34 protein-coding genes and 1 pseudogene (1 of these 35 running past the window's edge) are annotated in these 57671 nt (G+C 35.5%); 5 read left to right on the plus strand and 30 right to left on the minus strand.

What is annotated here, in order from left to right:
• Positions 1–75 precede the first annotated feature (75 nt).
• Together ribB and Q5N74_RS16170 are read left to right on the plus strand one after the other, a co-directional pair.
• Positions 76–603, plus strand: a pseudogene (gene ribB, locus Q5N74_RS16165) (3,4-dihydroxy-2-butanone-4-phosphate synthase); the annotation flags it as partial.
• Positions 604–1179 carry a Crp/Fnr family transcriptional regulator gene (locus Q5N74_RS16170; protein WP_304390037.1) on the plus strand — a complete coding sequence of 192 codons (576 nt, stop codon included), beginning with the start codon at positions 604–606 and terminating at the stop codon, positions 1177–1179.
• Positions 1180–1256: 77 nt separating this feature from the next.
• Here the strand turns inward: Q5N74_RS16170 and Q5N74_RS16175 are convergent, their stop codons facing one another.
• The 7 genes from Q5N74_RS16175 to Q5N74_RS16205 form a co-directional block, all read right to left on the minus strand.
• Entirely contained in the window at positions 1257–2723 is a 1467-nt protein-coding gene (locus Q5N74_RS16175) for a hypothetical protein (RefSeq protein WP_304390038.1), read from the minus strand.
• Positions 2724–2959: 236 nt separating this feature from the next.
• Positions 2960–4420, minus strand: a complete 1461-nt coding sequence (locus Q5N74_RS16180; protein ID WP_304390039.1) for a carbohydrate binding domain-containing protein — start codon at positions 4418–4420, stop codon at positions 2960–2962.
• Between the two features lie 132 nt (positions 4421–4552).
• On the minus strand, positions 4553–5581 hold the full coding sequence (locus Q5N74_RS16185) for a DUF5627 domain-containing protein (RefSeq protein ID WP_304390040.1): 1029 nt from the start codon (positions 5579–5581) through the stop codon (positions 4553–4555).
• A gap of 99 nt (positions 5582–5680) precedes the next feature.
• Entirely contained in the window at positions 5681–7405 is a 1725-nt protein-coding gene (locus tag Q5N74_RS16190) for a RagB/SusD family nutrient uptake outer membrane protein (RefSeq protein ID WP_304390041.1), read from the minus strand.
• Positions 7406–7426: 21 nt separating this feature from the next.
• The gene (locus tag Q5N74_RS16195) at positions 7427–10291 is read right to left on the minus strand and encodes a SusC/RagA family TonB-linked outer membrane protein (RefSeq protein ID WP_369686035.1); all 2865 of its coding nucleotides are present in this window, start codon (positions 10289–10291) and stop codon (positions 7427–7429) included.
• 40 nt (positions 10292–10331) lie between these two features.
• Positions 10332–12164 (minus strand): RagB/SusD family nutrient uptake outer membrane protein, encoded by a 1833-nt coding sequence (locus Q5N74_RS16200; protein ID WP_304390042.1) that lies wholly within the window; start codon positions 12162–12164, stop codon positions 10332–10334.
• 11 nt (positions 12165–12175) lie between these two features.
• On the minus strand, positions 12176–15313 hold the full coding sequence (locus Q5N74_RS16205; RefSeq protein WP_304390043.1) for a TonB-dependent receptor: 3138 nt from the start codon (positions 15311–15313) through the stop codon (positions 12176–12178).
• A gap of 1020 nt (positions 15314–16333) precedes the next feature.
• Between Q5N74_RS16205 and Q5N74_RS16210 the strand changes: the two genes are divergently transcribed.
• From Q5N74_RS16210 to Q5N74_RS16220, 3 genes are read left to right on the plus strand one after another with little or no spacing between them, the layout of a single operon-like run.
• The gene (locus Q5N74_RS16210; RefSeq protein ID WP_304390044.1) at positions 16334–17476 is read left to right on the plus strand and encodes an endo-1,4-beta-xylanase; all 1143 of its coding nucleotides are present in this window, start codon (positions 16334–16336) and stop codon (positions 17474–17476) included.
• A 4-nt stretch (positions 17477–17480) separates the two neighbouring features.
• Positions 17481–18917, plus strand: coding sequence for an MFS transporter (locus tag Q5N74_RS16215; protein ID WP_304390045.1), 1437 nt, complete (start codon positions 17481–17483; stop codon positions 18915–18917).
• Positions 18918–18929: 12 nt separating this feature from the next.
• Positions 18930–19967, plus strand: a complete 1038-nt coding sequence (locus Q5N74_RS16220) for a glycoside hydrolase family 43 protein (RefSeq protein WP_304390046.1) — start codon at positions 18930–18932, stop codon at positions 19965–19967.
• Between the two features lie 223 nt (positions 19968–20190).
• On the opposite strand, the gene Q5N74_RS16225 is transcribed toward Q5N74_RS16220, so the two are convergent.
• From Q5N74_RS16225 to Q5N74_RS16330, 23 genes are all read right to left on the minus strand, one after another.
• The gene (locus Q5N74_RS16225; protein WP_304390047.1) at positions 20191–21063 is read right to left on the minus strand and encodes an SMP-30/gluconolactonase/LRE family protein; all 873 of its coding nucleotides are present in this window, start codon (positions 21061–21063) and stop codon (positions 20191–20193) included.
• Positions 21064–21144: 81 nt separating this feature from the next.
• A complete protein-coding gene (locus Q5N74_RS16230) occupies positions 21145–21846 on the minus strand; it encodes a ThuA domain-containing protein (protein WP_304390048.1) in 702 nt (233 codons plus the stop codon).
• Between the two features lie 61 nt (positions 21847–21907).
• A complete protein-coding gene (locus Q5N74_RS16235) occupies positions 21908–23188 on the minus strand; it encodes a sugar phosphate isomerase/epimerase (protein WP_304390049.1) in 1281 nt (426 codons plus the stop codon).
• Between the two features lie 94 nt (positions 23189–23282).
• The gene (locus Q5N74_RS16240; protein WP_304390050.1) at positions 23283–24383 is read right to left on the minus strand and encodes an endo-1,4-beta-xylanase; all 1101 of its coding nucleotides are present in this window, start codon (positions 24381–24383) and stop codon (positions 23283–23285) included.
• Positions 24384–24513: 130 nt separating this feature from the next.
• Entirely contained in the window at positions 24514–25851 is a 1338-nt protein-coding gene (locus Q5N74_RS16245; protein WP_304390051.1) for an endo-1,4-beta-xylanase, read from the minus strand.
• 41 nt (positions 25852–25892) lie between these two features.
• The gene (locus tag Q5N74_RS16250) at positions 25893–27074 is read right to left on the minus strand and encodes an endo-1,4-beta-xylanase (protein WP_304390052.1); all 1182 of its coding nucleotides are present in this window, start codon (positions 27072–27074) and stop codon (positions 25893–25895) included.
• A gap of 23 nt (positions 27075–27097) precedes the next feature.
• A complete protein-coding gene (locus Q5N74_RS16255; RefSeq protein ID WP_304390053.1) occupies positions 27098–29770 on the minus strand; it encodes a glycoside hydrolase family 3 protein in 2673 nt (890 codons plus the stop codon).
• A 416-nt stretch (positions 29771–30186) separates the two neighbouring features.
• Complete coding sequence (locus Q5N74_RS16260; RefSeq protein ID WP_304390054.1) at positions 30187–34320, minus strand: two-component regulator propeller domain-containing protein; 4134 nt, start codon at positions 34318–34320, stop codon at positions 30187–30189.
• A 412-nt stretch (positions 34321–34732) separates the two neighbouring features.
• A complete protein-coding gene (fsa, locus tag Q5N74_RS16265) occupies positions 34733–35386 on the minus strand; it encodes a fructose-6-phosphate aldolase (protein WP_304390055.1) in 654 nt (217 codons plus the stop codon).
• Positions 35387–35399: 13 nt separating this feature from the next.
• Positions 35400–37424, minus strand: coding sequence for a transketolase (locus Q5N74_RS16270; RefSeq protein ID WP_304390056.1), 2025 nt, complete (start codon positions 37422–37424; stop codon positions 35400–35402).
• Between the two features lie 106 nt (positions 37425–37530).
• A complete protein-coding gene (xylA, locus tag Q5N74_RS16275; RefSeq protein ID WP_304390057.1) occupies positions 37531–38847 on the minus strand; it encodes a xylose isomerase in 1317 nt (438 codons plus the stop codon).
• Positions 38848–38995: 148 nt separating this feature from the next.
• A complete protein-coding gene (locus Q5N74_RS16280) occupies positions 38996–40480 on the minus strand; it encodes a xylulokinase (protein ID WP_304390058.1) in 1485 nt (494 codons plus the stop codon).
• Positions 40481–40958: 478 nt separating this feature from the next.
• On the minus strand, positions 40959–41249 hold the full coding sequence (locus Q5N74_RS16285) for a tyrosine-type recombinase/integrase (RefSeq protein ID WP_369686036.1): 291 nt from the start codon (positions 41247–41249) through the stop codon (positions 40959–40961).
• Between the two features lie 958 nt (positions 41250–42207).
• Positions 42208–42801 carry a T9SS type B sorting domain-containing protein gene (locus Q5N74_RS18980; RefSeq protein ID WP_369686037.1) on the minus strand — a complete coding sequence of 198 codons (594 nt, stop codon included), beginning with the start codon at positions 42799–42801 and terminating at the stop codon, positions 42208–42210.
• A 164-nt stretch (positions 42802–42965) separates the two neighbouring features.
• Complete coding sequence (locus tag Q5N74_RS16290; RefSeq protein ID WP_304390059.1) at positions 42966–44933, minus strand: hypothetical protein; 1968 nt, start codon at positions 44931–44933, stop codon at positions 42966–42968.
• Positions 44934–45011: 78 nt separating this feature from the next.
• Positions 45012–47018, minus strand: a complete 2007-nt coding sequence (locus Q5N74_RS16295; protein WP_304390060.1) for a GDSL-type esterase/lipase family protein — start codon at positions 47016–47018, stop codon at positions 45012–45014.
• Positions 47019–47135: 117 nt separating this feature from the next.
• Positions 47136–50240 carry a carbohydrate-binding protein gene (locus Q5N74_RS16300; protein WP_304390061.1) on the minus strand — a complete coding sequence of 1035 codons (3105 nt, stop codon included), beginning with the start codon at positions 50238–50240 and terminating at the stop codon, positions 47136–47138.
• Positions 50241–50277: 37 nt separating this feature from the next.
• Positions 50278–51660, minus strand: a complete 1383-nt coding sequence (locus Q5N74_RS16305; protein WP_304390062.1) for an FAD-dependent oxidoreductase — start codon at positions 51658–51660, stop codon at positions 50278–50280.
• A 33-nt stretch (positions 51661–51693) separates the two neighbouring features.
• Positions 51694–53232: a hypothetical protein gene (locus Q5N74_RS16310; RefSeq protein WP_304390063.1), complete on the minus strand. Its 1539-nt coding sequence runs from the start codon at positions 53230–53232 to the stop codon at positions 51694–51696.
• A 10-nt stretch (positions 53233–53242) separates the two neighbouring features.
• Complete coding sequence (locus tag Q5N74_RS16315) at positions 53243–54622, minus strand: hypothetical protein (RefSeq protein ID WP_304390064.1); 1380 nt, start codon at positions 54620–54622, stop codon at positions 53243–53245.
• Between the two features lie 62 nt (positions 54623–54684).
• Positions 54685–56310, minus strand: a complete 1626-nt coding sequence (locus Q5N74_RS16320; RefSeq protein WP_304390065.1) for a fasciclin domain-containing protein — start codon at positions 56308–56310, stop codon at positions 54685–54687.
• Between the two features lie 51 nt (positions 56311–56361).
• Entirely contained in the window at positions 56362–57435 is a 1074-nt protein-coding gene (locus Q5N74_RS16325; RefSeq protein ID WP_304390066.1) for a glycoside hydrolase family 88 protein, read from the minus strand.
• 207 nt (positions 57436–57642) lie between these two features.
• Positions 57643–57671, minus strand: the 3' end of a protein-coding gene (locus Q5N74_RS16330; protein WP_304390067.1) for a T9SS type A sorting domain-containing protein. The gene runs 784 nt beyond the window's last position; the window shows 29 of its 813 coding nt (coding positions 785–813); its start codon lies off the right edge, out of view; the stop codon is at positions 57643–57645.

The following is a 57671-nucleotide window of genomic DNA, read 5'->3' on the forward strand; positions in this document are numbered from 1 at the left end:
ATAATATTAAATTAAAAAAAGATAACTTTATAGAAGTTTTGGAAATTTAAACAGTTCTAACCAGGGGAAGCCTACAATTTAATATTCTCTGCCCAACATATGACCAATAAAGATATGGCACTTATGATTCGGAAATGTAGTGGAATTGTTTGTCTATGTTTAACGAACGAAAAAGCAGATTTACTTAAATTACCTTATATGGTAACAGAAAACACCAGTAGTTATCAAACACCATTCACTATTTCTATTGAAGCAAAAGAAGGCGTAACAACAGGAGTTTCGGCTAAAGACCGCTTGACAACTATTCAAGTGGCATCTAGTGAAAATGCTAAAAGTAATGATTTAGCAAAACCTGGGCATATTTTTCCATTAAGAGCTAAAAACAATGGTGTACTTGAAAGAAAGGGGCATACAGAAGGTAGTGTTGATTTAATGAAATTAGCAGGTTTAAAACCAGAAGCCGTACTTTGTGAATTGATGAACGACGACGGAACCATGGCAAAAATGGAAACGATTATACCGTTTGCAAACGAACACGATTTGATGGTGCTAACCATTCAGGATATCATTCATTATCGTAAATTTGTAAGAGACTACAAATAAATGACAAACTACATAGAACTCACCAAATACATAAAAAAGAATATAAATATTGAAGATAAAGATTTAAAAATCGTACTATCTTATTTCAAAACAATAAACAAAAGTAAAAATGACATTTTACTTTCAAATGGAAAAAATAGTCAGGTTAGTTATTTTGTAAAAAAAGGCTGCCTAAGACTATTTTACATCGATGCGGAAGGAAAAGACATTACGCGGTATATTGCATTTGAAAATCAGTTTGCTACAGAACTTGTTAGTTTTATAACGAAGGAACCTGCACAAGAAACGATTCAAGTTATTGAAAATAGCGAACTGTTATACATCACTCACGATGATTTTAGACACCTTATTACCATTATTCCCAAATGGAAAGATTTTTATAATATCTATTTAGAAAAAGCGTACGTGAATAATTCAAAAAGATTAATATCATTTACAACTCTAGACGCTTCAGAACGGTATAAACAACTGTTTAAAATAAACCCCAGTATTGTTAAGCGTTTACCAAATAAAATAGTTGCTTCTTATATTAATATATCACAAGAAACTTTGAGTAGGGTAAAATCTAAAATATGATGTATAAAAAAGACCTCATCTTAATCCCGAAAAATTAAGAGCAGGTCTTTTTTGCATGGTACCCGATATAGAGGTTATTAATTTTTAAAAAGCGCTTTGGCATCAATTAAACTAAATTTATCTGCGTCATAAAAAACTAAATAATCCACACTAAATCGTTTTGATCTTCCTGCTAAAGTTAACGTATAGTGTTCTCCTTTTTTTAATCCATAGATTAAATCAAAAAATACATGCGTCCCCTTTTCTGCGCGTTGCCCCCAATGCCATTCTAATTCATGTGTATTTGTACTACCTTCTTGAAAATATTTAATATAATCTTCTAATTCCGCTTTAGACAAATTAGTTTCTGAGGTAAAATCACCTTTCATTTTAACAAAACCATCATTACACCAATCGCCTTGTTCGCCTTCCAATCGTTTACTGCTCATCATTAACAACCTATAATTTCCATCTTTAGGAGCTACAAAAGTGTAATCTAAAGGTGAATTAGGTTCTCCCGTATTCGCATTATTACCTGCAAACTCAATATGCGCAAAACCAGAAGCTTTTTCAGTGTAATGAGCATCTCCTTTTTTTATAAGGTTCCATTCTTGTAAATTGGAAGTTGTATTTTCTGCTTCTATAAAAATGTAATCGTTAGAGGTTAGTGTAATATCTGTTGTTGGGCTAGTCATTTCGATGGGTTTGTTTTCAAAAAGCGCTTTCACTTCCTTCCACCCTGCTTTTTCATTCCCATTGTTTGGGCCTCCAGTAATTAACCAATAAGTAATGCCTGTATCCGAAATATCAAAATGTTTTTCTGTATTAGAATCCCAAGTCTCTAACTCATCTACTTGGTATGTATCATCCAAATTATATAACCATTGCCAATTTTCATTTGAGCTATTCTTCAACCATTTCCAATTGTTTATATGTGATTGAAAATCATCTTCACCATTTGCATTGTTTTGGTCAATAATATCATAATAAGTTACTGATGGAAAATCCTTTTTCATATCTGCCCAGGTTTTTTCGTTTTCGCCATGGGTATGATCTTCATTCCAAGTACTATGAGATACAGCATAAATAAATTGACGTTTATTTTCTGGTGTAGCTTCTATCAAACTATAAGGCATTTGCATTGGGCCAGCACAGATAAACCAAAGTGGATTACTTTTAGTACTTTTTTTCGCTTCTTTTGCAAAATTAGCTATTGCGGCTTCCTTTTCAGTTTGATCATTAAATACTTTAGAGACATTAAGTCCAAAACGTTTAGCTCCACCTTTGGCAGCCTCGTCCATCATTTTTTCCCAACTTTCTCTAGAATCTCCTAAATGATTATTATAATCATAATGTACAAAGCGTTTTTCTAAATCTGCATAATGTAAAAGTGCTAGAGAAAAAGCGGTTGCTCCCCAATCATCTGAATCATGTAAATTTCCATCAGAACTAAAAGCAATACGTCCATTTGGCATATTAATTTTTGATTTTTGAGCGGCACTTAATAGTGTAGAAATTAAGCATAATACTATTAAGGAATGCTTTAAGAAATTGTTATTGTTCATTTTTATGTTTTTGTTATTAAATTTATAAAAATCTGTACTTTAAATACGACTTATCTGTTTTCCTGTATTAGGTAAATAGTTATAGGGTCAAGACTAAATGATTTCATCATCCTTTAGCCTTAACCCATCTATCTAAACTAACAAACTAAACTAAACTATAGTATTACATTATATGGTTTAATGCTGTCCAAAATCCAGGAAGACAGCACCTCCAATTAATTATTTGAATTGGAATTTTATAACTTTTCTAACTTAACATAGCGAACCATAATACCGTTGGCTTGATATCCATTATCCAATAAAATCCTAGCCGCATTCGTAGTAGTATTCGTCATTGTAAACACATTTTCATACATTGCGTATGCTGAATCGGTAAGTGATACGCTTCCTTGTGCGCCATAGGCTTGCCAGCCGTGACGTCCATCACCATCACCAACTGAGAAGCTAAAATTAAAACCTCCTTGACCGGGAACGGCCTTTATTTCTAAAGTAAGTTTATATTTGACACCATTCTCCAAGGTAAAGTTTGGTTTATACAATTGTAGGGACCATGGGTTGGTACCTACAACGATGTCCTTAGAAATCATAACTCCACCTTCCGCATAAACATTGGAAGAACCACCATCAAAGCCTTGATTAATCCAACCATCGATACCGGCAGTGAAATTAGATTCGTACATAATCTCCGACCCCAAGGGTATGGAAATAGTATCTGCAATACCCGGATAAGTAACCACGATTTCCGTAGTCCCGTCCACATAGGATGTTCCTTCTGCTGGGTCTGTAATAATACCATAGATATCAAAATCTTGAGAGGCAACTATCAAGTCCGGTTTTCCAAGAATAGTCAAGATTACGCTTAGGCCTTTAAGGTCTATCAATTCTCCAACAGCATAAAGCGTTTTATCTGGTTTAAATTCCAGAGTCATTCCGGTAACATTCAATTGGGTTACGGTTATAGGTATCCCTAACATGTTTCCCGAAACGGTCATTGCTTGAACTTCATTATCTGTAGCCTTAAGTTTATCCTCATTGGCCGGCGTGGTTGTAATATCGAAAGAAGCAAACTCCTCAAAAGAAAGCTCAAGTTCCAGTCCACCTGGAAGCATATAGTTAATAACCGTCCCTTCAAGGTTCAACCTTTCCCCTAATTCGTATACGTTTTTTGTAGGACCGCTCACTAAAGTGGCGCTTACCGGCTCAAAGGCGATTACACTAATGGGCTGAGTAACTTTTGCTTCTGATTCTAAATAGGAAATAACGACACCTGTATTATTTACCGTCAGAATAGCACCATTCATTGGAGTGGTTCCAAACTTTTTTCCAAAATCAGCGAAAGCCACATCTGCGGTCGTTCCATCCTCCTGCACCGTAGTTACTACAAGGCCAGATAAATCTAATATCTCCCCGCTGACATAACTTGTTTTGGGTTCTATTTTCACTATTAGCTCTATAATATCATTAGTAACTTCTATGGGTTGAATCATACCTTTGCTTGTATTGCTCAACCTAATAGTTACGGCTTCATCTGTAAAACCTAATACCTTACCATTTTCGGGTTCAGTAGTAATCCCTTCTGCTCCAAAAGAGCTATAGGGAATATCTTTTTTATTATCCCCTGTACCTACGGAAATCACCATACCCGTAAGATCTAAACTTTCACCAAGTACATACTTTACTTTGGGTTGTGTTTTCATTGAAATTCCACTTAATCTGGAATAGGTACTTTCTTCATCGCTACTACATGAAGTGGACAACAACACCAAAGGCAATACCATTATTAGGACCACGAAATTTAATCGTGCGATATTTATAATTTTTCTCATTATCTATTGGTCTTTAAGTTTAACTTCAAACTCTTCAAAAATGGCCGTTCTATCCCGTATCACCAAAGTATCCTTTACAGTATGGGTCTCAGCATTAATGGCATCGGTATAGGTATAATTTAAATAGATTACATCCTTTGGTTTACCTCCAAAGGAATCGCCGTCTTCAACAAATTGGCCAGTGCCTGTAACATTATAAGTATCGCCCTTAAAACTACTGATGGTACAGGTATTGTCGTTCTTAAAGAAAAGTTCCATAATAACATTGCCTGGACTAGAGTTTTGACCACGTCCTATAAGATTTTGGTATTTCACCTTGTCCATTCCAGCAGTCTCTAACAGTGTTAATTCGTCTCGCTCAACAAAATCGGCATTATATTCTCTACCTAAAACAGAAGTTGGAGACGTAATCATATCCTTACCTCTTCTCAGGTAATTACCATGAAACCTGTTCATAAACTTAATTCCAAATAAGGTATAATCCTTTGGAAGCACATCCCAATCGGCAGGATTTACCCGATCTGGATTGGTCATAAAACTCCTTCCTACGGCCAAGGTATCCAAATTATCCGCCTTGTACATTACCAACGGAATTACATAATTAGTGGTATTTACTTTACCAAACGACAAGGTGTCCTGAAAAAACGCGTCGCGTAACTGCACGAGAATACGAGCTTTGGTAGAACCTACAGGTATAGACACGGGGCTTACTGTTTCAAAAGTATAATAGTCTGCCGGGAGTGCCTTTACATTAGCTACGTTGTTCAAAAGACTATTATCTACCTTAAAATAGATTTTTCGTTCTTGATCATTAGTATACACCCCTGTCATTAAGGCTGTTATTTCGAACCTATGATCATTATCGTTATCGTTAAAAGCCAACTCATAATCTCCTAAGATTAGGGTACGAGCGGGGGTCTGATAGGGAAAATAGGCTCCCTGAAACACGTAATCATCAAACTCCGGTTCGGTGTTGCTACATGATAAAGTTATCAGCGCACATATTAATAAAACTATATTTTTTGTATTCATTAATGAAGAATTAATTGTTAAACATTTTTTTGATTTAGGTTCCCAGCACTTACCGGAAACCTTAACCAAACCTAATTTATTTTCTATTTATCCAAGAGATTACCATCCTTGATTTTGCTCCAATTGGTTAAATTTCACAACCTCTTTCTGTGGTATGGGTCCATAGTTAGCGTTACTACTATAAATTCTAGATTCCACATTTAATATTGTATAATTAGCCCCATCATATTTTGCTCCAGTAACGTTAGGTATATTATCCAGAATACCCCATCGTCTTAGGTCGTATAAGCGATATCCTTCAAAACAAAGTTCCAATCGGCGTTCGTTGCGGATAAGATTGCGCATAGCTTCTTTAGAAGCTATGCCCGTTAAATAAGCATCCCCATTACCTTGCCCTATTCCAGCTCTGGCTCGTATAGCACCAATTATAGTCCGCGCACTCATACTTCCTACCATATGATCTGGACCTCCCAATTCATTGGCAGATTCAGCTAATAATAGATACAAATCGGTATATCGTAAATAAATATTCATTTTCTCTGTAGTGGTCGTACTCCCATCATTGCTGATTACTAAATCAGGATCTACCAATTTCTTCATGTAAAATCCAGAACGTGTAGATTTACCCGGCACCTTGTCAACCTCATTACTGCCTCCACCAACACCTGTATTGATAACCCTACCATTAAGATTGTTTCCATTATACAATACGTACTTCGACAAACGAGGGTCTCTATTAGCATAAGGATTAGCTGCGTTGTAATTTGGGTGTGAAGTTGAAAACGGCGTACCGTCCAACATTGGAAACGCGTCTACTAAATTCTGAGTAGGGTTTACACCTCCATTCCCATTCAAAGAAGGCGGAAAATTGGCTTGCTCTACCCATGCGGAGCTATAAACATTTTCTCTCCACAGTACTTCTAAAAATTTACGCGTACCGTTAGGGAAGTCGTAAAAATTAGTCACCCCGTTAGGGTCCAATCCGGCTACTCCTCCGTTATCGTTCAATAGACTTGCCAAGATATTTGCGGCTTTTTGGTAGTTATCTCCCGATCCGTTCAAAAACGCAGGGCTAGCTGCCAACATATTCATTTTTGCCTGAAAAGCTTTAATAATCCTTCCGCTAACACGGCCATCTTGGGTAGTACCAAAAACAAACTGATATCTTTGAGGATCAATACCGTCATATCTTGAGGGGCGATTGGCAAGATCTCCATCCCAATCCATCGGCAAATACTGTAGAGCCTCTTCAAAATCTACATTGATACGAGCCACCGTCTCTTGAAAGCCTAATCTTGGTATATTAAAATCTGCATCAAAAGACAAGAACTCCGAAATATAAGGTATTCCCAATAGTTTCCCGGAAGTACCCATCCCACCATGTTCTTGTAAAATCCAAAAATGTCGTATAGCTCTCAACGCAATGGCTTCACCTCGCATTCTTTCCTTAAAAAGTTGATTGGTAACACTATCCCTTTTCCAAGATACATTATCAATAACTTCCAAGAAATTGTTCAAATATAGGATTTGCTCGTACTGTCCCCACCTACTTGTAAATGCATTTTGAGCATTCCATTCACCTGTAGCCATCAGTCTATAATTGTTAACAACATTATTGACCGCATCGTCGGTAGCCACGTCACTAAAAGAATACTGATTGGGCATTCCCTCATAGCCGTTGAGCAGTAAGCCTTCGGCAAAGATGGGATCATTGTTCAATCGGTTCTCCCCTTGTAGGTTTTCATCCAATGGCTCCAACAAAGTACAAGCACCTACGGATAAAAGAACGAACGCTATCGTTGTATATTTAAAAATTTTCTTCATGTCTAAAATCTATTTTTTCAGTTAAAACTTCATTCTAAGTCCCAAGGAATAGTAACGGTACATTGGGCTATTATTCAATTGCAGTTCGCGAATGTCCTTGTTTTTTGAAATCTCCGCCAAGTTTGATCCGGAAGCGTATACACTAAAATCCTCCATGTTCATCTTGTCTACCCAATTTCTTGGTAGATCATAGGTCAATTGTACCCGTTGCAACCTAAAGTTACTATTGTCATACAACCAAAAGGTGGAGTTCACACCTAGGTTGTTCGTATTTGGCAAGGAAGACAATCTTGGAAAAGTTGCAGTATTAGCTGTTTCAGGAGTCCAACGCCCACGAACCACCTCAGAGTATTTCTGATCTCCCTGAGGGCGATAATAGTTACCATCGGCTACACCATTACCCCCAACTTCGGCGGTTAAGAGCGCAAAGAGCGTAAAGGGACCATAATCCAAAGTAATATCAGAACTAAAGGTCCAAGGTGAATCCCATCGACCTATGGAAACTTGATCTTGATTGTTTACCATTCCATCGTTGTTTATATCTCTATAACGAAGGTCTCCTGGCTGTAATGCCCCGAACTGCGTAGGTATGCCTGCCTTAAGGGAACCATCAGTGTTAAAATCATCCTCACCAAAGAAGCCCATAGACTTCAAGCCAAAAATAGCATTCACAGTTTTACCCTCTCTATTCTGGTACTCGTCAGCGTAAACTTCATCTACCTGTTTCCTAATAGAATTGGTGTATAATACCCTGGCACCGATGTTCATACCAAACCCACCAAAACGATCCAAATAGTTGGCACCGAATTCAAAACCGGAATATTTATCAGCGTTGAAATTGGAATAAGGCCTAAACCCTCCATAGTATTCTGGGTACGGAGTAGTTGCTTGGATTACTTGGTCGCTCAAATCGGATCTAAAAACGTTGGCCTCTACCCATAATTTTTTGGCAATCAAGGCTTCGAAACCAAGGTTGTAGTCCATTCTTTTCTCCATGCCCAGATTATCGTTCTGACCTCTGTCTATTGTGGTGTATTGATTATTGAATCCAGAACCAGATGTATCTCCCCAATTATAGTATCCATTAGGATTACTTTGTTGATAAATGGCATCATATAAAAAATATCCATCAATACCAAAATCAGAATAAACAACGCCATAAGAAGATCGTAATTTAAAATAATTTAACCAAGAAGAATCCTTTAAAGACGGTTCCTCAGTTAGCACATAGCTAAAGCCCAATGTGGGAGCAAACTTACCTCGATTGCCTTCGGGTAATTTTATGGAATGCACGTAGGACGAATTAAAATCGAACATCAATTTGTTCTTGTACGTATAGTTAACACTCATTCCTAAATGGTTATTCTTAGAGGATTGTTTCTCGTTGAGAACATGAGTGCTATTTCCAAGCGCTACTAAGGAAGCGTTGATAGCGTGATTTTCGCCTAACTGCTTCTCATAGTTGATCATCCCGTAGAAACCGTAACGAATGGTAAACAGATTGGAACTAATATTTTCTGTGAGTCCTGCACGGTCATTTTCCCTTACGTTTACCAATCCTACAATCTTACCCTCATCGTTCCAAGTTGGTTCATAGGCGGCAAACTGGTTTACATTACTAGTATTATAAAAATTATAAAAATCAAAACTCAAATACGTTTTAGCAGATAAACCTTCCGTAATAGCACTCAAGTCAAAATCGATGGCATTGTTTACCTGACTTATTCTTGTTACGTTGGTTCTACTCCCACCAGCATATGCGTCACCCAAAGGGACATTGTCTCTAAAATTCTGATTTCCGCCTATAAGGAATCCGCCAAATTTTTTGGCGGCCTCCAACACCCCTGCTAATTCGGGATTGTTAGTGGTATCTATAGCACTAATAGGTAATAAAGGAGAATATAGGTCAGGCCTAAAACTGTTACCTGCATCATAAAGATTGGTCAAAGAGGTTTTATTCTGTTCAAGAATAGCAATCATATCAAAGCTACTCTTGATCCAATCATTTACTCGGAAATCAATATTTCCACGAACATTAAACCGATTAGCACCTCTATCGTTCTCGGTAACATTCTGTAAGGTTTGATCGCTCTTAAAACCAATATTGATATAATATCTGGTATCCTTTACGGCTCCCGAGAAATCGGCCACTACATTGGAAAAGGACGCATAATCCTTCATATAATCACTACTGTATAAATCTACACTGGGATACCGGTAAGGATTGATACCACTAGCATGATTGGCGATTACCTCATCAGTAAAACCTGGATTCGGAGCCAGCCCATCATTGGCTCTGGCTTCATTAAAAAGCGTCATATATTCAGCAGAGCCCAGATAATTTGGCATGCTTGTAGGAAACTTGATTCCCGAACTAACACTTACATTAAACTCTTGCTTTTCCGTACCACGCTTAGTGGTTACAACGATAACCCCATTCCTACCCATAGCACCATATAGAGCTACTGCATTGGCATCCTTTAGAATGGTGATTTCCTTGATTTCTTCCATATTAAGCAAATCAATACTTCTACCTGGAATACCATCCACAACGATCAAGGCAGTACCTAAGCCACGAATATTATCGCTTCCTTTAAGCCCGGTCATTCTGCCATACAAGGCATCACGGACCCATTGGGTGTTGTCATACTTAAGAAAATTGCCAGGCTCGATGGTAGATACCGCACCGACCACGTCTATATTCTCTCGATTCTGAAATCCTAGGCTTACCTCTTCCCTTATCTTGGATACCAAATTATTGGTATCTATTTCTAAGGAATCGATGTTTGCGGTTTTATCATTGTCCTGTGCGGATAATGTAAGGGTAAACATCACAGAGAAGCACCCGAACAACAATGATTTTTTATATTTATTAAAGTGTGTCATAGATTATTTATATTAACAAATAGTGAAAACAGTTTTGATTTTACCATCCCGGGTTTTGTGGGAATCCTTCGTACAATTCCGTATCATTCTGAGGAAACGGTAACCAATAATGTTTTTCTTCAAAAACTTTAGTACGTATTATCTCTTCTTGGAAGTTGATCGGTTTTCCAGCCGCATTTCGGTCAAAACGGATACCTGTTTTTAATCGGTATTTCATATCTGTACCCAATTTCCAGCGTCTTACATCCATCCAGCGGTGGTTTTCGTAACTCATTTCTACGGCCCGCTCTCTACGGATTTCATCCATAAACTTGTTTACACTGGTTAAATACTGTGGCTGAACATTTAAACTGCCGTCGGGAACGGCACGTTCACGTATGGCATTGATGGCGTCTACTGCCGACATATTGAATCCAGGTGCGGTTCCGTTTAAACCATAGGCCATTACAGCAGCCTCGGCATACATGAGGTAGACATCGGTAAGCCTTACATGTGCTCTCCACCCAAATGCTTCTACATTATCGAACTTATTAAAATTTCTTGGAGACCATTTTTTCATGCCATACCCTGTTAGAGAACCAGTAGTCTTATTGGGATTACGGTGTGCCCCATCATTAAAAAATTGGGCATATCGGTGGACAGCAGCAGCGCCAGTAGCGGCTCCTAAATTGTCAATCAACTGATCACCATCTACCACAATCCATTTGTTAAAACGGGGATCCCTATTTTTCCAAGGATCTTGGGGGTCGAACAAAGGACTATCATCACATGCCAAGCCATCCTTCATTCCAAAATAATTATGGATATAGTTGTGGGTAGGGGCTGCACCAGTATCACCTGAACTCATAGCAACATCTGTTAATTGCCATATAGACGGTAAATAGCGAGGATACCAACCTACGTTTCCAGGTTGACTTAAAATAAACTCGGTAGAGAGAGGATACTGTCCGTTCGTTGAATAGAACACAGAACCATAATTATCCCAAGGCACCAATTGATATCTTGGCATTTGAATTACCTGAGCCAACGCTTCGGCGGCTTTCATACTTAATTCCTTATTATATCCATAGGTATTATCACTGCCCTGCATTAATGGGCTAGCTGCAAATAAAAGATTCTTTCCTTTCATTGCCATGGCCGCACCTTTGGTAATACGGAAACCATTCTGTCCTCTTGTCTTCGCGCCAGGAGCCCAATTTGAATCGTCCCAATCTGCAGGAAGCAACGCAATGGCTCTATCAAAATCCGCATCTATACTCAAAGCCGTTTCAGACCATTCCGAAGGTCTTGGCAACTGCCAATCATTTTCTAAAACCCTATCAATATATGGTATAGAACCCCAGAATTTCATAATTTCATGATGAAAAAACGCTCTAAAGAAATAAGACTGTCCCATAATGGCATCCTTTTCTTGTTGCGTAGCATTCACCATTAAGGTCTCGGCATTTTCAATGGCTATGTTCGCTTTTCGTATTCCTTGCCAGCTACTTACCCATATAGAACTTCTATCAAAAGGATAGTCTGCATTAGTATCCTTTGGTGAAGAATTATTACCACCTTGCACAATCAGAAACATACCTCTTTGAGTTGCCCAGTTCCCGTAATTACCCTGATCTATACTAAAATCGAACATCCAAGTACGGTTGTTCACAGATTCTTCGCCATAATAGCCGTAATACTGCCAGAAAGCTCCTGCATAATCAACCATCATAGCATACATTTCCTCTGTCCAACCTTGGGCATTGTTAAAATCTTTGAATACCTCATTGATGCTTAGGTCGGTTTCAATTGTTTTATCTAAGTAATCTTCACAGGAAACTGTAATTGTTCCTATCAAAAACACCCCACATATTAATTTAAATATATTTTTCATAGTAATCGCTCTTAAAAGTTAATATTTAGCCCTAGATTAATTCTCCTAAACGAAGGATAGCTTCCTCTAAAATTACCATCATCATTGCTCAATCTATCATCCGGAAGCTTGGACCAGAAGGCCAAATTGTTTCCGTTTAGGTACACCCTGTAACTGCTACCTTCTTTGGAACCAAAAGTGTATGCAAATTCCATGTTTTGTAATTTTATAAAAGAGGCATCATACCATTGTCTATAAGAATCTGTACTGTGTTGTGTGTTATTAAATCCACTAAGAACGTGTTCTCCATCAGGGTTCTCCTTGCTCCAGTAGTCCGAAAGGAAATCAAAGTACAAGTGAGATTCTCCAACAAATGTCCTGTCTTGATATGATTTGGTCGCATTGCTAACCCCATAAAATTGAATACTAAAACTAAATTTCTTGTAGTTAGTCCCCAAGGTAAGGTTATAAGTATTCTGAGGCCGCTCAGTATACCCATAAGGCACTGCATCATAAGCTCCACTTACAAACCCATCCATGTTCCAGTCCTGTTCATCATAGAAACCAGGTCTACGCGCACCTTGGTTACTTTCTCGAGGATACGAACCATATACATCATCCCAATTCATCATCAAATCTCCCCTTATTATTTCACGTGGTTGATCTATAGCATACCCAGCCGCTTTTTGATACGACGGTCTAAGCTCAGGATCTTCTTTATAAATTATCTCATCCTTGGTAAAGGTGTAGGCAAAATCGCCATTAACACTCCAATTCTCCGTAAGTTGTTGCTTATAATTTAGAGCCAACTCCATACCTTTTACAGATGTTTTTCCTAGGTTGGCATCTGGCGGTTGAAAACCAAAAAAGCTAGGAACACTTCGGTCATTGGCAGGAATAACGATATTATCACGATCCTCCTTAAAGAAATCCACGTCCAGGGTGAACATATTTTTTAGAACAGCTAATTCAAAACCGATATTCGCTTTCTGCGAGGTCTCCCATTGCAGATTCGGGTTTCCGATTGTAGTTTCTTTATAAAACGTATACGGCGATCTACTCCATTTATCACTGCTGTTTAAAAAAGCATTTCCTCCACTGCCCCACTGGGAAACATAGCCCCATCTGCCACCTGAAGAATCATCACCTACTATACCGTAAGAACCACGAATCTTAAGCTTGTTTAACCAACTATCTGTTCCGTTCATAAAATTTTCATTAGATACCATCCAGCCTAGTGCTACCGAAGGAAAGAGATCGAACCTAAAACCTGGCCCGTATTTCTCCGAACCGTTATAAGCTCCGTTCACATCAATAAAATAACGGCTATCATAGTTATAGGTAGCTCGGGCCACCCAATCTTCCCGATATCTCGGGAACATATTTCCTATAGCATACTCCTCTCTGTTCATTAAAGCCAACAGGCCTACGGTATGTTCTCCAAAAACACGATCATAATTAAAAGAAAGCTGGTAGAACAAACGTCGACTAGAATTATTATCATTAATATTCAAACCGTTTCTAGACCATGGCTGAACTACATAATCAAATTGATTTTTACCCGGAGGGGTCACATAATAAAACGTTCCATCATCATTATAAACCTTGAAAGTCACATTGTCATCTGCACCCTGTTTAGGGTCATTAATACCTTCATTACCTCTAAAGTTGTTATCAAAGGAAAAAGAACCTCTAAAACTTAGTCCTTCTGTAACGAAGTCTAATTTTTGTTGCAGGACAAAATCGGTATTCACCTGTACCCTATGTTCATTGGTATCGCCTCTTGCTGTCAAAGAAACCGCAGGGTTAAGGATATCGTATCTATTGACTACTGCTTGACCATAAGTACCATCAGGATACAAGGGATAAAACAAATCTGGTGCCATTTCGTAAATACTGTTATTAAGTAATGATCTATCAACACTCGTACCACCTTGAACCCCGTAATACCCAGAAAGGTTTACGGAAAGACGAGTAGATTTGGTTATATCAAAATCTATATTGCTCCTAAAGTTAAAACGATCATAAGAAAAATCTGTAGTATACCCCCTGTCGTTATCAAAGGCGTTTGAGTCATAGATATCTCCTACATGGTTATAGTTAATAGCCCCAAAGTATTTCACAGACTCGGTACCACCACTAACGGAAAGATCTACCTTATAATCCATGGCAAAATCCTTTTGAGTCGTCTTTATCCAATCTACATTGGGATACACATATTTATCCGTATCATTAATTGGATTCCTATACCTATCTGCAATGGACTCAGGCACATAGTATCTCCAAGCCCCCTCATTAGCTGGGACAGAACGTTCAATAGACTCGTTGGCGACGGTTATACCATCATACGCATCGTATTTTGTAGGTAATTTCGAAGGTGCCTTAAAAGTCGAACTTGCTGTTAATGAAAGCTGAGCCTTACCAACTTTACCACGTTTTGTGGTGATAAGGATAACACCATTAGCACCTTTTACACCAAATACAGCGGTAGCCGAGGCATCCTTCAATACAGAGATGCTCTCCACATCATTGGAATTGACATCGTTCATACTCCGTTCAATACCATCTACCAAAATAAGTGGCTGTCCACTACCGTTCCAGGAACTCTTTCCACGAATAAAAATATCAGGAGATTCTTCTCCTGGACGTCCTGTAGAAGAAATGGTGGTAACACCGGGCAAACGTCCTGTAAGCGCTTGTCCTACTGTAGATACCCCACCGGACTGCATAAGCTTTTCCCCAGAAACCTGAACAATGGAGCCTACCACGCTTTCTTTCTTTTGTTGACCATAGCCGACAATAATTATTTCGTCTAAGCCAGTAGCTTCTCCCTGCATAACGACATTAATTACCGTTTTACTGTTAACTGCAATATTTTGTGTGGTGAAGCCCAAATAACTAACTACTAAAGTAGCATTAGCTGGAACTTTTAAAATAAAATTACCGTCAAAATCGGTCATTGCACCATTTGTAGTACCCTGTTGAAGAATATTGGCGCCAATTATGGGCATACCCGTTTCCCCTTCGGTTACGATACCTTTAACGGTAATGGTTTGCTGTGCCCAAAGGGTAAAATGAGACATGAAAATGAGTAATACAAAGGACCTCACTTTCCTTCCCAAATTAAAACCGATAGCGGGTTGTTTTGTGTAAAGGGTTTGTTTTTTCATACATTTAAATCTTGTTTAATCACTTAGATCTGTAAGTTTTAGTTGATACTTGTTTTTAACTAACCTATTCGGTCGGTATGGTTTTTAGTTTCCGTTGCTTTCGCTTAAATTTCATTAACACATAATTTCTTTGTCTTTGCTTATTAATATTAATTTATCTACACTTAAAAAAACGTACGGTTACAAAATGAGTTAAATTTTAGTACGCTGATAAGTAACACAGCAATGTTAAAGAAATCTTAAACAAATAATAACCTTTAATGAAGCAATAACTGTAATTAATGATGCAACAATACTATGAATCAGTATTAATGCAACATTAATTACAAAGCATGCAACATATATAGGGATCTAGAAGGGTGTTGAAGTTTTTAATACTCTGATTTTCATTGGATGATTATAATAATTCTCATTTTCAACACTAAAAAAATGATGACATTGTCAAAATAAAAATAAAATCACGAATACTGATAAGTTTCGTTTCTCTATTTATATAAATATTTAAAAATCAAAATGATATGGACAGATTATAAAGTGAATGATTACGAAAATATAAAAGGATTTCCCATATAGACAAAGCAAACCACCACAATAAGCACCTAATTAAACATAAAGTTACTTCTAGTACGTCAAGAGAAAATTGAAATTTATTTTTTTAGTTAACTCGCTATAAGCAAACTTATAAAGAGAACCAACCACTGTCATGCTTCTTAAACCAATAAACATTAAAATGTTTAAAGAAAGGTAATCACCCAAGTGGTGTATTATATATAAGGACACTAGTTACTAATGCTAAAAAGAATTTAATACCCTAAATTTTCTTAGTACTTCATTTTAAAAGCAAGTAAAACCAACATATTGATACTTGATTTAATTTAAACTAAATAATTCAATCTTAAAAAAGATGAAATGCAACAATTGTTTTAAGATTTGTTGATTTTGTTTTATTGCTCTAAACGACATAAAGGTATTTTTATTCAAAATAATTTTATTTCAAAATTTTTAAAATAAAACATAATTATGACGAACAAACCATCAACACTATTATTGATTATGATAGCTTTTAGTATTTTTTTAAACTGTAAAAACACGACAGTTAAAGAAAACGCTATTTCGCCGTTGCCTTCACTTAAAGAATCATTTAAAAACGATTTCTTAATAGGAGCAGCCATCAGTAGGTCTCAAATAAATCAAACCGATTCACTATCAAATGCCCTTCTGGAAAAAGAGTTTAATTCCATTACTCCTGAAAATGATATGAAATGGGAGCAAATTCATCCGAAAGAAGATTCTTTTAATTTTGAAACGGCTGATAAGTATGTTGCATTAGGAGAAAAAAACAATATGCATATTGTTGGACATACCTTATTATGGCATAGTCAATTGGCACCTTGGGTACAAAATATTCAAGACAGTGCTACCATGGCAAGCACCATAAAAGCACATATTAATAAAATTGTGGGTAGATATAAAGGTAGAATTAATACTTGGGATGTTGTTAATGAAGCTTTAAATGAAGATGGGTCTCCAAGAGAATCTGTTTTCTACAAGGTTATGGGAGGAGAAAATTATATTGAACAGGCATTTATGCTTGCCGCAAAAGCAGATCCGGATGCCAAATTAGTTTACAACGATTATAATTTATGGAAACCAGAAAAAAGAAAAGGAGTTCTTAGAATTGTGAAAAACCTGCAAGATAAAGGCATTAAAATAGATGGTGTGGGTATGCAAGCCCATTGGAGCTTAGAAGGACCTACTCTAGAAGATATAGAGAATAGTATTATTGCATATTCCAATGCGGGAGTTAAAGTTAGTTTTACAGAATTAGACGTTACCGTGCTTCCAAACCCTTGGGATTTAGACGGCGCAGCCGTTGAACAAAGCTATGCTCAGTTTGAAAACGACCCAAAAATGAACCCTTATCCTGTTAAACTTACAGATGCAGCGCAAATTCAATTAGCCAAGCGTTATGAAGCTATTTTCAAACTTTTCCTTAAACATAAAGATAAAATAGAAAGAGTCACATTTTGGGGCGTGAATGACGGTCATTCGTGGTTAAATGGTTGGCCAATAAATGGCAGAACAAATCACCCTTTATTGTTTGATAGAAATTTTGAACCTAAAAAAGCCTACAACAGCGTATTAGACTTAAAAAAACAATAAAATTATGACCGCTAATACGCAAAAATTATCAGTAAAAGAAAAGATAGGCTATAGCCTTGGAGATTTGGCAGCAAATCTTGTTTTCCAAACATTAATGACCTATCTCGCCTATTTCTACACAGATATTTATGGCCTTAAACCCAATGATGCTTCCATAATTATATTATCGGTTGGTCTTGTAGCAGCTTTTGCTTTTAATCCAATTATGGGTGCCATTGCAGATAGAACTAACACCAAATGGGGTAAATTTCGTCCTTGGATTTTATGGACGGCAGTACCTCTGGGTGTTGTTGCTTTACTTGCCTTTAGTACTCCAGATTTCAGTTATAAAGGAAAAGTTATTTATGCGGTAATTACCTATACCCTATTATTAATGTTATACGCCGCCAATAATTTACCTTATTCCGCTTTAAGTGGTGTAATTACGGGTGATATGGGAGAACGTAACAGTATTTCATCGTATCGTTTTGTGGCGGTTATGGTAGCTCAATTTTTTGTTCAAGTATTTATGTTGCCAATAATTGAAACTGCTGGTGGTGGAGACAAAGCTGTGGGCATTGAAATTGTTATGACTTGGTTGGCAATTATTGGATCTGTGATGCTGCTAATTACTTTTATTACCACAAAAGAACGTATTATTCCTAAACCTGAACAAAAATCAACGCTAAAAGAAGACATTGGAGATTTAGTTAAAAATAGACCATGGATACTCATGCTTGTTTTAACCGCATTGGTATTTATTACATTAGCAATAAAGGGAGGCTCGTACGTGTATTATTTTGAAAACTACGTTGATAAAACGGCATTGACCCAGTTTTTAGAACCTATTTTAGCTTTTTTATCAGGAATTGGATTCAATTTTTTTAGTGGAAATCCTGTTTCTGCCGGTTTTGGATTGTTTAATGCCGGTGGTATTAGCTTTATGATTATAGGAATTATGTTTTCTAAAGGGTTGGCTGATAAATATGGGAAACGTAACATCTTTGGAATCTTCTTATTTGTCTCAACGCTGTTTATTTTAGCATTTTACATAATTCCATCAACTTCTGTTGGTTTGATGTTTTTATCACAAATATTTCACGGGTTTTTCTACGGAATTACCATACCACTTTTATGGGCGATGATTGCAGACGTCGCTGATTATTCTGAATGGAAAACAAACCACCGTGCAACTGCTATCATATTTTCAGCAATGATGGTTGGTTTAAAAGGCGGATTAAGCATCGGTAGCGCCCTAGTTACCGGAATTTTAGGTAGTTATGGTTATAATGCTGATCTCTCAATACAATCGGATGGCGCTATTTTGGGCACAAAAATGCTTGTTAGCATTTACGCAGCTATTCCTTTTTTAGTTGGAACCGGTCTATTATTTTTCTATGAAATAAATAAAAACATGGAAGTGCAAATTGAAAAGGATTTAAAAGAAAGAAGAAATAATTAAAATTTTAATACCATGCCAGAAGATACTATTAAACATATCGACTTTAACGAATTAAATAAAAAAGCCATTTCAAAACCATTAATATCTCACATATATACCGCAGATCCATCGGCACATGTTTTTAATGGAAAAATATATATTTACCCTTCTCATGATATAGATGCAGGAGAAGCCTTTGATGACTTAGGAAGCCATTTTGCGATGGAAGATTACCACGTTATTTCTATGGATTCCATTCACAGTGAAGCTATAGATAACGGTGTAGCGCTGCATGTGAATGATGTTCCATGGGCTGAAAAACAAATGTGGGCTCCCGATGCACATGAAAAAGATGGTAAATACTATTTATTTTTTCCTGCTAAAGCATATGATGGCATCTTTAGAATTGGTGTCGCAATAAGTTCATCACCTACAGGTCCGTTTACAGCACAACCGGAAGCTATAAAAGATAGCTTTTCTATTGACCCTGCGGTTTTTAAAGATGATAACGGTAGTTACTTTATGTATTTTGGTGGTTTATGGGGGGGGCAATTACAACGCTGGAGAACTGGTGAATTTAATGCAGAACAACCTGATAGTCCAACAGCATTTTTACCAGAAAATAATGAACCAGCCTTATTGCCCATTGTTGCAAAAATGACGGATGATTTATTAGAATTTGCTGAAAAACCTAAACAATTAGAAATTTTAGACGAAGCAGGAAATTTACTATTGGCAGGTGATAACAACAGACGCTTTTTTGAAGCTTCTTGGATGCACAAATATAAAGGTAAATATTATTTTTCTTATTCTACTGGAGATACTCATTTGATATGTTATGCTATTGGAGACAATCCTTATGGACCATTTATTTACAAAGGTATCATTTTAGAACCTGTAGTTGGCTGGACAAGCCACCACTCTATTTGTGAAGTAGACGGAAAATGGTATTTATTTTACCACGATTCCTCACTATCTAAAGGAGTTACACATTTACGATCTGTTAAATTAGCAGAAATAACCTATAATGATGATGGAACCATTGTTCCTCTAAAGCCATACATTGATTAGTAAAGATTAGTTTAGTTAGTTTAGTTTGGAAAAAGGAGCCTTAACCGTTGTTATTGACTCCTTTTTTTAAATATATGTCCCGTGCTAAAATAGCGATACCCAAAACACAATTGATCGTGGCCATTTTATTCACCGCGAACTTTGGGTTTTCATTATTTTTTACTTCTTGAGAATAAATGTTTTCAAAATTAGCTATATCAAATTTTAGGTTTACTAATTATACTTATCGTACTCCATGCACCGCCATCTCTAAGGTATATACTGAATCCATGGCAGTAATAAAAAGTATTTTTAGTTTCGATCCACCAAAAGTGACATTGGAAGTCCAGTTTTCAGGCACAGCAATATGTTCTATTTGTTCCCCTTTTTTATTGAAAACAGTAACACCTTTTCCGGTGAGGTAAACATTACCTAAGTGGTCTATAGTCATCCCATCAGAACCCATATTTGCAAACAGTTTTCTATTGGAAAGCTTGCCATTCTTTTCAATGGTATAGGAGTAAGTTTTTTTTCCTGCCTCATCGGCAACATAAAGGGTCTTGCCATCGGGAGTACCAATTATTCCATTTGGTTGATCGAAGTTATCGTCTGCGACATTTGTTGGTGTTTTTGTATTCGGAGCTAAATAATACACCCGTTTTGATTTTTGCTGAGGCTCTTTATGTTTCCACCAAGTGCGTTGGTAATAGGGATCTGTAAAATAAATACCGCCTTTAGCATCTACCCAAAGATCATTGGGACCATTGAATTTTTTGCCATCAAAATCAGTAACAAGTACGCTAACTTTTTTATCCACATCAATGCGCCATATTTCATTCTTTTCATCTGCAGCAGCCAACAAATTTCCTTGGTTGTCAAAATAAAGTCCGTTGGAACGACCTGATGGTTTCATATATACCGAAACCGTATTATCAAGGGCATTCCATTTCAAAATACGATCATTAGGCTGATCTGTAAAATAGACATTACCTTCTTTGTCTGAGGCAGGACCTTCTGTAAATTCAAAACCGTCGGCAACTAAATTAAGTTGTGCACCATCAGCAATTATGGATGTATTTTGATTTTTCTGAGCCTTACAAGATATATTTACTATCATTACCAAACTGATGCTAATTAAATTTAGACAATAGTTGGAAGTCTGTTTATTTGATTTAGTTCTCATATATTTTTAATTAAATTAATCGCCTTTGGCCCAATAGATAGCTCCAAAAATGTGATTTAAAAAATTTTTGTCTTTAAACGATTCTGGTTTATGACCTAAAGCAGTATAAAACGATCTTCCTCCTTCATACTCTTGATACCACGAAACAGGATGTTCCTCTCCCATACCTTTTAACGGAATAGCATCATAACCCGCAGTATAATCATAAGAAGTTTCATCAACTGTCAATAGAATATGTAGTTTATCTAAATTCATATTTTCAAAGTTATACCACTCATCAGTACGAAGCCATTTAGTTGGCAGATGCCAAGTTGCTGGAAAATCATGATTCTCAACTTTAACAATAGCGGCTTGTAATTTTGGATGATTCACAAATTTAGCCCCAACAAGACCATCAAACCAAGCATTATCGTTTTCACCATCTGCTGTTCCGTGTATGCCTACAAAGCCACCATCTCGTTTCATAAATGTTTTTAAAGCATCCATATGTTTTGTGGTCAAAAAATTGGCATTGGCGTTCAAAAAAATCACGACATCATATTCTGGTAATTTTTCTATAAGATCATCTGGCCTTTGTGTCCAATCAAACTTAAATTGATTTTCTGCTGCCATTTCTTTGAATGCTTCAACAGCAACAGGGATGGTATTATAATGCCAAGTATCATGTTGGGCAAACAATAAAACACGAAACTGATCTTGCGCGTTCGTTTTAATCATAGTAAGGACACATATAATTACTATTAAATATTTTATTTTAAAAGGGCTCATAATCAAAGGTTTATTTTAATAATTCATAATAAATATATTCCCAAGCTAAACCAACACTAAATAAAGGAGGAAAGCTATAATCTTCAACTTCAGACAAGATATATTTCACTCCAGCTATTTCTTTATAGTTGAAAATGTCCTTGAAATCTATTTTTCCACTTTCTCCTAATTCTTTATAATCTTTTACATGCCAACTAATAAATCGGTTGGGATAGTTTTTAAAATAATCGACAGGATTTACACCTCCCACTTGCATCCAATACAAATCAGATTGAAAATGGACATCCTCAGGATTGGTGTTTTGAAGAAAATAATCATAAATAGTTACACCTTCAACCTTTAAAAATTCATCGGCATGATTGTGATACACAAATTTAAGTCCGTTCTTCTTACACAGTTTTCCAACTTTATTATAATAATTACAATACTCTTGAAGTTCTTTAATGGTCTTAATGCCTTTTAATTTACTATTTGAGGTAGAAAGATATTCAACACCAGCTAGTTTATGGTCTTGTATTGTTTTATTCCACCAGGTTTTTATGGCGACATCATCATTTTTATCTTCAGGATCGAAAAAAGTCATGGAACCTAGAAATTTCATACGTGCTTTTTCTACTACAGCCTTAAATTCTTTCGGACTATATCCATAAAAACGGCCTTCTTTATACACAAAAGTTTCAACATAGCTATAGCCCATTCTACCCAACTGAATTAAGGTTTGTTCTGGTTTTTTAAGCATTTCTTTGTGAACAGAAACGAGCTGAATGCCAATGTTTTTATTTTTAGGATTGTTTTTAATGTATCTAGTTTTCCATAAACTCTTTACATCATTATCAAACCCTTCCAATATAACATCTGTATAATTTTGAAAGTCAAAATCTACCTTCATGGTTTTATTACCATTGAGATCTCTGTCTTGCATCGTCCATTTATTTTCTGAAGTAAACATTCCTTTTCCAGTAAAAAAGGCCCCTTGTGTGTTATGACCAGCAGCAAAAACAGTATCGGTTACAGTATCAAAGCCTATAATTTCATGCAGAATAGGTTTGTACTGATTCTTACTATCTTTTTGTAAAACTTCGACCGTGAGCGAATGATTACTGAAATTAGTCATACTACTCATCTTTATTTCTGGAAAATTTGCAACACTGTCTGAACTAGGACTCATGGCGCTTACCCATTGACCCGAATATTGTCTTAGCCTATCTTTTTGAGAAGATATACTATAATGTTCTTGAGCAAAACCGACAAAAGACTTTAAAACTATAATTAAACACAACACTACTTTCATTTTTCTTATTTTTTATTCATGTAATTACATATTTCGTTTATTCATTTCCATTTTATAAGTATTCCATCCAAATCATTTTTTTTAACCTAATTTTTCAATCTTTTAAACCTTCTAAAAACCCAAAGTAAGCCGGCTTCGGTTGTAACTTATCATCATAAATACTGGGCCAATCTTTCATATTAAAGAAGCCTATAATCCAGGTATCCCTATCAGTAAAATCCCATAATGTAATGCCGAACTGTTGCTTTTTAGGCACTATTTCTTTATACATTTTAATCAAATTTTTATACTTCTCGCCTTGGGCTTGTTTCATTTCATCTGTTAATACACTATAATTTTCAATTCCTCCTAACCTTTCGTCGTTATGTGTATTAAAAATAATGTCGACTTCAGATAAATGTATTTGCAAACCTGTTTCTGCAGCCTTTTTTAAAGAATATGCAATAATTTCATCAGGGATATCCATTCTAATATTCATTTGAAAGCCTATGCCTGAAATAGGAACTCCCTTAGCTTTAAATTCATCCACCATTTTTAATAACGCATGTAACTTTGTGGTATCCCGCTCTATATTGAAATCGTTGTAAAATAATACGGCATCGGGATCCGCTTCGTGCGCATAGCGAAAAGCATTTGCTATATATTCCTTACCCAAATTATTGTACCAGAACGTTTTTCTATATGCGTCTCCTGAAGATTCAAAAGCTTCATTAACAACATCCCATCCTGCTACTTTGCCTTTGTATCGGCCGACATACTTATGAATATATTCCTTCATAAATGTATCCAGCCATAGGCTGTCTTTGGCTCCTTTTTCTTCTACCCATTTAGGCGTACTGCTGTGCCAAATAAGATTATGACCAAAAACACGTTGGTTGTGCTTGTTGGCAAAAGATAAAATGGTATCGGCCTTTTTCCAATTAAACTGGTTTTCTGCAGGCAAGATAGACTGCATTTTCATATCATTCGTAGCTGTAATGCTATTGAAATTTGAAACTTGCAACGCCATTAATCTATCATCATTAATAAGCCTATTAATATTAACAGCAGTACCTATTGGAAATTCTGAAACATTTTTTAGCCCTGCCGCTTCAATTGTTTTTTGGTTAGAATTTTTACATGCTGTACATAAAAACAGGATTAAAACAACTTGTATTACTTTAATTTCAGGGAAATTTTGTTTTTTATATATCATTGAAAAATTATTATTATTATTATTATTATTATTATTATTATTATTATTAGTCTAAAAAAAATGGATTTACAAAATCTTAATTATGAATATCAAGTTTTATAAATCCGTAAAATTAGTTGTTGATTAAACGTTACTTCAAGCCTTCCAAAAAAGCATTGTAAGCTGGTTTTTTAGAATAATCTTCATTAAACATCAAAGGCCAATCTATATGTTTCCAAAAAGCTATTAACCAAGACTCATTATCCCTTACACCCCAAGTTGTTAAAGCAAATTTGTTCGCCAGAGGTATTGAATTGTATATTTTTACGACTTCTTTAAATTTTGCTGCTTGCAAATCGGCTCTAGCAGTCGTTAAAGTTGTTTGATCATTATTAGGATTAGCACGTATATCCAGTTCCGAGAAATGTAATTTTTTTCCTCTTGAAACGGTACCGTCTGCTACGGCTTGAATGCTAGAAGCTGAAGGTTCATTATAAGAAATGTGCATTTGTGCGCCAACACCATCAATCAAACTTCCCAAATTATCAACAAGTGCAAAGATAGCCGCGCGTTTTGTACTGCTTGAAGCGATATTGTAATCATTATAAAAGAGTAATACATTTGGATCGGCATTTCTGGCAAACTGGAAGCACTTTTTAATATAATCGTCTCCCATTTTTTGTCTGAAAATTGAATTTCTTAAAGGGTGTCCTGTGCCATCTTCAAAGGCTTCATTTACAACATCCCACGATCGCACTTTTCCTTTAAAATGATTCAATGTAGTCGTTATATAATTTTCAACCATGGTTTCAAACTCCGCATTAGTCCCTGCAAAATTCTCAACCCAACTAGGTGTAGAACTGTGCCATATTAAAGCATGACCATGAACATTCATACTATTTTCCTGTGCAAATTTCACAATAACATCTCCTGCACTAAAATCGTATTTCCCCAGAGATGGATTCATCTTATCCATCTTCATTTGATATTCCGAAGTTAAGTTATTGAAATCCGCTTTTAGAGTTTCAGTATGCTTACCACCAGCAATTATGTATGAATCTCTGGTAATAGTTCCTACCGAAAAAGTTGTTGCAGCAGACTTTAAGGTCTCTGAACCTCCACCACTACACAAACCGTTAGGGCAAATACCAGTCGCATCCACTTTTATAGTTTTAGTTGCGGTTGTGGTTAAACCATCTTTTACAACTGTTAACTTAATAGTATAAGTACCTGCAGTATCATAACGTACCGTATCCACCCCAGGAGCATCATTTACATTACCTCCTCCTAAGCCATAATCCCAAGAACTTGTAAACCCATCACCAGAAGTAGTGTTTTCCAAAAACAAAAGATGAGAATCTACAGTTGAAATAGTATAAACAAACGATGCCTGCACTTTTATTGGAATTACTGGGTCATCGTCATTTCCATCGCTAGAACAAGCGAATATGCCAAACAATACGATGCTCAGTATTAAAATTTTATTCATTTTCATAATATTTAGGTATCAATAATGTATGGATCTAATTGTTATTTGAGACTCTCTAAAACGGCCTGTCTCGCTAGTTTTGGTGTCATATCTCTATTATATAGAAGCGGATAATTCGTCCTATTTGGTATGGGGTAGTCATTTTTCCAAGACATACCATCATGCATTCCCCAAAAAGTGACTCTATCTATTTTATCGCTGTTCTTTACAAAAATTTCAAATAATTCCTTATAACGATTGGCTAAATCCTGTTCTACGGATTCCGGTAAACTATTTTTATAGGGGTCTAAGAAAGTTTTGAACTCTTCTAATTGAAACTGAGGTTCCATCATACTACGCCCAATAATTTGACCTTCCTTAGTAAGTGGTAATACGTCAACATCTAATTCTGTAATCATAACTTTAACCCCTAATGCAGCATAGGCATCTATAGCTTTTTGAATATATTCATTCTTAGGAAAATTTAAACCCCAATGCGCTTGTATTCCTATACCATCTATTCTAATTCCAGCATCTTGAAGCATCTTGATCATTCGAACAATTCCGTCTCTTTTTTCAGGGCGCCAAGCATTAAAATCATTATAATATAATTCTGTATTAGGAGCAAATTCACTCGCATATTTAAAGGCCAGTTTAACCATTTCATCACCATCACCAATACTATTTACCCATGTGGTCGGCCTATAAGAGCCACCATCATCAATAACCTCGTTTACAACATCCCAAGCATGCACTTTTCCAGCATATCTTCCGGCAACCGCTTCTATATGTTTACGCAATTGCTCTTTTTGTTCTTCAGGAGAATTAGGTGCTCCTTTTGTATTGGTAAAAAACCAATCAGGTGTTTGATTATGCCATATTAACGTGTGACCAATAATATACATGTCGTTTTCTTGACCGAAGGCAACAAAAGCATCTGCTGCTTTAAAATCATAAACTCCAGGCTTTGGATTTACCACCTCTGCTTTCATACAGTTTTCAGGAGTTATGGTATTGAATTCCTTTTTTGCAAGTTGCTTAATAGTATTGTCTTTATCTAAAATATCATTTACACTTAAGGCACTACCTGTTAAAAAATGATTTTTAAAAGCAACCTTTAATCCGATATCTTGATTTCCATTTGGTTCTGGTGAAGGGGTGTTACCATTGGTTGTTTTATTATTGCAGCCAGTTAATGCTGTGCAAATTATTACCAGTAGAATGATTAACAGTTTAAACTTCATATAAAATGTTTTAAGTTATTTATTTAGTTCGTTAAGAACACTTTTTTTGTTAAAACAGATGTAGAACTTGCATTAGCCACACCACTAAAACCAGGCTGCTTACCACCTACACTTAGAAGTACATTTCCAGGTTCTAGTAGTTTTTTTCCTTCGGAATTAATCCACGTATACTGTTCGGCATCTATTTTATATTTTAAAATTTTAGTCTCTCCAGCAGCTAAATGCACTCTATCGAAACTTACCAAGGTTCTAATCGCGTTTTGCTCTTGTTTATCTAAATGTGATAAATAAACTTGAACCACATCATCGCCCGCTACTTTACTTGTATTTTTTATTTCTACTGAAATTTCAATAGCATCTTTAAGCTTTACTTGCTCAAGTATTTTTAAGTTTGAATATTCAAAATTCGAATAACTTAGTCCGTGACCAAAAGGAAATAAAGGATCACCTTTAAAATATTTATAAGTTCTATTCTCCATATTATAATCTTTAAAATCTGGTAAATCTGTTACCGATTTATAAAAAGTTACAGGAAGTTTTCCTCCCGGATTGTAGTCTCCAAACAATATATCGGCAATAGCTTTCCCTCCAAATTCACCAGGATACCAGGCTTCTAGAATAGCAGGAACATTTTCGGACGCCCAATTTACAGCCAAGGCACTTCCATTCATTAAAACAACAATAGTTGGTTTCCCAGTAGCGTGTACCTTTTTCATTAACTCTATTTGATTTTTAGGTAATGAAATTTCAGAGCGATCTCCTTTATCAAAACCTTCCAATTCCACTTCCATTTCTTCGCCTTCAATTTCTGGAGAAAGTCCTAAAAACAAGATGGCAATATCCGATTTATTTACGGCTGCTATCGCTGGCGTTATTAAGTCTTCATTCAATTTAGCCCAAAGTAAATGTGCTTGTGGATCGGACAACACATTGGTATATTCTATTTTAATATCGTATAATTTCCCCTTTTCAAGATTAGTATCGAAATACTTAGTTTTTGGTTCGTATTCTGCACTAAACTCAAAGTAAAGCGAATCGTTTACAAATAATTTAGCATAGCTACTCGCCTTTAAACCTATTCTGTAAGCTCCACTTTCTGTTGGTTTTAATGCTCCTGTCCATCGCACTGAAAAATTATCTGATTTCATATTTTTAATAGGGCGCTTTGGAGTCCAAACAAAGTTAATAACACTATCTATTCTTGTAAACGCAGGCTTTCCTTGAAAGCTTTTATTAGTATAATAATCTGCTTTTAAACCCAATTTTCCTTCTGCATGAAGTACAGAATTAGGAATAGGAATGAATGTTGACCAACCCGAAGCTATATCGCTACCCAAAGCGTAATGTATTTGGGCATTAGGCAATTTGGATTTTATAGCTTTCAATGGTGTAATAAATTGATTGGGGGTACCATGATAATTCCCTAATAAAGCTTGGGTAGAATTTGCATTCGGACCAATTACCGCAATAGATTTCAAATCTTTACTTAGAGGTAATGTTTTGTTTTCATTTTTAAGTAACACCATCGATTCGTGTGCTACTTTTTCCGATAAAGCAAAATGTGCCTCACTCGCTACCACATTATAAGGAATATTAGCCCATTTTACATGTTCTGGATTATCAAACATTCCTAATTTAAAACGCGCTGTAAATAGTTTTTTGACAGCCTCGTCAATAGCCTCCACATCAACAAGATTTTTTAAAACAGCCTCGCTAAGACTTGGATCGTAAACATTTCCGCAGTTTAGTTCCGTTCCATTATTTATCGCCATAGCTGCTGCTTCCGCAGGTGTTTCTACAACACCATGGTGTTCTGGTTGCCAAAAATCATTTATCGCCCAACAATCGGATACCACATAACCATCAAAACCCCAATCGTCACGTAAAATTTTTCGTAATAACATGTCGCTACCGCAGCATGGTACATCCCGATATCTATTATACGCGCACATAACAGAATACACATTCGCCTCCTTAACAGCTGCTTCAAATGCTGGCAAATATGTTTCGTATAAATCTTTATTATTCGTTTGGTAGTTATCTTGATGTCTCGATTTTTCTGGACCACTATGTACTGCAAAATGTTTAGCAGTGGCAACCACTTTTAGATATTTACCATCGTCGCCTTGTAAAGCATTAATATAATTAACACCAATTTTACTGGTTAACAACGGATCTTCGCCATACGTTTCTTGACCTCTCCCCCAACGTGGGTCTCTAAAGATATTTATATTGGGTGTCCAAAATGTTAAACCTTGGCCCATACGTCTTTTTCCTTCCTTTAAAAATTGATGATGTTTAGCTCTAGCTTCATCTGAAACCGCTGTCCCCATTTCAAAAATTAAATCCGGATTCCATGTTGCTCCCATACCTATAGCCTGTGGAAAAACGGTTGCTTCTCCTGCTCGAGCCACGCCATGTAAACATTCGTTCCACCAATTATACTCAGGAATCCCTAATCTATCTATTGCTGGAGCATCATATCTTAATTGAGATATTTTTTCCTTTAAAGTTAAGCGAGAGACTAAATTGTTTACCCGTTGCTCTATTGAAATGGACTCATCTTGAAATTCATAGGAGATTGTTGTTTTTTGTGCTTTACAAGACCACAAAGTACAAGAACACACTAAAGCCAGTGCTAAAACATTTTTGTTTAAAAATGAATTGTTTAATGTTTTAAATTTGTTATTTATCATATGTTTAAAAAAAACTAAAAAGCATGACTAAAATGAAAAGCATAAAACATACCAACGCTATTTCTGCTATTAGTTTTAACCGTGTTTTGCAATGTTTCATTTTGAAATTCTATTATTGTGAAATCAAATATAATGGACTAATATTTTTTTCAATAGAACGCATTAAGCAAACAGTAAGAATTTTGTTGCGATTATGGGTGAAAAATCGTGTTTTACACCATTTGACATAATAGATGCTACATTTTTCATATAAACAAACACTACTTTAAAACGTAGATATCCATTTAAAAAAAAACTTTATTCATGTTAAAATTTAATACTTGTATGGCAGACTTTAAAAAAAGAAACACATAAAAATAACGCTATAAAAAGCGATTTTTTATGTGATTTCTTAATTAGCTGTAAGTAACTATTTTCTAAAACTCCTCATCCTTTACTTTAACCTCGGTAGGAAGAATTCCGAATTGGGCTTTAAAACATTTTGTAAAATAAGAAGGCGAAGAAAACCCTATTTTATAACAAACTTCACTAATATTAGAATTTCCAGTTTCAAGAATTTGTTTGGCCTTTTGAATACGTATTTTTCTTAAAAACTCATTTACCGTTTGTCCTGTAAGCGATTTAATTTTTCTATAAAGCTGACTTCTACTTAAATTTAACTGCGATGCCAATACCTCTACACTTAAATCGGAATCACTCATATTTTCACTAATATAGCTTAACACTTTCTGTATAAACTCCTTATCAATTGATGTCGTTCCCGCTTGTTCCTTGCCACTAATGTCCCCAAAATACTTATCAAATATTAACTTTCTACTTGTTATCAATTGTGCCAAACGTAGTTTTAATAAGCGCATATCAAATGGTTTCACCATATAAGCATCGGCACCGTAACCAATACCCTCCATTCGGTCGTCAATTCTAGTTTTGGCAGTTAGCATTAATAACGGAATATGGCTCGTTTTTATATCTGTTTTTATTTGTTTACAGAACTCAAACCCATCCATTTCAGGCATAATAACATCGGTTAATATAATATCTGGAATCGTTTTTTTTGCAATTTCTAAACCTTCTTTACCATTACTAGCAACTAATATTTTATAATGATTTTTTAATTCACTTTTTAAATATTTTCTAAGTTCAACACTGTCTTCAACAATAAGTAATGTACTAGATATATTTCCATTTGCTTGACTGCTATCTACTTCCGAAGGTTCTAGAGCAGAATTTAGTATGAATTTTTCCTTTTTAGCCGTTTCTGAAATAACTTGAGGCGCTAGCTGCTCTTTGGTAAAATGCTCATTACCAGCTGGCAACAAAATTCTAAAAATGGTTCCTTTGCCTACTTCACTTTCAACCTCCACTTTTCCTTTATGAAGCTTAATAAAACTTTGTACAACTTCTAAACCAATACCTGTACTGCCATAATAACCTTTATTTAAAGTTTCAATTTGATAAAAACGCTCGAAAATTCTACTTATTTGATCTTTTTCTATTCCTGGTCCTGTGTCTGATATTCTAATTTCTAATGCTTTACACGGATTTTTCTCATCAACCAAAGGAAATAAAACCAAATCGTCTGTCGATAAGATATCGGCATTAATAGCGCCACCATCTGGCGTTACCTTAATCGCATTGGATAGAATATTGAAAATTATTTTTTCTAACATGCTCACATCTGCCCAAACTGGTAAATGGGGCACATCGGAATCCATTGAAAGATAAATATTTCGGTTGGAAGCTTCTTCTTTAAAATAGGCAACAACATCTTTTGTTAAACTAACAAGATTAAATTCTGAGGCTCTAATATTAACTTTATCGAGCTCTAACTTTCTAAAATCCATAAGCTCGTTTATCATTCTGTAAAGTCTATCCGTATTTCGATAAATAATATCTAATTTATCTTTAACCGTAAAAGGAAGACTTAAAGTTTTGTCTCGTAAAATGTCTTGCAACGGGTTAATTATTAAAGTAAGTGGCGTTCTAAACTCGTGAGAAATATTGGTAAAGAACTGAATTTTCCTCTCATTTAATTGATCTTCCTGAACACGCTGTATGCGTTCGTTTTTAATAGTCTCCCGCTCTTTTATTCGAGATTTAGTCATTTTATTCAAAAGATATAAACCCATGAAAAATAACAAAATATAGCATACCATGGCTACATTAGTTTTCCACCAAGGTGGTAATACCGTTATTTTAAGTGTTAGTGGAGTTTCATTCCAAACACCATCATTATTTGCTGCTTTTAATTTAAAAGTATACTCGCCATAATCGAGATTTGTGTATGTGGCGCTTTGTAAATTACCAACATAATTCCACGATTTCTCAAAACCTTCTAAATAATAAGCATATTGATTTTTCTCTGGTCTTGTGTAATTAATTCCAGTATATTCAATAGTAAATACAGTTTGTTGATAATTAAACTCCAAACTTTTGGTTTCCGTAATCACTTTAGTAAGTGGGCTGTTATCCTGATTTGGAACGACATCCTTATTGAAAATTTTTAATCCTGTTATATACAAAGAAGGCACAATAGAGTTAACCTCTATTTTTTTGGGATTGATATAATCTATGCCTTTGTAATTACCAAAATAAAGAACGCCTTTTTCATCTTTTAGCGTGGCATTGAAATTAAAATCGTCGGATAGCAATCCATCGTTAGACGAAAAACTTGTTACTTTATTAGTATCAATATTTAATTTAGAAATACCTGAATTACCAGTTAACCAAATGTCACCAGCATTATCTTCAATAATTCCAGTGATATTTTCTTCCAATAAACCTGTAGTTTTATTGTACCATTTAAATTTATTAGTTTTTTTATTATAACGACAAAGCCCTGCTCCGCGCGTTCCTATCCAAATGTATTGATTAGAACACTGGTATAGCGACAGAATATGATTGGCACTTTTTTGGTTATTTAGAGCCTGCGACATCTGATCTTCTAATGAAGTAAGCTTTACTTGCCCATTTTTATCTTTAGTTATTTTAAAAAGACCTGCTGTGGTACCAAACCAAATAACATTATCATTATCTACCAAAATTTTTCTAACATCGGTAGTTGCGATATTTTCAAATGCACCAGAATTGTAATTTTTAAGCACCTTTGTTTCTGGATTATAAGCATATATACCAGAGTAAAATGATCCAATCCAAATAATGCCATCCTGGTCTTCTGTTATTGTTAAAATAGCATTTGAAATTAGAATGCCTTTTGAGTTTTCAACATTAATATTTTCAAAGTTGTTTTGTCCTTTTTTAAGAACATACAAACCATTATCCCAACTTCCTGCCCAAACATTTTCTTTACTGTCAATAAATACGGTTTGGATGTAATTACTTGTTAAACCCGAATAACTCTCGGAATTTGATAAATTTATATGGCTAAATTTTAAACTTTTAGCGTCTATAACATCGATACCTCCACCGTCCATAGACACCCAAAGCTTATTGTTTCCATCTTTAACGATGCCGGTTACAGAGCCCGTTTGTAACGAGTTTACATTACTTGTTAAACTTTCAATGTTACCAAATTTATCATAGAGTTTATCGCTTACAGCAACACCACTGTTGTAGTAACCAAGCCATATTCGCTCCTCCTTATCTAAAAACAAAGACCATATTGAGTTTGAAAGAATGCTATTTTCATCTCTTTTATGATACACATATCTCTTTATAAGTTCTCCGTTTGAATTAAGATGAAAAAGTCCATCATTTTCCGAACCAATTAATATGGAATGGTCTGGCAATTGAATAATTGCAAGGATGCGTTTGCTACTTATTTCAAAATTCGAAAATTGCGTTATCGTATCATCTTCTAGTTGATACTTAACGATACCATTTCCATAGGTTCCTGCCCATAAATCTTTATTTGCACTTCGTTTTAGAGTTTGTATTGGTAGATTAAAATTGGCACCGCTACTATTATGCGGTTTTCTAATCTTGTTATTCGAATAATCTAATACACGAAGTCCCACACTGGTTCCTAAAAAAACCGTTTTATTACATATTTCTATGGCATTTATAGCAGCATATCTAACTCTATCAATTACCCTTATAACCTTGCGTGTTTTTAAATTTAATAAAAACAAACCTGCTCCTCTGGTGCCAATTAAAAGATTCCCACGATCGTCTTCTTTAATACTTAATACAGAAATGCCTATTTCATCGCTTTCACCAATAGGTATTTTTTCAAACTGATCTAAATCTCTATTGTATAAATTCAAACCAGCTTCTGTACCAATCCACAGTTGATTTTTTTTATCTAAAAAAGAAGAAAAAACGAGGTTGCTACGTAAGGAGTTAGGATCTTCAACTTTAAACTTATAGGATGTATAATTAATTCCATCAAATTTATATAAGCCCGATCCGTTGGTACAAATCCACATAAACCCATGATGATCTTGTGTCATAGAATAAATACCTACTTTTGAAATACCTTCTCTGATATTTACAAAATTAAAATCTTGGGTAGCTGTTTGTGACCAAAAATTTAAGCTTAAAAAAAAGCTGAAGAATATTAAAAGATTAGTACATCTTTTTAGTTGCATACAGTTACATTTTATTTAGGACTAAAGTTAACATCTTTTGTTATAATAATAAGATCCATTTTTAAACCATCTTCTATCATAAAGAAATATAAGATAAATCCTCCTTTTTTTGGATCTAAAAATATGATTTTTGTTGCATTACAATGATAATCATTTTCACGCTGTACCTAAAATGGATGTATAAGATGAATACACAAATACTGAATGCGTATCAAAATCGAAAATAAACTAAGTCAAATTTAAAGCCTATAAGAAATGAAGCATTAAGTATAACAAATGTCTCTTTTAAAAGATAAACTATGCGATGTAGTTAACATGCGATCATTTCATAAAACAAACAACCCCTTAAAAACGGATTGCGTTTTTAAGGGGTTTATACCTAAAATCGGTAAACAAAGTACCGTACTTATCTTTAATTTCCTTTTTGATAATCCAATAGAAATTGAGCCAAACCACTATCTGTTAATGGGTGTTTTAACAATCCTGTAATGGAGCTTAAAGGACCTGTCATGACATCTGCACCTATTTTCGCACAGTTAATGACATGCATTGTATGACGAATGGATGCTGCTAATATTTGTGTTTCAAAACCATAGTTATCATAAATCTGTCTAATCTCTGCTATAAGCTGCAATCCATCGGTTGAAATATCATCTAAACGTCCTAAAAACGGTGACATATAAGTCGCTCCAGCTTTTGCAGCTAAAAGCGCTTGCCCTGGTGAAAATACCAAAGTAACATTGGTTTTAATGCCTTTATCTGAAAAATATTTACATGCTTTAACACCATCTGCAATCATGGGCAATTTTACCACAATTTGAGGATGTAAAGCAGCTAATTCTTCACCTTGTTGTACCATGCCTTCAAAATCGGTTGCAATAACCTCTGCTGAAACATCGCCATCAACAATATTACAAATATCTACATAATGCTTTAAAATATTTTTAGCGCCAGTTATGCCTTCTTTTGCCATTAAGGATGGGTTTGTTGTAACGCCATCTAAAACGCCTAAAGCTTGCGCTTCCGCAATATCACTTAAATTTGCTGTATCTATAAAAAATTTCATTCTTTCTAATTTATTATTTTAATAATTCTGTTACTTGTTTAAAAACGTTTTCTCCTGTAAATCCGAATTTCTCATCTAACACCGTAGCAGGTGCCGAGTACCCAAAATGATCCAAACCAAATACTTTTCCATTAGCACCTACCAAACCTTCTAAGTTTACAGGTAAGCCTGCAGTTAAACCAAAAGCCGGTTTATTTGTTGGAATAATACGTTCTTGATATGCTTTTGATTGCAATCTAAAAACACCTTCTGAAGGAACCGATACTACTTTTGCTTTTATGTTTTCTCTTTCTTCTAATAACTTAGCTCCTTCAATTAAAGTAGCTACCTCTGAACCATTCGCTATTAAAACAACATCTGGATTTTCAACCTCTAAAACGGTGTAACCTCCCTTTTTAGCATTTAATGCTTCTTTGTATCTCGACGTTGTTGCAGGAAGGTCTTTTATCCCTTGACGCGATAAAATCAACCCTGTTGGTGTTTTATCATTTTGCAACGCCATTTCCCAGGCAACATTTGTTTCGGCAGAATCTGCAGGACGTAGTGCTGTAAAACAAGGATCTCCACTATGATTTTTCAATTTCTCTAACAAACGAATTTGAGCTTCTTGCTCTACTGGTTGATGCGTTGGACCATCTTCACCCACTCTAAAAGCATCGTGTGTCCAAACATATTTTACAGGTAATTCTTGAATAGCACTCATTCTAATTGCTGGCTTCATATAATCTGAAAACACAAAAAATGTGGCTACTACAGGAATAACACCGCCATGTAAAGCCATCCCATTTGCAATGGCAGCCATTGTTAATTCTGCAACGCCTGCTTGTAAAAAGGCTCCTGAAAAATCGTTCTTTTGCATAGCGTGTGTATGTTTTAAGAAGCCATCCGTTTTATCAGAGTTTGATAAATCGGCTGAAGAAACAATCATGTTTTCCACATTTTGAGCCAAATAGCCCAACACATTTGCTGAAGCTGCTCTGGTTGCTAATCCTGGTTTATTAACGACAGATTCAAAATCTAAATCTGGTAATTTCCCTGCTAAAAAACCATCCAATTTGGTTGATAATTCTGCATTTGAGGCTCTCCAAGCTGTTATTTCTGATTTTTTCACCGCTGCTGCTGCTTTTTTATTTTCTAAAAGTGTTGCATAAAAAGCTTCAACATCGGCATATTTTGCAAAAGAATCATTGACATCAGCCCCTAAGTTTTTTAAAGTTTCCTTAAAATCAGCGCCTGTATGGCCAATAGGTTGTCCATGCAATTCACAATGACCTTCCCACATTGCACCTGTTTCGGTAACACAACCTTTACCCATAATGGTTTTACCTATTATTAAGGTTGGCTTGTCTTGCTCGTTATTAGCGTCTTGTAATGCTTTTCTAATGTCATCGTGATTATGACCATCAATAGTCACCACGTTCCAACCCCAAGCTTCGTATTTTTTAGCAGTATCTTCAGAAGTAACTTCCTCAGTCATCGTTGACAATTGCACATCATTCGCATCATAAAACATGATAAAATTGTTCAATCCTAAATGACCTGCAATACGTCCAGCGCCTTGTGAAATTTCTTCTTGTACACCACCATCAGAAATAAAACTATATACTTTATGATTCATCCAATTTCCAAAACGCGCCCCTAAAAACTTAGCTGCAATCGCTGCTCCCACTCCCATAGTGTGCCCTTGACCTAAAGGTCCAGACGTATTTTCAATACCTCTTTTAACATCAACTTCTGGATGACCTGGCGTTACAGAACCCCATTGTCTGAAGTTTTTTAAATCTTCTTTTTTATAATTACCCAATAAATAATATTGCGCATATAATAAGGTTGATAAATGCCCAGCATCCATAAAGAAACGATCTCTAAATGGCCATGACATATCGCTTGGATCAAAATTTAAAAATTCTGAATACAGAATATGCATAAAGTCAGCTCCCCCCATTGGCCCACCTGGATGTCCAGAATTTGCCTGTTCAACCATTGAAATAGCTAATGCTCTAATATTATCGGCTGCTCTTAAATTAATGTTACTCATGTTTTATTATTTATAAAATATTATAATTTATCTTGAATCAAATGAATTAACTCTATCATAATTTATGATAGAAAAACCTCACTAATCCTACTACAATCTATTGGTTTTATATATATTGATTAATGATGTTTTCGAACAATTCTTGCTTACCACTTTGTAATTTCAATTCTCCGTTCTCCTGAGCAATCATATATAAATCTTGAAGATTTAATTTTCCTGCTTCAAAATCTTTTCCTTTTCCAGAATCGAATGATGCGTAACGCTCAGTTCTTAGTTTGTCATATGGAGAAGATTTGATAATTTTATCGGCAATCAATAAAGCCCTTGCAAAAGTATCTGCACCTCCAATATGTGCGTGGAACACATCATCCATATCGGTTGAATTTCTTCTGATTTTCGCATCAAAGTTGACGCCACCACCTTGTAGTCCACCTGATTTTAGAAACACTAACATCGCTTCAGTTGTTTCTTGAATGTTATTTGGAAACTGGTCGGTATCCCATCCATTTTGGTAATCGCCTCTGTTTGCATCTAAACTCCCTAACATACCTGCTTTGGCCGCAGTTTCAATTTCGTGTTGGAAGGTGTGTTGTGCTAAAGTAGCATGATTCACCTCAATATTGATTTTGAAATCTTTGTCTAAACCGTATTCTTTTAAGAACCCAATAGCAGTCGCAGAATCAAAATCATATTGATGTTTAGATGGCTCCATAGGTTTTGGCTCGATAAAGAAATTTCCTTTAAAACCTTGAGCACGCGCGTAATCGCGACACATCGTTAAAAACTGGCCCATGTGGTCTAATTCACGACCCATATCGGTATTAAGCAACGTCATATAACCTTCACGACCGCCCCAAAACACATAATTTTCACCATTTAAAGCGATGGTTGCATCTAAAGCTAATTTTATTTGTCCACCTGCTCTTGCAACTACGTTAAAATCGGGATTGGTTGAAGCACCGTTCATATATCGAGGGTTTGAAAAACAATTCGCCGTTCCCCATAATAATTTCACTCCTGAATCGGCTTGTTTCTGTTTTAGATACTCTGTAATGGCTGCCAATCTACTTTCTGATTCCGCAAATGTTTTACCTTCTTGGATTAAATCGAAATCATGGAAACAGTAGTAATCAAATCCCATTTTAGTAATAAATTCAAAAGCAGCATCTGCTTTATCTTTGGCTGCCTGAATGGCATCTGATGATTGATCCCAAGCAAAATTTTGCGTTCCTGGGCCAAATGGATCGCTCCCTTGTCCGCAGAAGGTATGCCAATACGCCACCGAAAATTTAAAATGATCGCGCATGGTTTTTCCAGCCACCACTTGATCGGGATTGTAGTATTTGAATGCTAGTGGATTGTCTGACTCTTTGCCTTCAAATTTTATTTTGTTTATGCCTTTAAAATATTCTTTTGTTGCCATTTTTAAAAGTATTTATTATTTATATAGTTTTTAATTTTTTAGTTTATCACCCGCGTTAGGGATTGTAGAGGAAAGCCCACAGCCCGACCAAAGGAGGTGCGAGGACTTGTAACGGAAAGCCCGACCCTTTTCGGGTAACGCCCAAATGTTATTTATTTAATATCAGTTCTAATTCATTTTTCCAATTTTGATAAGCCTCTAAATAAGGAACCTTGTCTTTAAAAGGCATAAAGGTCATGACGTGGTCATTATCCATGATGGCTTTTCCAAAAGTTTCAAAATCACCTTTATGTAAATCTGCAGCCCTTGCTGCCCCTATAGCTCCGGTGGTATTGTAAATTTCTATTTCCTGTCCTATTAATGTTGCTACCGTATTGGCAAAAATTTCCGAACGGAACAGATTGTCGTTTCCTGCCCGAATCACTTTTGCTTTGATACCATCAGATTTCAATATCTCCATACCATATACAAAAGAAAATGCGATACCTTCTAAAGCAGCACGACACATATGCCCTTTATGATGATTATTGAGATTTAGATTAACCATACGCGTGCCTATTTCTTTATTATTTAGCATACGTTCTGCACCATTACCGAAAGGAATTAAACACACGCCATCGGACCCTACAGGGATTTCTGAAGCCAGCGTATTCATATCTTCATAAGAGCCTACGGATAAATTATTAAGCAACCACCGGTACTGAATACCTGCGCCGTTAATGCACAGTAATTTACCTATTCGAGGTTGTTGTCCTTTTTGGTAATTAACATGTGCAAAATTGTTAACCCGTGCACTTTCTTTAACAGATAAGCTATCGGTTACAGCATACACAACGCCAGATGTACCGCCTGTTGCTGCCACTTCGCCCGGGTTAAAAACGTTCAGGGATAAAGCGTTGTTAGGCTGATCTCCAGCTCTATAATAAATAGGTGTTCCTGCAGCAATACCACTTTCTTTTTCCCCTTTTTCATCTACTACGGATTGCAAGCCAAAAGTTTCCACAATATCAGGAACCAAGGCTTTATCTATGCCGTAATGTTCTAATAGAAAATCTGCGACTGAATCATTTTTGAAATCCCAAAATATGCCTTCGGATAAGCCAGAAATCGTCGTATTTATAACATTTGAGAACCTATAGGCTAGATAATCACCTGGCAACATAAATTTGTATATGCGCTTATAAATTTCTGGTTCATTATCCTGTACCCATTTCAATTTTGAGGCTGTAAAATTTGCAGGCGAGTTTAATAAGTTGGAAGTACATGTAGCTTCCCCTATTTCTGTAAAAGCAGTATTCCCTATGTCTACGGCGCGACTATCGCACCAAATGATACTTTTGCGAAGTGGGTTACCCCCTTTATCAACAAGCACCAAGCTGTGCATTTGATACGAAATACCAATGCCTTTAATTTGATTTCTTGTTATATTGTGTTGCTTTTTAATTTTTGTAATGGCTTTACATGCATGATGCCACCAATCCTCTGGTTTCTGTTCTGCCCAGCCATTCTTTTGGGCGAACATACCCATTTCTTCTTTGGGCTCTTGAACAACACCCAAGCTCTTGCCGTTTGAAATTTCAACTAACGCCACTTTAATTGACGAACTTCCTATATCTATTCCTAAATAATACAATTTATCGCGTTTTATTTTTTAATTTTTTATCTATTTCTCTAGATTACTAGGTTAATTTTTAGTCCTCTAATCTATTAAACCCTGTATTCCAATTACAGGTATTTAAATCGCTAAATCTGTGTCCTAATTATTGGATTTACAATGAAAGCAAATTAGCATGTATAGTAAATAAAGCAAAAAATACAAGGAAAATGTAAGTCGTTATTTCTTGTTTGCTTTAGTTAGAATATCAATAAATACTAGGGGTAAAATTACATTTAAAGCAAAAATAGAATTGTAACAAATCAAGCATTTTATATTACAAATGGCGCAAAAACAAATGTTTTTCAACTTTGTAATACCATGATTTTATTCTTGATTTTAAACTATGGAAGGCAACGAATTAAAAATATAAAATATTTTGATTGAAATATGATTCATATAAATTGATCACTAAACCTGTTAATAATGCCATCTTAAACATTAATCCTAACCAGTTTTAAAAATCTCTAACCCTACCTAAGGGTTCCTCAGTCTGGTTTTGTAAAAAACTAAACTGATAAAGTATGGTCGTAGTCACTGAAGAATGTCTGTATAGTTTTTGCAACATTTGAATAGGTAATTTATCTCCTGAAATATTACCAAAACTATGGCGAGCGATATGCATACTGATTTTCTTATCTATACCGCCTTTTTCAGCCACTATCTCTATGCGTCTATTAAAATTTCTAGTTGTAGTTTTTATTCTAGTTCGAAATAATCGGTTGTCATCAATATCGACACCTTCAATTACTTGAACAAAAACACCAACTCTTCACTCCTTTCCAACTTAGCTAAAATCATTAAAACTTTTTTAGGCACTCATAAAAACACTAAATTATCGTTTTTGTTCATTCGATAATATAACCTATGTATAAAAAAGTAGTTTTTCTATCCTTTGTGATTCTTATTGCAATAGGAAATAAATTCTAAGAATTTTGATTTGTCCTAATTACTACTTTAATTGATGCAATAATTGATACAAACTTATGTGTTTAGTATATATAAAAAGCTTCAGGTACAACATAGGTACAACATTTGGTGATATCATTTGACATCAAATACCATCACGAAATAATAAAATATTAAAAATCAGCATTATACAGGGTGTTTTGGTTGGTTTTAACATATAATGATTAGAGTTCATAACTCGGAGGTCGGGGGATCGTGCCCCCCTCTCGCTACTTGTAAACACTAGGAAAGTCAGGAATTTTATTCTTGACTTTTTTTATTTTGCTAAAACATTTGCACTTTTTCCCATAAAAAAACACCCCAAATAAGCGCAAACCGCTATAAATTTAATGAACAATTCATACTAAAAATTAGTGGAGGTCGTTTTATATAGCTTGTCATAATTGAAATAAATAATAACTAGATAAATTAATGTTCACTTTAAATAAATTTAAAGATTAGTATATTTCTATCTAAAAACTTGAAAAAGACATTATAATGGATATGTCTATCAATGTCCTGCAATGGATTTAAAACTGAAATTAAATAAGTCACTAATGGTTTACTACAATTAGTGACTTATTTGATCTAACTAACTTTTTAAGGTTTGAAACCCGTTCATTCTGTCGGCTAATCCTTTATCCGCAATAGCCTTTTATTTTTTTTTTAAAATTAACGATTGAAAATACTACCAAAAATTTGTACAAACTCTCTTAATTCAACCTATTCAATGTAGGTTACATTCTAATGTAGAAAAATCACCTTTTCAAAGTAAAATGCCTTGTAAATTTTTGATTTGGTATAATAATTACGTACCAATATTCATCAGATGGCAATTGAACATTATTGAATGTCCCATCCCAAGAAAACGATCCGTTTTGAGAAAATTTTATAAGTTTTCCGTAGCGATTAAAAAGAGAAACTTGTGATTGAGCATAAAACTCGATACCACTTAAGCTAAAAACATCATGGACCCCATCATTATTTGGTGTAAAATATTTTGGTATATAGAAATGTAAATAAGTTGTAGTTACTATTTCAGGACAATTTCGTTCTTTTATATAAATAGTATAACTCCCTCCTTTAATATTAAAAAAAGTGTTAGTAGATTGGTAAATATTTCCATCTAAAGAATATAAAAAATCACCAGTATTTGAAGTTGTAATAACAATATTGTTACCATCTGATATAATCGTATCAATACTCGGAATAGCTGCTTGCGTGACACTGAAATGTATTGTTTCAAAAAAACAAGCAGCACTAGTAATTTCTACTGAATAAACATTAGGAGTAGTAACGATAATAGAATCCGTTATTTCTCCTGTATTCCAAAGATACGACGGGTTTAACAGGCTTGTGTTTTAATTGCTCCCGCGTAAGAAGTTAATACACCTTTAATTGAAAGGACTGAAAGAAAAAATTTAGTGAATTTCATATATTTTTTTAGTATAAATTTCTAAACGATATTATACTTACTATTAAACCCAAAACTTCTTGAACTAATTGGCCACTTCATTTAAAAAACTGGAGTAAACCTTAACGTAATTGAACCTTGAGAAATTGGTTGAGTAAAATCTACTCCTATTCGGTATGCTGGCCCACCTTCTCTTAAACGCTCAACGGGAACGCGCTCGTCCGTAATCTTTAAAAATCCATCTTCACTAGATACTTCTGTCTTTAATGTATGGTTAGCTGTTTTTAAAATAACGGTATGAGCATCTACGATTTCATAATCTGATAAGGTCATAATGGCGATACCAAAATGTCCTGGTTCGGAAAGTGAAAACGCATCGGTGATACTAATAGATCCGTTTCCGGATTTATCATTTTCCATGATTCTCTCCAAATTGTTCAAAATAGGTATTTCATAAGCTGCCTTCATATCCATGACCACTTTATCACGACTTTCTGAAAACGCTGTAGCAGTTATTTTACCCTCAAACCTACGCCCCTTAGATTGCAACATATTATTTATTCTCGGAACAGGATGTCCCCATGAACTTCGGGCGGGATTATCGTCTGAAAATGCTCCAGCGGTATAAGACGGCGCACCAATATCGCCCGCCATAATATCTTTTCCCATAACAATAGTATAGGTACCAACATCCATATGGTTATGGTTTTCACTATTGTGTCCTGCTTTAATTGCAATAGACAACGGAATATCTTGATTACCACGAGACAATACCATTCCAAACTGATCAAAATAAGTGTGATCGGGAAGTTTATTCACCACTTGAACGCTTTCGCCTCCATCCTTCTCAGCAATCATATAATTCCACTCAATAAGTTGATAAAATGACGGATAGGTATCAGATGTTTTTAGATTTTTATTCACCCAAGGGAATCCTGCACCATATTTTCTAGCGACCATTCTTTTTGCAAACCCACCATCATAGGAAATTTTGGTCACCCCATCCGCGAATGGAGAAAACACACCTTCAGCAATTTGATATCTATACGGAAAATTTGCAACGTTCTCTAATTTCTCTGGATCGTCAAACGCAAACAAATTGATTGCCCCATTTGTAAAATCATAAATTATTTCCGATAAATACAAATAATGACCAAATCCATAGCCCCAATAACCAGCGCCTTCAGAACAATAGCCATCATCTCCAAAGCCACTAATATAGCTTTTCATACTATTAATTGCCGTTCCTACAGCTTGCAGGCGTTCATTATAATTCTGAGATGTACTAATCGTTACAAAAACAGCTCCGCTCGTACACACTGAATTCCAATTACTTGTTCCTGTATACCAATTAAGATGTGTTTGTGTTTCACCACTGGTAGATTGTAGGTAGGCATCAATTATTCGCTTTTGCAGCGCAACTTTAATGTTTTCCCTGATGTCTGCAGAAAGCTTATCTTGTAAAAGCACCTCTGCCAAGGCCAAATCTGAGCCAAATCGACGCGACCCTAAATCGATGGCCATACTGTTCCCTTCCAACACATCGTTAGATTCGTTATCGTGATTGGGATGTAACCAAGATTTCATACTCAAGATGGCTTCAAGATACACTTCTATTTGTGGCAAAAACAGTCCTTTATTTTCGATACATTCGGCAAGCATAAAATGCTCCAAACGTGTCATGGTTCGGTAATACCGAGGTTTGTAAATGTCACGATTGCCTTCTTTATTTGCCAACCGGTAAATAGAATCTGTAATAGGAACTTCAGGCGCAAAGTTAAGATCAGACCGTGCATCTGCCACATATAATTTTCCAGAATCAGTAGCAGCGATGCCTTCCCAATAATCGCGATCACTTATAGAAGGTGCCAGCTGAAAGTGTTCTTCTGGAACAACAACTCGCAACATATCTAATTGTTCACTTGTAGGACTTACATCATTGGAACTTGCCGCTGCCAAATACATATTAATATCTAACGTTTGCGGTTTGCTGTTTGCTTGTCCTTCCTTGCAACTTGATAAAAAAAGTGATACAATTAAAAGCAGTAATGTTGGTATAATTCGGTTCATATTTTATAGCTTTACATAAAAAAAATTATTTATTTTATTACTTATAAGTGCTCTTTTTAGCAATAAACAACTTCCTTTCTACTGCGTTATCAATTCATTGAGATATGCTGGGTAATTCTGTCCTTCTCTTCCACCACGGGTAATAGAATCTCCAAAACAAATAATATTTTGATTTGGTTTCAAAAGTCGATGTTCTTTTAAAAAGTAATGCACATTTTGAGCCATAAAACGATATCCTAATGCTGTTGGATGCACACCATCTTTCTTTCCGCTATTCTTTTCATTCCTAATCAACATGTCCTGGTTGTGAATTGGCAAATTCAGGGCTTTAAACTCCGCATTTAAATCGTAAAAATGTACGTTGTTTTCAGCAGCTAAGGTTTTAACAATGTTACCAATGGCATCTATTTTCATATTTGGTGTTTCTGAAAACAAAACTTTATCGTGTCGTGAAAATAAGTAAACACTATCTGCGGGAATGGGACTCATTAAAACCAACTCGCTTCCGCTAGATTTAATTTTTTTAATCAATGTTTCTAAGTTAGCTGTGTAGGTTTTGTAATCATTCAGTTTTCTAGTATTCAGCATATCATTAGTTCCTACCATCATAATAACTAAATCTGGTTTCTTTGCTATAACATCTTTATCTACGCGTTTTAATAAATCATTCGTCGAATTTCCGCCAATTCCAGCATTGATAATTTTTTGCTTTTGTCTTGAATTTGTTACGATGCAATTCACAGATAAATCGTTCAGCTTTACAGGCATTCCTGTGTAGTTGAATAGCTTAATATTTTCTGCTCCAGCATAGGAACCTTCAGCAGCATCTGGGTTTCGGTAACGGTGTACATCATCCCAAAACGATTCTCCAAATACAATCGGAGATTCAATGCTACGCTTCTTATTCTGATAATTACGAATGGTGATGTGATGTCCTGTGCCATTAATTTCTACCAAGCGTGATACGTTGTACTCACTCACAGTATCCACCAATTCTAAATCGACTTTACAGTTTTTCACATCATTCCCCACAAAGGTGATTAGTGGTCCATATAAAGCATCGCCTTTAGAATCCTCAATAACACCATCAGTTCCAATTGAAAATCCTTTTTCTTGACAACCAATAGCTGTTGATCCCGCAATTTTAGTTGGTGGTAAATTGGCACTTAAATCGAAACCTGAACGCATATTTTTCACAGTACAATTAATCACCGTAACGCCTTGTGTTCGTCTTCCGCTTAAACCTCCAGAAGGATATGCTCTAATACCGTCTTCCGACAATGATTTTATTTCATTAGGCAGAATTTTCCCTGGCGGATAATCACTTTTAAAATCAACATCAAAAGCCAATCCCGAAGTTTCTGCAAGCATCTCATTCGTTGGTCTCATTTTTCCTTCCACATAACAATCTCGCAAAAGCGTATTGACAGCACCTTGCATAAAAATACCATGTCCATACGCATGTGTAACCACTTTACATCCCAACAATTTTGTATTCGATCCCTCTACTAACAAAACAGAATGTTTATGTAAAGGCACTAAAGCGTTTCCTCCTTTGCCTAGCAAGTGACCGTAACCGTATGGCGTTGAACCATGAACAAATAAATCGGCGTTCTTAATGGTATTATCATCTCCCATAACGCGTAACATTTGTACGCGATTTGCAGGCACATGGCTACCAACATCTTTTCCTTTTAAACCTTCAATGTAATTGTTATTACCACTTACCAAAAACTCACTAAACTCACTTTTCGGATAGTTATCATGTAACTTCCCATCAATATTAAGAGTCACTCCGTTTAAAAAATATTGACTATTATTTCCTGAGAAATGAATTAAAGAACCGATACGAAAATCACCTTTCTTGCTATTCTTTTCACTGTATTTAAAAATACTTAGTTCACCTATTTTAATAGAATTTATAGCGTATTCACCCGGTTTCATTTTAACCAACACATGGCTCTTTTGAGCATATTTAGCTAACTTTTCTACTGAATTTATAAAAATAGTATCCCGTAAAGTGTTTGTGGCTTGCGCTGAAAACACAAGTATAATTAGCAGTAAAAGACTAACTGTTTTCTTCATTTTTTGGTGTTTTTTTTTAATTTTGGTCTATGTTAAATTATAATGTTTCTAATAAATTTCCAGTCTATCTCTGAGTATTATTGAAAGAAAAATGACTTCTATTTAAAAATCAAACAGTTATTTTTTTATTATTTTATTTGTAACAATCGATGTCTCGTTTTTAAGTTTTATAAAATAGATACCATTACTAAGGCTAAACATATCTAAAAAATAGTCACTGCTTGTTATTTCTTCTCGTCTTTCCAGTTTACCTAAAGTGCTATAAAGCTCTATAATACTCCCCACTTTATTATTAATGTGCAATTTGTCTATTACGGGATTGGGGTATAAGATAGTCTCATTTTCAAAACTATCAACTCCCAAACTTGAATCATACAATAATTTAAACCAATTAAAATTAACTAAAGACACACCTGTTTGACCTCTAAAAACCAAATACAAACGATGTGTACCAGTAATAGATTGAATTTCAGCACTACTACTTTGCCAACTTTGAGAGCCCCCAGTGCTTTCACTTACATCTACGGTTCCTATAAGTGTACCTGTAATGGGGTCGTCTAAACGTAATTCTACAAAAGTTTCCTTATAAGATGATTTTGCTATAGCGACTTCAAAAGCGTTCACATTATTTTCATCAAAATTGAAAGTTGCATAACCAAAATAATTACCATCTCTAACACCCGCTACGTAGAAACCACCTTCTGATGCTGCTTTCACTTCACCTCCCAAATTATCACAAAAATCTTCTGCGTTTATTTGTGTTTCTGGTGAAATGGTGGATACTTCGCAACAATTTTCAGCAATATAAGATGTTGGCGTTATTACAGATTGACTTCCATTATCTTGAACTTCAGAGCTTGATGACACTATGGCTTGAGTAGAATTAGCACCTATTTCCACTTTGTATCGCGTTTTATTTGTTAGTACCGTTTGACTTGCTGCAACATCTTGTTTGCCCGCATCTAAACGATATGCACCATTGTAACCTCCAATTAAAATTCTTCCAAAGCCATCATGTTCTTCACAACCAGATTCTTCTTTAATAGTTACGTCATTTCTTGTAGCAGCGATGTAGGCTATAATATCGTTTCCATAATATTCGGAAGGATCACGTCTGATAACCGATATATCCATAGTAACATCATTAATATTCGTATAATAGAAAAATGCTAATGGTGCATATAAAGCATCACCTTTGCAATTTTCAAACACATCATTATCACTAGGTATGAAACCCAATTCCTGAACGCCTAAAGCTGTTGTATTGGTAATAATATTATTACCTGGCGTAAAGTTGGTATGTACACCTCGCCTCATGTTTTTTATGGTACAGTTATTTACCGTAATTTTATTCGTGTTTTTTGTTCCGCCTGAAAAGTAATCTAAACCAGAAGCATAAGCTCTGATGCCATCTTCTGATAATGACGACATATACCCAGGAGATAATCTATCTCCAAAAGTTGTTAAAAAATCGATATCGTATGCAGGTCCAGAAGTTTCCGTAAGCATATCGTCTGTGGTTCTTAATTCACCTTCTATATAACAACCATCAAAAGTAGTATTGGTGGCGCCTTGCATAAACAACCCATGTCCAAAAGTTCGTGAGTAAAGCGTCATGTCTTTAATAGTGTTATTATTACCTCTCACTAAAAGCCCTGAATGTTTCGTGTGTCTAATTGTATAATCAGAGCCTATACCAAAATAACTTCCATAGCCATAAGGAAATGAGCCTCTTGTAGTGTATTTTATGGCATCAAACAGGTTATTGTGCCCATCTATAAAAACGGAAACTGCTGAACTAAGCATAGATTCGCTATAATTATCGTCTACGTTTTCAAATTCCAGACCATATATATGATTGTTTGAGCCAACTATATGGATATCTGTTAAACCTTGTGTGCCGCCATTGTTTCCTATAAAAGAATAATGGTAAGCTGAAAATTCTATTTTAACATTCGTTAAATCGTAAGTAGAATTTGAGCCTTCAAATAAAAGTAATGCATATTGCCCATATTTTCCTGGCACACATTTATAAACGTTATTTATAATATCTGCCTGCGTTACAGTATAAGTACCGGGAGCTAACTTAATGTTTACATTATCGTGAACCAAGTATTTTTTCAGGTCGTTGATACTGCTAACCGTTCCGTTATCGGTAGGGTTGGTTTTGGAACGAAACTCTAAATAATTTAGCAAGCCATCCCCGTCGGAATCAACGGTATCTAAATTTTCATATTCTGAAGGATTTGATAATCCTGAAAAATAGGTATCATACCAAGTATAAGGGACGCCGTTTGATGTAGCTGTTCCATTATTGGAAGCTGTTACTCGAAGCGTATCGTCTTTTCCATCACTATTAGTGTCTACAAACTCAAAACTCCAGCGCGATTGATCTACCGATGGAGCAAATGCTAAACCATTATCAGTTATTGTGCCGTCCCATTTCATAACATCCCAACTTCCACTAATATCAACACCAGCTTTAAAAGCAACATCTAAAAGAGCACCATTGGCAAAGGTGACATCACCATCGCTTCCTGCACCATCAACATATTTCACTTCTACTGGCGTTACACCCCATGTATCCATATAAAGGGTTAATTTACCTCCAGATGATTGATTCCAAAAACCATCTGATGTTCCGTTTGTACCTAAAGATATATAATGACTTTCTGAACCATCTACAATAAAATTACCGCCATTATAAACGTATACTCCTGTTCTAGTTTGAAACTCTCCTCCTGAAATTTTAAAAGTACCGCTTCCGCCTCCAAGATGAAAACTTCCTCTGGTAGCTTTAACCAAACCATTGTTCAAATTCCAAACACCTGTTCCAGACTGTCCTATTCTTATATCACTTGCTATTATGATGGCACCACTATTTTGATTAATTGTACCAACATCTGAACTATTATGACCTACCAAACAGTTACCCGATGCGTTGGTAGTTGAATACACAGCACCATTTTCAATATCCAACTCACCTGTACCGCTTACACCTACACGAAGACTTCTAGATGCCCCATTAATAATGGAACTTAAAATCGCTTTATTACTTCCTGATGAATTAATGGTGGCATTTTGTGTACTATTTGGAACTTCTCCAGTGTTCCAATTGCCAGGATTGGAGAAATCATTATCTCCAGCTGAATTTGTCCATGTTTGTCCTGTTGCCAATTGCATAAAACAAGAAGCAAAAAACAAGAATATAATTCTTTTCATTTTTAGTTAAGTTTAGTTAATCAATTATCTTATTTAGTTATCCCAAATAGGCGCCGTCTTCAATTAATTTAGCTTTTAAGTCGTTATAATCAACGGCATCGGGTACCGTATTATTTATGGCGGATAATCCGGCAAGAGTTCCCGCTCCTTGACCAATGGCCATGGCAATGGGTGTTACCCTTAAACCTGCACTGGCATAATGGTCTGCACCAATGGCTCTACCAGAAAGTATTAAGTTCTCCACTTCATTAACTAAAAGGGAATCGGTTGGAATGTAATAAGCACCATCATCTTTTAGGTGCACCGTATCGGTAGTGCCTCCATCCGGTGAATGGATATCCAATGGGTAACCACCAACGGCAATAGGGTTTTTAAATCGCACTTCGTTTACCAAATCCTCAGAAGTGAGCACGTATTTAGCATGTGGATGACGCGATTCGCGAACACCAATATGCGGTGCTGTACTTACAAAAGTGGCATTTTCAAAACCTGGTGCGTATTTTCTCAGGAAATTAAAAATTTCAACACATTGCTTACGTCCCATGGTTTCTGCTTTACTTAAATCGAACGGATTCATTGGGTTGAAACCAAGTACTCGTGAGGTATTGAAAATAAATTCACCTTCAGTATTAGTTTCAAAAAACAAGACATTATCTCTAGGAACCGTCACTTCGCCTTTGGCTTTGGCTTCTTTCCATAAATCGTAAAAGCCCCAAGTTGAAATACGTTTAGAACGTTTTAAAACTTCAGCCTTATCATCAGCTCGTTCATCGGCATCAAACTGATCCCAATTGTTAATCATGTATTCGCGAAGCTTTTCCGTATTCACATTACCTACTTTAATATTGGTAGTCATGGGTTGGGACTTATTATCTTCAGGACGCCCTTCGGTGAAAGGCACACCAGATAACTTAACTATTTCGCTATCTCCACTTGCATCGACAAACACCTTTGCTGGTATTTCTTGAATACCGCCGCGGTTATGGACAAATACTGATTTGATTTTATTGTCTTCTTTTGAAATGTCAATCAGTCGGGTATGGTACAAAATTTCAGCACCAGCTTCAAAAACCATATCTTCTAAAACTACTTTCAACATTTCAGCATCAAAGGGTGTAACTGTTGAACAATAGCCTGTTCCATCTAGAATATGCCCTGGACTCGCACCTCTTTCAATCAATCTATTCACCATTTCATTTGGAGAACCGAACACTAATTGTCTTCCAGCTTTATTATGAAAAGTCATCATAGGTCCTACTCCCATAGCTGTAAGCGTTCCTCCTAAAAACCCAAATTGCTCAATTAGTAGGGTTTTTGCTCCAGTTTTTGCTGCTGCAATGGCTGCATGACTACCGGAAACTCCACCTCCAACTACTATTACGTCATATCCTTCTATTAATGTTGTCTTAAATGTTTTCATTTATCTTTTTTCAATTTTTATTTTAAACTACTGTTACTTATTATTACTTAATTTTGAATGTATTAAAGCTACTATTATTACTACTAAAGCCCCTACTGGGAACCACCAAAAGAAACTGATGCCATCATAATGCATCCATGCAATAACTAAAATAGCTAAAAATGCCCCCATTAGTATACCTATAAACTCCCCTTTTCTCATCAATGCTAAAAATGCGATTCCTATTAAAACGCCGTAGGCATAACCAGGAACCTTAAATCCTAATGCCAATAAACCTCCATCTTGGAAAAAACTAAATCCGTAAGCCAATAGAGCCAAAACAACACCCCAAACCACGATGGCTATTTTTGATATTTTAACCACTTTGCTTTCATCCATTGTTTTTAACTTAGGTACTATCAATGTACCAACACCCATAACACTTGTCTGGGACAGGGCCGTTAATGCCGAATCTAATGTTGAAATTCCTGCTGCAAACATAGCGGCAATAATTAAACCGGAAACGCCATCTGGCAATTCGTTCACCACATAATATGGAAAAATTCTATCAGGCTCGGAAGCAATGGAACCACTTACTAAATCTGATAACGGGTTGATATCATAATAAGCCACCAAACCAATGCCAACAAAAGCCATAATCCAAGTAGTAGCAACACCTACTACCGAAAAAGCGACGGCTTTTCGTGCCTCTTTTAAGTTTTTACAGCATAATGCACGTTGTGTTACCACTTGATCTACAGCATTAGAACCAAATTCAAAAAATGTACAGCCTAAAATACCTACCCACAACGTGTAGGTTTTATGAGGGTCTAAAGATAAATCAAACAGCGCCAATTTTGCTTTTTCATCGGCTATGGACATCATTTCTCCAAAACCACCTGGAATATCTCCAATAGCATAAAACAAGGCAAATAATGCCCCTGCTATAAAAATAATAAACTGAATTGCATCTGTCCAGACCACCGTGGTAATACCACCAATGTACGACCAAACAATAGCGAACAATGCAATGATGCCAATACACACCATAGTACTTTGTCCCGTAATAACACTAAGCACCAAAGCAGTACCCAATAAGCGTACACCTTGACTCATGGTAGCACCAATCATAAAAAATGATCGGGATAATTGACTTGTTTTTATACCTAATCTATTTTGAATAAAATCGTATGGACTAAAAATGCCTTCTTCGTAATACTCCTTCAATAGAACGTAAACGAATAACACATTACCCAATGCAAAGCCAATAGTCATTTGTAAATAGGTCAAGTTCCCATCCATTGAAAAAATGAAGGCTGGTACAGCAATAAAAGTAGCGACACTGGTTTTAGTGGCTATTAAGGATAAAGAAACCGCCCACCATGGCAAATTGTTTCCGCCTTTAAAAAAAGCATCCAAACCTTTATCTTTGTTTTTCACCAATTCTCCAATGACTGTGGTTCCTAATAAAAAAACAATAAGAATAATCCAATTGACGGTTGAAAAATGACTGGATGCTATTTCGTTTGATTGTTGTGCGAACATTGCTAAGCCACAAAATAAGGCTATCATTACCATGAAAAATTTCTTCATTCTTTTGTTTTTATTGTTTTTCAAACACATTGTTTTTTCCTAAATCTTCTAATAATTCGCCGTTAGAAACCGCTTTGTTGTTTTCTGACAGTTCCTTAAAAACAATTGGCATGCCTGTTTGGTTATTTAAAGTTATATTGTTTGCCCCAGAAAATTTTTTTGGATCCGAATCAGGATTTCTATACCTATGTACATCGGACCAAAAGGATTCGCCAAATACGATAGGACTCACTTTGGTTCTGTTTTTATTATCATAATTTTTAATGGTTATAATATGTCCAGAACCATTTATTTCTGCCAAACGTGTCACAGGATAATCGCCTACGTTGGGCATCAATTCTAATTCTACTTGGCAATTTTTCACATTATTCCCAGGAAAACTTAACAACGGTCCATATTGCGCATCACCCCTAGAATTTTTCACAACCGCATTTGATGCAACTGAATACCCTTTTTCTTGACATCCAATCGTTGTACAATTTTCTATTTCTGTTTTACCTATATGTGCATTTAAATCGATTCCAGAGCGCATATTTTTGATGATGGTATTTATAACTGTAATGTTTTCTGTTTTTCTGCCAACAAGATACCCATATGGATAAGACCGAACACCATCTTCTGAAAGTGCTTTCATTTCATTAGGCAGTATTTTCCCCGGAGGGTAATCACTCGCAAAACCGGTTTCGAAAGCAGGTCCTGATGTTTCAGCCAACATCGCATCGGTTGAACGCATTTCACCTTCAACATAACAATCTTTAATAAAGGTATTAACAGCTCCTTGCATGACTATACCGTGACCAAACCCTCTAGTAATAACAGTACAGTCCAATAGTTTTGTATCTTTTCCTGATACTAAAAGGGATGAATGCTTTTGAGGCGTAACAATTGGGTTAGCTCCTTTACCAAGTAAATGCCCATAGCCGTATGGATACGAACCTTGAATGTGAAGTTTTACATTTCTAATAATATTACCATCACCCATAACATGCATCATAATGGCTCCGCGAATGGGATGTTCTACTCCAATATCCCTTACTTCCAGTCCTTCAACCGTATTGTCATTTCCACTCACAAAGACTTCAAAAATATGGTTTTTACCAAACGCTTTGTGCAATTTGGTATCTAGATGAATAATAACATCATTTAAAATATATTTACTGTTATTTCCTGAAAAATATAACAAAGCGGATACTGGATAATCTGTTTCTGGTTTGCCATAATTGTATTTTTTTAAAATGACATTATGGCTCAAATCTGTATTTGCGATATGATACTCGCCTGGTGCTAATTTAACGGTTACATTATCTTGACTTAAATATCTTGATAGTTCTTGTAATGAACTAACCTCAATTATTTCGTTACTTCCTTTGCACGAAACAAAGAAAGCCATGGTAATGATTATGCACGTTAGCCTTTTTTTAAACATTAAAAGTTTATTTTATAAAATTAATATTATTGAACAGGGACAAATTCAAAATAATCCAAACCAATAGCCCCTTGTTGAACGGTTGCTAACCTAAGCACATGGCTTTTTTGTTCTGAAAGCAGCAATTCCTTAGTTATAACAAACCTAATATAAGTTTGACTGTCATACGCTGAGACACCTTTACTATTTACAATCTCTTTCAACCCAGGTCTCCAGCCATTTGCTTCCATAATTGCTTCATCGGGATAACCAACATTGTTGGCTTTTTTCCTTGCATCCCACACACCACCTAAAGGTTCTCCGTCCCAATATATTTGATAAACACCTCTAGAAGGAGCGCCTCCATTGCCACATACTGTTACTTCATACTTACCTTTGGGCAATACAGGTGTATCAAATTCGTACCATTGACGACTTGACGCACTCAACGTAACGTAATCGTGAGCAGTATTATTAGAACTTCTTATAAACCTTAAATTGGCCTCGGGATACCATCTCATACCCGTATAGGCTGTACTTGGGTAATATTTATGTGATTGGACTAACCCTGATTGGTATTCGGGTTGCGATGTAACGGGATCGAAAATTACATATTTTGCTCTTGGAGTGAATATGGTAAATAATTTATTTACGGTATGGTATACCCCATTTTTGGCAGGGAAATTACTTTCATTAATTATCAATGAAGTCCAAGTATCATCCGCACCTGTCTCAGTTTCGTTTAATTTTAATTCTTTATCCGTTTTAAACGATTTCCATGCATTTCTTTCTAAAACGGTTTTTACAAACGCATCATCTGGAAAATTTCTAGAGTATAAAAAGCTAAGGGTAGCATGATACGCTACAAACCTATTGAGTTCATTTTCTTCATTTGTAAAATCCGTATTATTTGGAGAAAATCTATTTACCAAATCTTGAAAAGAATGGATACCTTCTTGAGCGTAAACTACATCCGATTCTGCTAAAATGGTAAAGTTATTTTTTGAACCAAACTCATTGTAAACAGCCGAAAACTTCTCATAGTAGCCCGTTTGCTTCAAGGCTTCCACAAAAATGGTGTGTTTTCCCGCTTTATCCATCGTTACTGGTACAGGGTCTATATAAGGATCCAAAACACCGTTTGTGGTGTGTATAACACCGTTGCTTACATCTATATCATATCGCTCTAACCCAACCTCACGGTTAATTTCCAAATTGGATATACCGCCACCTTTTAAAAAGGAGGTAGTAATAAAATCACCAGTATATGTTGTATCGGGAAGTCTTCCTTCTACAAAACTACTTGTTTTTCTAGTAGATGGTATGGTATTAAATTTTACCAGTATTTTTAAAAATTCAATATCTTCTGGATTGGTAATTTCACTTACCGATTCAACATTAAATTTTTCTTTGATATAAACCTTAACAGCTTCGTTTGTTGGTACGAAACAGGTATATTTTCCATAACTTTTAAAAGCATTATAGAATTCTGTTTTTTTTAGAATTTCAATGTATGACGAAAACGTTTCTGGATTTGATTCCAATGTTTGGATAATCGTCATATCCTTTGAAGTAAAAAAGGTGTCATTGTCAAGTTTGTCTTCGCATCCTAAAGTGACGACAACAATTAACACGAAGGCACTTAGCCAAGTAAATAATTTATTAGTTCTCATTATATATAGTTTTAATATTTAGTCTTTAGGTTTAGTAGTTTGGATTCTAAATTAGGCTTCCCATTTTTTAAGCCTCAATAAAGCCTCCAAATAATAATAATCTGCATAAATTATTGGTACATCTATTTCTGAATTTTTAGGGTGGTGTCCTGTTGAATGCAGTAATAATGCTTGGTTTTTTTCATTACTTAAATAAGCATCGGTTGATAACATATTTACAAACCGTTTAGCAGCACGGTAGTATTTATTTTTCAACTCCTTATCTTTTACCAAACCAGCTAATTCCAGCATGCCACATGCAGCTATTGCTGCAGCCGATGCATCTTTCGGTGAGTTTGGTATTCGAGGGTCATCAAAATCCCAATACGGGATGCCGTCTTCGGGTAAGCGTTCTAAATATTTATCGGCAAGATGGATGGCTGTATTTAAAAAATCTTCTCTTTTTGTTTCTCTGTATGCAAAAGAAAAGCCATAAATACCCCAAGTTTGCCCACGTGCCCACATAGAATTATCGGCATAACCTTGATGGGCTACCCCTTTTATAAACGCTCCTGTTTTATTATCAAAAGAACCTAAATGATAAGTGGTATAATCTGGTCGCACTAAGTTTTTCATAGTAACCTCTGCATGACTTTCTGCAATATCATATAAACGCTTTTCGCCACCATTTTTAGCTGCCCAAAAAAGCAATTCCAAATTCATCATATTGTCTATAATGGTATTATGAGGATATTGAGGCTTCATGGGCCATGAGTGAATAGAACCTACTATAGGGTTATAAAGCGTTGCCAAAGTATCGGCAGCTGCCAACAAAACCTGTTTGTATTCCGCATTACCGGTAAGTCTATAGGCATTACCAAAACTGCAATAAACCTGAAAACCTATATCATGGTCTAGTGCAGGTGTATAAGCGATCGTTTTAATTGGTAAAGTAAATTTTTCTGCCGCTTTTTTGATGGCTTCATCGCCCGAATGTTCATAGGCATACCATAAAACCCCTGGCCAAAAACCACTGCACCAATCTGTTACGCCAACACATTCCCATTCTTTTTCTCCTGAAGGTATATTTCTTGGAAAACTATCAAACGCTTTTATTTGTTTTAAAGTTTCCTTAGTTTTTATCACACTAAAATCCAGTATTTTATCGACACTTATGGTTGAATCTTCTTTTTTTATTGAAAAACACCCTGTGAACACTAGCGAAACAAATAATATATATATAGCTTTCCTAAAAAATTTCATAATGTATTTATAGTATTTTATAAATATTGCTCATGAATTATAAAAATCCATGAGCATATTTATTATAATCTTACCTGAATGATTTGTGGTTTAATTAAGTATAATCTTCTTAGTAAGCA

The sequence above is a fragment of the Mariniflexile sp. AS56 genome, from assembly GCF_030552475.1.
Classification (GTDB): domain Bacteria; phylum Bacteroidota; class Bacteroidia; order Flavobacteriales; family Flavobacteriaceae; genus Mariniflexile.

Coding starts and splice junctions, on each gene's coding strand:
- Q5N74_RS16185 (WP_304390040.1), bottom strand. CDS start 5,581: ATGAATACAAAAAATATAGTTTTATTAATATGTGCGCTGATAACTTTA.
- Q5N74_RS16260 (WP_304390054.1), bottom strand. CDS start 34,320: ATGCAACTAAAAAGATGTACTAATCTTTTAATATTCTTCAGCTTTTTT.
- Q5N74_RS16320 (WP_304390065.1), bottom strand. CDS start 56,310: ATGAGAACTAATAAATTATTTACTTGGCTAAGTGCCTTCGTGTTAATT.
- Q5N74_RS16255 (WP_304390053.1), bottom strand. CDS start 29,770: ATGATAAATAACAAATTTAAAACATTAAACAATTCATTTTTAAACAAA.
- Q5N74_RS16225 (WP_304390047.1), bottom strand. CDS start 21,063: ATGATAGTAAATATATCTTGTAAGGCTCAGAAAAATCAAAATACATCC.
- Q5N74_RS16245 (WP_304390051.1), bottom strand. CDS start 25,851: ATGAATAAAATTTTAATACTGAGCATCGTATTGTTTGGCATATTCGCT.
- Q5N74_RS16175 (WP_304390038.1), bottom strand. CDS start 2,723: ATGAACAATAACAATTTCTTAAAGCATTCCTTAATAGTATTATGCTTA.
- Q5N74_RS16230 (WP_304390048.1), bottom strand. CDS start 21,846: ATGATTAAAACGAACGCGCAAGATCAGTTTCGTGTTTTATTGTTTGCC.
- Q5N74_RS16315 (WP_304390064.1), bottom strand. CDS start 54,622: ATGGCTTTCTTTGTTTCGTGCAAAGGAAGTAACGAAATAATTGAGGTT.
- Q5N74_RS16200 (WP_304390042.1), bottom strand. CDS start 12,164: ATGAAAAATATATTTAAATTAATATGTGGGGTGTTTTTGATAGGAACA.
- Q5N74_RS16220 (WP_304390046.1), top strand. CDS start 18,930: ATGCCAGAAGATACTATTAAACATATCGACTTTAACGAATTAAATAAA.
- Q5N74_RS16195 (WP_369686035.1), bottom strand. CDS start 10,291: ATGACACACTTTAATAAATATAAAAAATCATTGTTGTTCGGGTGCTTC.
- Q5N74_RS16310 (WP_304390063.1), bottom strand. CDS start 53,232: ATGAAGAAATTTTTCATGGTAATGATAGCCTTATTTTGTGGCTTAGCA.
- Q5N74_RS16190 (WP_304390041.1), bottom strand. CDS start 7,405: ATGAAGAAAATTTTTAAATATACAACGATAGCGTTCGTTCTTTTATCC.
- Q5N74_RS16270 (WP_304390056.1), bottom strand. CDS start 37,424: ATGAGTAACATTAATTTAAGAGCAGCCGATAATATTAGAGCATTAGCT.
- Q5N74_RS16300 (WP_304390061.1), bottom strand. CDS start 50,240: ATGAAAAGAATTATATTCTTGTTTTTTGCTTCTTGTTTTATGCAATTG.
- Q5N74_RS16295 (WP_304390060.1), bottom strand. CDS start 47,018: ATGAAGAAAACAGTTAGTCTTTTACTGCTAATTATACTTGTGTTTTCA.
- xylA (WP_304390057.1), bottom strand. CDS start 38,847: ATGGCAACAAAAGAATATTTTAAAGGCATAAACAAAATAAAATTTGAA.
- fsa (WP_304390055.1), bottom strand. CDS start 35,386: ATGAAATTTTTTATAGATACAGCAAATTTAAGTGATATTGCGGAAGCG.
- Q5N74_RS16240 (WP_304390050.1), bottom strand. CDS start 24,383: ATGATATATAAAAAACAAAATTTCCCTGAAATTAAAGTAATACAAGTT.
- Q5N74_RS16205 (WP_304390043.1), bottom strand. CDS start 15,313: ATGAAAAAACAAACCCTTTACACAAAACAACCCGCTATCGGTTTTAAT.
- Q5N74_RS16210 (WP_304390044.1), top strand. CDS start 16,334: ATGACGAACAAACCATCAACACTATTATTGATTATGATAGCTTTTAGT.
- Q5N74_RS16170 (WP_304390037.1), top strand. CDS start 604: ATGACAAACTACATAGAACTCACCAAATACATAAAAAAGAATATAAAT.
- Q5N74_RS16290 (WP_304390059.1), bottom strand. CDS start 44,933: ATGAACCGAATTATACCAACATTACTGCTTTTAATTGTATCACTTTTT.
- Q5N74_RS16235 (WP_304390049.1), bottom strand. CDS start 23,188: ATGAAAGTAGTGTTGTGTTTAATTATAGTTTTAAAGTCTTTTGTCGGT.
- Q5N74_RS16215 (WP_304390045.1), top strand. CDS start 17,481: ATGACCGCTAATACGCAAAAATTATCAGTAAAAGAAAAGATAGGCTAT.
- Q5N74_RS16180 (WP_304390039.1), bottom strand. CDS start 4,420: ATGAAAACACAACCCAAAGTAAAGTATGTACTTGGTGAAAGTTTAGAT.
- Q5N74_RS16250 (WP_304390052.1), bottom strand. CDS start 27,074: ATGAAGTTTAAACTGTTAATCATTCTACTGGTAATAATTTGCACAGCA.
- Q5N74_RS16305 (WP_304390062.1), bottom strand. CDS start 51,660: ATGAAAACATTTAAGACAACATTAATAGAAGGATATGACGTAATAGTA.